This is a genomic window from Cyclobacterium salsum (assembly GCF_010119245.1).
Classification (GTDB): domain Bacteria; phylum Bacteroidota; class Bacteroidia; order Cytophagales; family Cyclobacteriaceae; genus Cyclobacterium; species Cyclobacterium salsum.
In genome coordinates this window covers 1-57671 of sequence record NZ_WNKG01000008.1, presented here as the reverse complement: position 1 = coordinate 57671, position 57671 = coordinate 1, and the positions used below count along the sequence as shown (strand labels likewise).

The window sequence follows — 57671 nt, the reverse complement described above, 5'->3', positions numbered from 1 at the left end:
GGTGGCTGAGCAGATCAAGGGTTGGAGTCGGTGGCAGTTTGCACGGCGGTATTACGGAGATTTTTATACCAGTGACCAGATTCGATTTGCCGGACAGACCAATCTGCAAAACGACGGACAGGATAATGTCAATTCACGAATCAGCTATATTGGTAGAGTAAATTATGGTTTTTCGCAAAAGTACCTGATTGAAGGTGCTTTCAATTACAATGGCTCTTACCGGTACCACCCGGACAGGAGGTTTGGCTTTTTCCCAGTGGTGTCAGTGGGGTGGAGGCTGTCAGAAGAAAATTTTATTTTGAATCATGTGCCAGCGATCAATGAATTGAAACTTCGTGGTTCCTACGGAGTCATTGGATCGGATGAAGGGGCTCCATTTCAATACCTTCCTGGGTTTACGTTCGGTGGTGTAAGTACATGGGAGTTTTCCAATAATAACTTGACCAATGGATTAGCTTCGCCTTCGATCACGAACAATTTATTAACATGGTCTACCAACCACTTGTCGGATATCGGTTTTGACCTGACCATGTGGAATGGAAAGCTTGAGGTGATCGCAGATGTATATAACAGAGAGCGGAAGGGACAACTAGCTCGGCGAAATATTTCGTTGCCCAATACATTCGGAGGCACCTTGCCCGAAGAAAACCTGAATAGTAGCCGGCAAGTAGGGTTTGAATTTGCCCTGGGCCATACCAATACTATCAACGATTTCAACTATACCGTACGGGGGAACTTTAATTTCAGCCGTTACATGACCCGGTACCAGGAACGGGCGCCGTTTCAAAGCCAACGTGACCGATGGCTAAATGGAGAAGCAGGCAGGTGGGGTAATCGTCAAACAGGGTATATTGTCACCGGGCAGTTTCAAAGTCAGGAAGAAGTGTGGCAGGGACCGGTATATGGCGGTGCGCTTGGAGGAACAAGGGAGCTTCCCGGCGATTTTATGTATGAAGACGTGAATAACGACGGGATTATTAATGGTGAGGATGCCCGCACCCCTCTTAATTATGGAGGAACGCCTTTAATCAATTTCGGGGCTACCTTTGGAGCACAATGGAAAGGTTTTGATCTCAATATGCATTTCCAGGGAGCTGGAAAATACACCATGAGATTCAGTGAGGTGTACGGGGAAATGTTTGCCTTTCGGGGGAATTTGCCAGCCTATTTTTTCGATCGTTGGCATCAGGCAGACCCCTATAATCTGGACAGTGAATGGATACCAGGCGAGTGGCCGGTCACCCGTCTAAACTCGGACGTTGGGATGCTGTATGCCGAAAGCTCAGTATGGAGGAGAAATTCTTCTTTCGTTAGATTAAAAAGTTTGGAATTGGGCTATACCTTCAATGCTGCCCTGTTATCCAGATTGGGTATGGAACGGCTTCGGGTCTACATGAATGGCTTTAACCTTCTGACTTATGCCAAAGACCCGTTCATGAAGCAGTTTGATCCTGAAAAAGTGGAAGGAGCCTTCAATGCAGGGTATACCTATCCCTTGAGTAAGAATTACAATCTCGGCTTAAGCCTAAATTTTTAACTGACAATCAATCTTTAAATTTGAAATGATGAAGTTAACGAAAATTATAACGAGTGCTTTTCTGACAGCGTCCCTATACGTTACTACAGGTTGTACGGACGTTTTGGATCTGGAACCGCAGGACAAATTGCCTGTAGAAGCTGTTTTCGGATCGCCGGCAGGAGTAAAACTATACATGGCCAACTTATATTATCAACTGCCAACCGAAGATTTTCTTTTTTTCAACTCTGGATTTAATCAAAACCAGGGTGGTCCTAATAATGGGGGACAGACGAGGGCACAGTCGACGGATGAAGCGGTCCACTCAGAGGCCGGAGGATTAAACAACGGACCGAATGGAAACGGTAACAATATGAACAACTATTGGATTTCTGGATACTCCCTTATTCGGGATGTGAACTTGCTCATTGATGCCATTCCAACCCTCGATATTCCCGAAGAAGAAAGAGAAAAACTCAGTGGCGAAGCGGCTTTTGTTCGGGCATTTGCCTATTTCGGAATAGCTATTCGCTATGGTGGACTACCTTTGATTAAGGAAAGCCAGGAATACCTTGGAGATGCTGAATCCCTTAAGGTTCAGCGAAGTACTGAAAAGGAAACCTATGATTATATTCTTTCTGAACTTGACATTGCAATCTCCAAACTTCCAGACTCCTGGGATGGGGAGCGACGCGCTACCAAATGGGTAGCGCTGGCATTAAAATCACGCGCGGCACTCCATGCTGCTTCACTGGCTAAATTCTGGGACAAAGCGCCGCTATCGGGTGATGCAGTAGATTTAGGTTATGTGGGTATGTCTGCCAGTGATGCAGAGGCGTATTATGCTGAATGCATTGAGGCTTCCACTGAAATTATGGATTCAGGAGTGTTTTCCTTATTTCAGCCTACACCCGCTTCTCCGGAAGAAGCGGCTGAAAATTACAGGCGGATGTTCCAAGACCCAAATATTGCGCTGAACGAAGCCATTTTTATTAAAGGGCACACCATCCCGGGAAATAGAAGAGGCCATAATTATGACATCTGGTTTACGCCTGCCCAATTAGCCAATGGCTGGCCCCATCCGGGTCGTATGAACCCGACCCTGGATCTGGTAGACAAGTACGAATCGTATGCGAGCCCAGGAGAGGAAGCACCAATCGTAACAACAGCCGAAGGAGACATTGACGATTACAATGGCTACGAAGCAAGTAAAAATTACCTTCATTTTGAAGATCCAACTGCCCCATTTGAAAATAAAGATGCTCGGTTGCATGCGACCGTGGTCATTCCTGGAAGTACGATGAAAGGAGAGGAAATCGTCATTCAGGCGGGTTACATACTGCCCGATGGAACGCCCCGGATCCGGACTGGTGGCTCGGTGGAAATTGATGGTGTTACGTACTATAATTACGGCGGTCCAACGACCAATGACTATTCAGGATTTGACGGGTTTGGCGGCAACAATACAAAGACCGGTTTTTCTTTTCGGAAGTTTATCAGCGATGAGCCTATTACGCCAGGATGGAATCAAAGTACCACGGATTGGGTGGAATTCCGCTATGCCGAAATCCTGCTTAATTATGCCGAAGCGGTCGCAGAAAGTGGTCTGGGCGATGCCTCAAGAGCAGCCCAGGCGATAAATGATATTCGTCGAAGGGCTGGACATACTTCGGAGATACCCTTAACAATAGACAACGTGATGCGGGAAAGAACCGTGGAACTTGCATTCGAAAATAAGCGGTGGTGGGACCTGATCAGAAGAAGAGAACGGCATGAGATTTTTGAAGCACAAATATCCCATGCGCTCCAGCCCGTACTGGATCTGAGAGTGAGTCCTCCCAAGTATATTTTTATCAGAGCTAATGTGCACAATATGAACCCCAGGACATTCCTGATCAGAGACTACTATTTAAGCATTCCAGGGGTTGGTGCCAGCGGGGTGATTCAAAATCCAACGGGCTAATCCCGTATTATCAAACGGTTAATAACTAGTATAATTTTGAAAAGAATCAAGATGAAACAAATAAAGCATATTCTATATTTTGTGGCAGTGGTAATGGCGTCTTCCTGTGAAATAGATAATTATGACCAACCCAATGCCGAGCTCTATGGTACCTTTATAGATGAAGGTACCAATGAACCACTAGCTCAGGATATTATCAATGGGACCGTAATCGAGCTGATCGAACAGGGATGGGTAGAGGATCAGACGAACGTCACGCAGACCCTGGTCTGTAAAGGAGACGGTAGCTACCAAAACAGCCAAATATTTTCAGGAGAATACCTTGTTCGGGCTGTGAGAGGGAATTTCCACGATATTCCGCCGATTGAGTCAATGGAGATCAAAGGCAGAACCGAGTTGAATTTTCTGGTGACCCCTTACCTGAGGATCATTGACCCGGTGATTGAAAAGGTGGGCACTACCGTAACGGCAACATTTAGAATCGAACAGACCTCTACCCAAAACGTATCCAGAATTGGGCTATATGTACACCCTAATCCTAATGTGGGTAATCCCATGACGCTAACGTCAAGAGTGGAGAGCAATATCAACCGCGTTACGGATCCATCGGAGACATTTTCCTTAAGTATCGATCTGGACGCAAATTCCAGTACCTTGTTGCAAGGAAATCAATATTATTTCAGGATAGGTGCCTTAAGTAGCGCTGCCTCAGCAAAATACAATTATAGTCCTGCTGTAAGGTTTACTATTTAATTTTATCAGACAATTCCCACCTGATCTCCGTAATAGGTGGGAATTGTTTGTTCTCATTCCGAATAATGTTATAAAAGCATGAAACCGCTTCTAACGGTAGCGCCACAGGTTGGGATGCCCCGATAGCTGTCGGAGGGGCAAGACATGCAAGATTCTCCCGAATTAATCCAGGGGCAGGTTATGACCCCTGAAAAGCAAATAATAATCATATGAAAAGCATATTAAGTAATAGTATTTTTTTCTTAGGCCTATTTGTGTCGGCCTGCCTTGACAATGAGGCTGCTTCCGTACCAATAGACCCGGATAAGCCAGTAGAAATACCGGAAAAGGTGTATGATGAAACAGGCCTGCTATACACCTCACTGGATCAGCTTGTCATGGCCGGATACCAGGGTTGGTTTGCTGCAGAAGGCGATGGCTCAGATAGGGGCTGGTATCATTACCAGCGCGCGGGGAAATTTGAACCAGGGTTTTCTACGATAGATTTTTGGCCTGAAGTAGATGAATATCCTCAAACCTATGAGACCGTTTTTCGGCATCAGGACGGTTCTCCAGCCTACCTCTATAGTCCGTATGACGAAGCGAGTGTAGACCTTCATTTTAAATGGATGAGAGACTACGGTATAGACGGTGTCCATATGCAACGGTTTGTTGTTGAAATCAAAGAGGGTAACCCAAAAGGGAAACGGCACTTTAATAAGGTGCTTTCCAACGCATTAAAGGCAGCAAAAAAATACGGAAGAGCCATTAGCGTCATGTATGATCTTAGCGGTTGCACGGCAGAAGACGTAGCCTACCTGAAACAAGATTGGGATGAGTTGAAAACCATGTTCAAACTATTTGACAATGACGAAAATCCCACTTATGTGAGACACAATGGCAAACCATTGCTGACCATCTGGGGGGTTGGATTCAATGATAATAGAAACTATTCTACCGAAGATGTGGACCGGTTGGTGGGTCAACTGAAGGGGCCGGATAATCAGGTTGCGATCATGCTTGGAGTACCGTATTATTGGAGAACCCTAAACAGAGATACCGAACCCTCTTCTGCTCTGCATACGCTGATCAGGAAAGTGGACGTAATCATGCCCTGGGCAGTAGGCAGGTACAACAATGAAAGTTACGCCACCACGTCAGGAGGTGTTTTATCTGCAGATATCCAATGGTGCAAAACCAATGAGGTAGATTATATTCCTTTGGCTTTCCCCGGGTTTACCTGGGGAAATTTACGAACAGATCCGGATTTATATGATCAAATCCCACGGGAGGAAGGTGCATTTCTGTGGAAGCAGGTGGCAGGAGCCAAATCTGCCGGTGCAAAATCCTTATATGTGGCCATGTTTGATGAAGTAGATGAAGGCACGGCGATTTTCAAATGCCTCAGGAAGAGCGAGGTACCGCTTAATGGGAGCGGAAAATTCATGGGCATTGAGGATAGCCTGGATTCAGATTATTACCTTTGGTTAACCGGTCAGGCTACCCGGTGGTTTCATGGTGAGGGCAATTTTAGTGTCCAAAAACCCGTCCGGCAATAATTTCCGGGCGGATTTTGCGCTTACTTTCTGCCAGGGTCTCTCGTATAAAAGGTGTATTCGTTTTGATAGGTAACGGTTTCGCCAGGTAGTAGTGACAGGCGAATATAGGGTTCCGCGCAGTAAGCGGATGGATTGGCCCAGAAAACCATCTTTTCCAACGCTTTATCGCCCTTTACCCTCACCCCAGCACCGGTTTTAGTATTTTCCAACGAAAACTGATGGTCCTTTGGGCTATTGCCAAACCCCTGCAGTCCAGGACTGTATACTTGCTCACCTTTGTCTAATTTTCGGTTAAACTTGAGTACACCGGCCTCCATATCAGCCAGTGTGTCAAATCCTCGAGAATTTCCCTCCTCACTCGTATTCATGTGGACCTCTGCAGGGAATCTAAATTGGATATTGGGCCCGGTAGGTTCCCCATCCAAAACAAAGAAATGATGGTTATACGTGGTGGTGTTGATGGTTTTGGTACCGGTGTTTTTTAGGCGATAGGAGAGCAACATCTGTGGTTTTCCTTCTACCAATGAAACGGTTTTGGTATAGCGATAGGCATAGCCGGTATCATCCTGGAGGACATGGGTGAACTCAATCCGGTCTTTAAAGGACGAAACCGTCCATTTTCCGGGGTTGGTTATGTCATAGGTAAACATGAACCTGTACCCTTTTTCTTCCACCTTTCGCAGACCGCCTACACCTATTTTCACAAAGGTTTCTCCTGGATCTGCCTCTTCATAGCCCAGAGGACCGAATTCATCTACAGGCCCCATGATGGCATCGTTTATTTTGGGATCATATTTTTCAAACCACTGGCCAAAATATTCATGTCCTTCAAATTTCAAACTTGAGATGACACCTGACCAGTCAAAGCGTGAGGCCCTATAATAACCTATTTCCGGATCCGGCAGGTAGAGTCGAACATCCAAAAGGCCATTAGAAATTTCAGCTTCCGGAGGAGTATTTATAACCGTAAAGCCAACCCATATAGTCGAAAGGAGAAGGATGGCAAAACTGAGCTTCATTTTATTTCCCATTGGATCTACTGTTTTATTTACTTTAATGCAAAAGCGATATAGCTGCCTCCCATTTTCTGACCTCTCCCCCCTCCAGCCGCTATTACGATATACTGTTTTCCGTCAACCTCGTAGGTAATGGGTGTGGCAAATCCCCCGGCAGGAAGCTGGAATTCCCAAAGAGTTTTACCGGAATTTCTATCAAAAGCCCTGATTTTCTCATCCTCCGTTCCGGCGATGAAAACCAATCCTCCGGCAGTCACAATTGGCCCGCCATAGGAGGTGGTGCCAGTGGTAGGAATACCTTCTTCTGCGAGTTCAGGATATTCGCCTAACGGAACACGCCAAAGGTATTCTCCGGTATTCAGGTCAATCGCATTCAAGGTTCCCCAGGGTGGTTTTATTCCCGGGTAGCCATCCTGATCTGTAAACCTACGCCAGGGGTCACTGATATAGGCGGGAACATATGGAAATCCGGAATCGGATTTAAGTTGACCCGCATGTTTTGTAATGGCGTCGGATTTGACGGAAATAGTATCTTTTTCACCACGGGTAATGAATCCCAGGATACTTTCACGTTCATCCCTGGAGAGAAATTGGAAGGAGGGCATCCTACTTCCTCCTTTTTCAAGCAGGTTTTCCATTTCTTCCTTCGCCATTCGCTCGTTTATGCCCATCAGGGTGGGCAACTCCGGTCCACTTCCCTTGCGATCCTTTCCATGGCAGGATGCACAATGGGTTAAATATAGCGTATTTCCCTGAGATATTGCTTGACCTTCGGTGGCGTTTGCGACGATATCTTTGCGTGCTGCCATCACCAACTCCCAGGGTTCCTCATTCGCATTTTGATAGAGTACTCCTTTTGGATCGATGGCATTCCCTCCCCATTGCGCTCCACCGCTGTAGCCAAAAAGCAAGGTTCCTTCTGTACTGGGGGGAGTAAATTTATTGTCCGTCTTAAGCTGAAGAAATCGCTCTTTTGTAAAGGCATGTGCTTCGGTAGAACGGTCGGTAAGGTCCTCTTCCGTCACGATCTGTCGCGTTAAGGGGTCGGGTTTGAGGGGATATTTTTGAGTGGGATAGGGGTGCTCCCCAGGGAGTCCTTTCGTCGGTACCGGTCGCTCTTCCACCGGAAACAAGGAAGTGCCGGTTTCTCGGTCCAGTACATAAATCAACCCATCTTTCGTCGCCTGCACTACCACATCGACGGTTTCGCCATTTTGGGTTACGGTAGTCAGATTGGGAGGGCAGGCATGATCGCGGTCCCATAAGTCGTGTTGGATGGTTTGGTAATACCATTTCATTTCTCCTGTCAGGGCATCCAATGCCAGGATGCAATTGGCAAAAAGATTGGCTCCTTTGCGGTCTGCTCCATAGAAATCAGAGGCAGGAGAGCCCGTTCCAAAAAACACGAGGCCCCGTTTTTCATCCAAGGTCATTCCGCTCCAGCTGTTTGCCGCTCCGATTTTCTTGTAGGCATCCTTTGGCCAAGTGTCGTAGCCAAATTCACCGGGTTGCGGAACAGTGTGAAACACCCATGCCAATTCGCCGCTTAAGATATCGAAAGCTCTGATATGACCCGGTGCGGCATTTCCACCTTCTGAAGTGGCGGACCCGATTACCAAGGTATTTTGATAAATCACTCCGGGACTGGTCGCATTGACAGACAATTTGCTGACATCATGGTCCAAATTAGTTTGCAGTCCTTCACTAAGGTCGGCTCTGCCCTTGGTGCCGAAATCTTCAATGGCTTTTCCTGTTTGCGCATTCACGGCATACAGCCCCGATCCTACGGTGTACAGGATACGCTGATCATCCCCATTCTCCCAATACATTACCCCTCTGCTTTGGTGAGGGCGGTCTTTTTCTTCTGGAAGGAATTTCCAGATTTCCTCTCCCGTATCAGCGTGTAAGGCAAATAGATTCAATTCCGGTGTCGTCCCGTACAATATCCCATTGACGACGATAGGTTGGCACTGGATCGCCCCCTCCTTGGTGAGGGCAGCGTTGTACATCCAGGCGATTTCCAACCGGTGGACGTTTTGGGTATTAATCTGGTCTAGTGGCGAGTATCGGTTGCCTTGCTTATTACCCCCATATGTGGGCCAATCTTGCCCCGTAACCAACAGGACAGGTTGGTCATGCCAAAAATAAAGAATACAGCTTACAATAAGCAGGATGCCGGAAATTAAAACTATTCTGTTTTTCATGGATAGAATCGGTTAAACGAATTAGGCCTATGCCACCTTCCTTTCGACGGCACAGGGCATAAAAATGAAATATAAGGATCCCGGATTAAGGCTTAATGATGGTCCCGTCGCCTTTGCGTAGGGTGCCCATTCCATTGTGCCTGATTGGGTATTTTGCCGCTTCTTTTTCATTAATGTCTATGCCGAGTCCGTGTTGTTCGGTTACCTTAAAATAACCATTTTCCATCAAGGGCGTGCCTGGAAATACTTCCTGGACCCGTTCATTGAAAAACTGCCCCTCCTGAATGCCAAAATTATATACCGCCAGATTGATGTGGTTGTTTGCCTGATGACCAACCGGTGAGGTATCTCCTGGCCCGTGCCAGGCGGTTCGCACATTGAACCACTCTCCTAAACGGGCTACTTTCATTGCCGGGGTTATGCCGCCGATCTGCGAAATGTGACACCGTATGAAATCAAAGAGTTGATTGACCATTGGTTCCCTGAATTCGTTGATGTTGTTGAACAATTCTCCCATGGCCAAGGGCACGCTGGTGGTGGCCCTAAGTTGCTTAAACCATCCCATATTTTCAGGGGAGAAGGGGTCTTCAATAAAAAAAGGCCGGTATTCCTCTAATTCCTTAATCATGTTAATGGCCTGGATGGGCTCTACCTGCTCATGCATGTCGTGCAAAAGTTCAACCTTTTCCCCACAAGTCTTACGCACATGGTCAAACATTTTAGGGACCCGTCGCAGGTATTCCCCCTGGTCGGAATATCCGTCAGTTTGCCGGGCATATCCTGCCGCTTTAAAGTCAGGAACCACCTGCCCAAAGGTGCCGGTACCCCCGTATCCACCTTGCTGTATGCGGACGTGTCTCCATCCCTGATCCATGAATTTTTGAACTTCATCTGAAATTTCCTCAACCGTTTTGCCACTGGCATGTATATAAGTATCCACGTTTATTCTGCTTCTCCCACCCAACAGTTGATAGACGGGCATTTTGGCGCGTTTGCCTTTTATATCCCAAAGCGCCTGATCCAATCCGGACAGGGCATTATTTAATACCGGGCCATTTCTCCAATAGGAACTTACATATGCCGACATCCAAATGTCTTCGATATTATCGACGTCTCTTCCGGAACAAAATTCATTTAGGTAGATATCAATTGCCGGAACGACCACTGCCGCCCGCTGCGTAAAGGTGGCACAGCCCAGGCCATACAATCCAGGCTCCGAGGTTTCCACTTTAACAATGACCAGATTAGCTCCACCAGGAGCGGTTGTGATAGCCCTAACCCTGGTAATGGTGACCGGAGCTGCTCCTTTTTGATAGGCCGGTTTTTCATGTTCAAGGGTAGAAGCGCTGGCTTCTTTACCATCTAAAAGGCCAAATAGCCCGGCGGTTGAACCCATTGCCAGCATTTTTAAAACATTTCTCCGGTTTGAAAGGAGTTTTTGGTTTGGTAGTTTCATTTGAAAGGAATTTTAGGTTTATACAATTAATTTTTGCCCGGTAGAACATCAAAAAAGTCCGAAAGGGAAGGCGAGCGTTGAAACTCTTTACAATGATAAAAAGGTAGGTTAAAAAAAGATTAACGGAATATTAATGAGCGCATTATGGCGAAGGTTTTTTTATTCATTGGGTAAAAAAATCGAAAAATCTTTTAGACAATCCATTTTCAGGAGGTCTACTATTGTGAGATCGAACCTAAATATTAAATCATCAGGCATTGGAATTTTTATTAACTTAGGCCAAAGTGGTAGGGTTAACCATCCCCTAGCCATTCGGCCGGTTTCGAATGATGTGTTGTTCGTTAACCTTGACCTTTTCTTGGGGATCGTACCGGGTATAACTCCGCACAGTTATTAACTTAAAAAACAGTAATAAAATGAGAAGAATGGTGCCATATTGTCGTTAAAAATAATTAAGGTATAAATAAATATTAGGACAGGTCTCAGAACGGAGCGTTCTGGAACCCAATTGATCTACCAAATGAAATCCTGCCTTCTGAAATATCTTTTACTAACTTTACTGCTTTTTGGTTCTTCCGTTTCCGTTTCAGGCCAGTATTATGGGTTATCATTTGCGAGCAGGGAGACCGTTCAGGACTTACGCACAGGACTGGACCTGAGCCCGGGAAACAAGCTCTGTTTTGATCAAAGTTTTCAGTTATCCTTTGACATCTCTTTCCGACCTGATCAGTTGGAGTATTTTGGGTACATCTTTCGGATCATTAACGAAAAGAATCAAAATTTCGATTTAATTAGTAACCTTAACTCCCCAATAGAGGATCATTTTGTAGTTATTAACCGGGGTATTTCTGCACCCCATTCCTTCGAATTGGAGAAAACTGGAATTTTTCAACGGTGGAATACTTTTACCTTTCATTTTGATTTAGAAAATCAGGAAGTGACTTATTCCTTTTTGGGAGTAAAAAAAACCCAGGCCATATCCTTTGAGAAAAATTCCTGCTTTAAACTATTATTTGGGTCCAATGATTACCCGAAGTTTAAAACGACCGATGTGCCTCCGATGAAAATCAGGAATATCCTCATCCATCAAGGACAAGAGCTTACGTATGAGTGGCTTTTAGACGACTTTTCCGGACAGACGGCATCGGAAAATATTGCCAATCAGGATGGACATGTAGCGCACCCATTGTGGGTAAAGGAAATGCGAATGAGTTGGAAGTTGCTCAAAACCTTTTCCACGGAAGGTCCAATCAGTGTCGCTTTTGATGAAAAGGAGGAACAGATTCATTTTGTGGGGCTGGACTCGTTGATTACGTTTAGTTGTGCCAATAACCAAATGACGCATGTTCCCTATGAATCGGGGAGGCAGCACCTTTTACGCGGAAACCAATCGTTAATTAATCAGCAAACCGGAGAACTTTATACGATTTACCTGGATCAACAGATAGTAGCTACATTTAATAAAGAAGCCCGGACGTGGGACAAAAATTTCAATCCTCCCCAACGCATTACTGATAATTGGCAATTTAATAAATTCTATTCCGAACGGGATAGCTCCATTTACATGCTTGGTGGGTATGGTCATTTTACCTACAAAAATAAGGTGCGAAGATATCACCTTCCTACGTCCACCTGGGATTCAATTATTCCTCCTGCCGATCCATTCGTGCCCCGGTACCTTTTCGCATTGGGTCAAGTTGATGGCGGTGCCTATCTGTTGGGTGGATACGGTACCGAAACGGGACAGCAGGTTCACAACCCTACAAACCTTTATGACTTATTGTACTTTAATTCAAAGGACAAATCATTTGCAAAAGTTACCGAATTGAAGATTAAGGACGAAGAATTTGTTTTTGCGAATTCCCTTATTGTCCATGAACAGGCGCGAACGTATTACGGCCTGATTTTCTCCAAACACCTGTTTAATTCAAATTTACAATTAATAAAAGGCTCCCTGGATTCGGCTGATTATACCTTGCTGGGAAATAAAATTCCCTATAAATTTTATGACATCAATTCTTTTGTTGACCTATTTTATTCCCCTAAGCTGGACAAATATTTTGTGGTCACCTTGTTTCACGACACGGAGGATCAAACGGAGGTTGCCATTTATTCCATTGCTAATCCTCCACTTCCGCTCATTCAGGAAGCGAAATCTTTATGGCGTTATGAGCTGCTTTACGTTTTACTCGCTGTAGCTGGAATCATCGTGGTGGCCGGATTGCTATATTACCTCAGTAGAAAGAAATTTAGGCCTGTCCGGGAGCCGTCTATCGAGTCTATTTTCCCTGCTCCCATAACAGGTCTAAAAGAATCAGTGCCAGCAAATCAGAAAAATTTAATTTACCTGTTTGGGGTGTTTCAGATCTTCGATAATGATGGTGATGATATAACAAAAAACTTTACTCCCCTAATTCGGGAGTTATTCCTTGTTATCCTACTTTTTACGATCCGGTGGGAGAGGGGTATTAGCTCGGAAAAGCTTAAAGAATTGCTTTGGAACGATAAATCGGCAGAAAGTGCACGAAATAACCGGTCGGTTAACATCGCAAAACTTAAAGCCATACTTTCCAACGTGAAAGGATGCCAGATTTCTAAAGAGACCGGATACTGGAAAGTAAATTTGGATCCTTCCAAAATTAGCGTGGATTACCTACAATACCGCCAAATTGTTCAGGAGAAAAATCTACAGCAAAAGAAAAGTATTCAGGAGCTTGTGTTCCTTGTCCAGCGGGGAAGTTTTCTCTCCAACCTAGAATACGAATGGCTGGATTCGTTCAAGTCGGAAATAAGTAATGAGGTTATTGACATCTATATCCATTTTGCCAACGCCACGGACATTTCAAAGGACCCTGAATTTATGATTGAAATAGCCAACTATATTTTTTATTTTGATATGGTAAATGAAGAAGCCATGATGTTGAAATGTAAAGCATTGGTATACCTTGGAAAGCATTCTTTAGCCAAAAAGGTATTTGAAAACTTCAAGAAGGAGTATAAAAACATATATAATGAAGAATTTTTAAAGGACTTCCATTTTGTTTTGGAATAGTACCACTAAATGTAGGTGTCAAACTATCGGTCGCCTTAGCTTTAGACTAATCGAGGGTCATTCAACTGGAATAGTATTGTAACTAAAGTAGATGCTGCCAGGGCTCTATTTTCTGAGCAGTTGAGGCAAATGAGCGACAAATGGTTAGCAGAATCATATTGGCATGGATCTCGCCCAGGTGGTGTACAAAACGCCAGCCGACGGCCCAACTTGGGATTTCCTGTAATATTTGTGGCCCCGAAGTTGCATAAGAAATGATTTCCAAGCATACAGCGCTTGAATTCATTTCGATCCGCCGGGCTAATTCCTGAGATGCTTAAGAAACGAAACTTCCCTTGATGACTATTACCGAAGAACAGCCATCGGCCGCTCGGGGCATTTATCCATCACTTTTCCACCGTCTGCTGCAGTTCCTACTGAGATGGCCTGTAACTTCAGGCCATTGGAAAATGAAAGATCAACTTCCCCTGCATGACTATATCTTACTAAAGCTTCCCTCGAAAAATTGAGCTCTATTTCCTGAAAAACCGGGCTGCTGGTACATTCCTCAGGCGAAGAAATGTACACCTCACTGGTGAAGAGCTCTGTTTTCAACAATTCCCGTGAAGTAGGTTGCTGTTGGAATTCTCTTTCCTCGGCTTTATACAGGGTAGTATTGCTACGGGTGCCATTTTCGCTAACCTCCACCTTTACCGCCATATCCACGCCTTCCTGATCACTTCCTTCTACGATTTGACGGCTGTCCAATCCCGTATTCTCATTGTTATCTACATCCGGTAGCACCCAGTATTCGTTCATGCGTTCGTTAAAGAGGCCATTCGTTCCGATAAGCACCTTTAGCTGGCCCTCTTCGGAAAGCTGGTTGAACACCATCGTTTTGTATAGGTCAACGGATTTATCAGTGGCCGCAAAGCGTTCACTCCCTTCGTCCACAAGGGAAGCCAATCGGCTTTGGGTACCGTCAACCGGAAAGAAAAGGTCTGCATAACGGGTGCGAACGATATCACCCGGTGCCCCAACGGATAGATCGGGATCATCGAACAAACCGTAGTTAGCGGTCGAGCCGAAAACGGTCCCCAGCAGGATCTTACACTGTGTCCAGTTACCTAGTCCTGCGCGCAGGTGTCGGTTCAGTAATACTTCTTCAAAGTTATCCTCGCAAAGCAGCGAAGGGTCGTCAATGGCAGGGGTTCCATTCAGCGCATTCCATTTCACTTCAAGCGTTCTGAAGGGAAAATCGTCCGGTAAGATGGATGTGAGCTGTAAATCGTCGGAGCAATCGGGACAACCGGCCGGGGGACTTCCGCAGGTAGTGGTAAGGAGCAGGGCCATCGCACCCATGCAGTACCTAAGGCTTATCAAGGTATTCCGTGTCATTTCGAGGGAGAATAAAAATTTCATTAGTCTTTATATTTTAGAGTGGTAAAAACGAGTCCTGCATCGAAGGCTTGGGATAGCCTGTCCCTAACCTGATTCGGGAGAATCCCGCGTACTCACCTCTACCTATCGGGCCTTACTCCCTTTTTACCTCTTCGAAATGCTCAATTTCATAGCTTTAACAAGAAAAATAGCACCAAAAGTTAGTGATGTTTTTAATAAAATAAAAGTTTTTTAGTTGAAAATGGCAGGTTAAATCACTTTTAATCAAGCGATTAAATATTTTTTTCCGATGCTGTTGGATTTTGTAGATTCGAGGCTTCCCTGCAACGTTGGATTTGAAAGGATTTCTTCCTCTCCCTATTATTCGAACCGTTTATACCAAAAGCAATTAACTTGTTTTTCGGTGGGGGGTTAAAGTATGCAATACAGAAGGAAACAAAGCGAATGGACAGCACAATAACTAAAATAAATCAGCCCCTAAGTGGCTCCCTTTTTTTAAAATGTAAACTAACGAAACCGGGCATGCCCCAGGCGATGCAGGTAAGGGTAAATTCGGTACAGGAATTAATTTGATACCTGAACTTTGGTCCGGGGAGCGTCAGCAAATTTTAAACCTAACCACAAAGCTTAAAATCCAACTCCAAAAAAAATATGGAGACAAGCTCCCAAACAAGCATACCCTAATCCAGTACCAGGATGACCTTATTGATTTGAAAAATAAAGTTCGAAAGTTGGAAGAAGGTTATAGGTCCAGGGGCATAGCCTACAGTGTAGAAATGCTGGTGGAAAGAATAAAAGATTCAAAAAAGCAACTCACCAAAAAGGAAGACCCCTCCAATCTCATTTATGATTTTGTAGACCGCTACATTCAGGAGCACGAACTCACCCGGGTCAAGGGTAGTCTGGTGGTCTATAAATCTCTCAAAAAACATTTAAAGAATTTTCAGGCCAAGAGCAGGACAAAAATCCGTTTCGATAAAATCGATTACAACTTTATGCAGGCCTTTCAAAACCATTTGATTGGCTGGGAAGAGGTACATGAGACTACCGGCAAGGTAAAAACCTTGAATAACATTACCATCGCCAAGCAATTGAGTACCCTTAAAACTTTCCTTGGCTATGCCAAACGGCAGGGGATCAAGGTCAACGATGGCTATAAAGACTTTTCCATCAAGAAAGACAAGCTGGAAGTAATCGCCTTGACCCAAGATGAATTAGACCTGCTTTTTAATTTTAACCTTAGCTCCAACAAGCGTTTGGACCAGGTGCGTGATGTTTTCTGTTTTAGTTGTGTGACAGGTTTCAGGTTTTCAGATCTCCAACAATTAAAGAGAGAACATATCAAGGAAATGGAAATCCGGTTGACCATCCGAAAAACCAAGGAACCTGCCATTGTCCCTTTGAACCAGTATTCCAAAACCATTCTGGAAAAATACATGGACCTGGCCAGTCCCATTCCGATGATCTCCAATCAGAAGTTCAACAAATACGTCAAGGAGCTCTGCAAACTGGCGGGAATCGATGATCCCATTGAGATAATCCGGTACAAGGGTGCCACCAAGCAATCCACCATCTACAAAAAGCACGAAGTTATCAGTGCCCACACCGGAAGAAAAACCTTTGCTACCTTATCTCTTGAAAAGGGAATCCCTGCAGAGACCGTAATGAAGATTACCGGCCATGCCGATTACAAAAGTTTTCAACGGTATGTGAAGGTGACGGAAGAAAGAAAGAGAAACGAGATGCAGAAAGCCTGGGGAGCCCCAGTGTGAAAAATCAAACCTTGAACCATGAAAAAGTTCGATCCAAAAAGGCCCCTTTGGCTGTACAAACTCCGGGAGTACCTGCTGCTTTTTGACGGGAGTTCTGAAGAAGAAAGGATGCTGGCTTACCGGTACGGTTGGCATACTTTTTCCAGTAACCGACACCACTTTGAAGATTTTGCCCATTTCATCCGGCGGAGAAAATGGTTTATTTACCTGTCCTTAATTTATCCCATTATCCTTACTTTTCTTAGCCTTTTGCTAGCGGTTTCGGTTTTGACGATTGACGTTACATTAAAAGTACCCATGGCCCTTATTTTTTCAGGGATTACGGCGGGGATTATTTATAACCTGATTGGCAATACCCTTAAGAACATTCGGGAGACCAGCATTTTTCTAAAGTATGTGGATCCTACTGAGAAATTGGCCAATTTCCGCGAATTTGAAACCCTGGATTTTCTTGACAGGGAGGCTGCACTCCAATTTTATGAAAATATGCGTGCAAAAAGAGATTATACCCAAATCGAAGCGTTAGAAAATAGACTGGATAAAACCGAAAAACTGCTGGCCCTTGATTTTTTATTGGGCGAACCAGGGATCTTAAATGAACTGATCAACAAACTGTGTCTTGATCAAAACTGCAGCTTGTCCAAAGAAGGAGTTTACCGGGTTTTGGGCGAAATACTGACCGCTTCTCCGGATAATATTAAGAAGGACATTACAAAAAAAGTAATTGAAATTCGATCCGGTGAATGCCTGTCTCGGAAAAGGATTGATCAGCTTTGGAATGTTAAGGCCGTTTTCAGCCAGGCGAAATTGGCACTTAAAGCCTGTGAAATTGATAGACTTATTGACACTGCAAAAAGACCAGGGGCTGGATTAAAAAATGGGGTGGAATACCATTAACAGGAATAGTCAGAAAAACCAGTATTCTTTTATAAACGTTATATTTGGAAATACTGAAATACTAACAGTGATGGAAAAAATGAATGTCAGAAAACATGCCATTATAGAGAAAGTAATGCACTTGAATGAAGAAGAACTCACGGAATTAGAATATAATTATTCATAACTATTTCCATGAATTAATAAAATAACTTATCTTGTCAGGAGGATGTAGAAAAGATGACAATGTAAAGAAAAGCAATATGGCAAGGTAAATATTTAAATATATATAACTAAAAAAATAATACATCCCGATTGTAGACGGTAAAATCTCGGTTTCAACGCAGAATTGGTCGCTGTTTGACTGTTCAAAATTATTAAGCTTATAGAAATTCAGGGTTTTAGTAACATTTCCAGCCAATAAGGCCAAGCCTGTTAAACTGTAAATCATAATGATCTCAAATCAAAATGACAATACAGTGGGTAGGGACGCATTAAACGACGTTAGCTCTCAAGATACAGAGGACTTTGGTGCTTCATCGCAAAGCGGGCTTCAGCGGGTGCCTGCGGACAGAAAAGTGGAGTGGCGACTTTACAATCCTAAGACTTTCGCACCAATAGGGTTTTTGCTTCATATTTTTATTGACGAACCGACTTCGGAGTTCGGTCGTCTACAACTAAATATTTACCGTAAGGGGAATCGTCGGTCGGTCGGCCTAACGATCCGGTCCGTTTTGCTGGATTTCCCTTTGATAATATGTGTGCTTTGTGGTTTTGGCGTGGGTGTACCATTCTCAACCGTTTGGGGCATCGGGTCGCTTCTTAATCATTCTCCAATTTTTGTTGCCTTCGTGGGATGCCTGTCGATGGTCTTTACTGTCTGGTTGCTCTATTTACAGATTTTTCGCTGGGCAAATCGAGAACCGGAAACCGAGGATATGATGGGAAAAATAACAGCATTTATTTCGTTCTTTCTATTGCCAATGTCTATGTACCTAATTGCCGCGCCCTATACGACGCGTTTTGAAACTATAGGAGAAGAAGGAGAGCTGACTCTTATTTCTTGGCTTGTCTATTTTGGCTATATGGCAGCGAACATTTTGGGTCTGGGTTCACCACAAGCCATATTTGGTGAGATTGCGGCTTTACGACCGACTTCTGTGGCTGCTGCAGTAGGAACTCTATGGGTCAATGCATTAATGGTGGTAGGGGTATTCACATGGTTTTGGAAAATTCTCAAATATTTGACATTAGGAGACCGATTGTTCTCGGGCACAGTAGAGGAACTGCGGGCGCATATTGCTTCAAACGGAAACTTGAAGAAGTCGTATATCATACCACGGCACATCTTTATGAATTCAACGCGGAAAATCCCCTTCACCAGAGCGGATGCGTTGGATCTTGACAAGCCGTGGTCGTTGTTATGGTCTGGTAGCATCGTAAATGAAGAATCCTGCTTAGCAAGGTTGAAAGAGGTAGAAAGATCTGGAGAGAGTACTAATCTTGGGTCCAGGTTCGATGATGATGAAGATCTTGTAAAGGATTTTGTAATGGGATTCTCTTTTATAAAGTCAGGTGCGGTTTTAGTTTTATCTTTTGCAGTTCTGTGGGGCGGACTACAACTATTCGCAGTTATCCCCTTCGGTTGGACTGTTCTTCCACCAACGTTTTTCGCTTTCAATATAATGTTCATCTATAGCGTTTTCCGGGCGAAGTCAAAAAAATGACAAGTGCCGGATATTTATTTTAGGAGACGTTCTGGAGTGAAGCCTACATCTCCAGCAAATCTCAAACCGTCACTTCGTCGGTATGTCCTATTTAGTTGGGCAAGTTTATAATTGTCTCAACCAATAGCATAACCGCTACGGTGATCTTCAACAAGGTAGAATTTCGACACCTGCCCAATACTATTGCATTTTTCTTTTTACTGGGATGTCTAGTTCGGATTACGGCAACGGAGTCGAGTTTCCACCAGAAGGAATGTTTTGATACACTGGCGAAGGTCAGTTAGGAGACCTGATGATGGCTCAAGGAAACCGGGCCATTCGCGATCAAACCAACAGAAGGAAGACTCAATCTTTTCAAGACAATATGAGATGGGGAAAATCGACATCTTGAACAAGTCTTCAGAAATTAGTTTATCTATCTGTCTCTCGTTTACCCCATCCTATTTGCCTTGTTTAGCATGGTCCTGGCACTTTCTGTTTTTACAATTGAGGCATCATTAAAAGTACTTATTGCTCTAATTATGTCCGGTATAACGGCGGGGATTATCTACAACCTAATGGTAATACCCTTAAAAATATTCGGGAGACATGCATTTTACTTAAGTACGTCGACCCTACGGAAAAATTGGCCAATTTCCGTGAATTTGAAACCCTGGATTTTCTTGACATGGAGGCTACACTCCGATTTTATGAAAATATGCTTTCAAAAAGAGATTATGCCTGGATAGAAGCATTAGAAAAAAAACTGTATAAAACGGAGAAATTGCTTGCCCTCGATTTTTTATTGGGCGAACCAGGGACCTTGAATGAACTAATCAATAAACTGTGTCTTACTCACAATTGCTGCTTGTCCAAAGAAGGCATTTACCGGGTATTGGGTGAAATACTGACCGCTTCTCCGGATAACATCAAAAAGGATATCACCAAAAGAGTAAGCGAAATCAGATATGGAGAAAAACTTTCCCCAAAGAGGATCGATCAGCTTAGAAATGTAAAGGCTATTTTTAATCAGGCGAATTTAGCCAAAATAGCCGGTGAAATTGAAATGTTGGTTACTACTAATCGAACTTCGAATTTTAATAAAAATATGGCAGTGGCCACTAAAGATTTGATACAAATCCATTACTTTTAATGTTTGCGAATGTTTGAATTATGATAATTAGCTGGATATTGCCTTTTAAGGGAATTTCCGAAATGATTTCTGAACCAGAATACATCCCAAAACCACCGATTTTTGGGATAAAGGTTCTTGACCGAAGTAATGAAGAAGATAAATTTATTTAATTGTCTCAAAATGTTTAATTTCATCAACAATTAAATTAAAAATGGGCAATGAACTAGCCAGCATTCAGGTGAAATTTGCTTATTTGAACAAGGAGGTCTAATTTCGCAAGGATTGGAAGACCAGATCAAATGATATAATAAATGAAAATTTACCAACAAACCCTATTTCAAGTATTGTAAGGTCAGCCAAATAATCACGAGGAGCTTGATTTCCTCATCTTAATCTTTTAATGGGGTTAGGTACCCTAGATCGCTTGTTGCCTTGCCAGATCTGGGCCCGGATATTGCCATAATTTCCGAACTTCTTGAACTTACTTTGTAGAGTTCAGGATATTTGGCTAGAGTACCGTACGGTTTGTTAGTCCCTTAAACACAAGAAATTTTTGTTTCAGACAAAAAGTGATCCCTATCAGGGCAAGTATCTACTATGTCTCCGGGTGGACAAGGAAATACCTGATCTCCAAAGGGAACACCAATTGGTCAAAATACATGAATAATGATAAGGGAAAATATCTACAGGTTTTTTATTAATTGGTGAAGAGATTATTATCGTAAGGCAGGGCGAGGACTTATTTTATATTTCCCCCATTTTTTTCCATTGAACTCAGGGATACAATACATATTTTTGCCTGACGATCAGGTAAAAATAGACTTACCATATATATTTATCAACTTTTAAATCACCTAAAATGCCCATTAAAACCTACCCCATCTTCTTAGCTTCCTCTTATGAGCTTCAACCTGAGCGGGAGAAGTTTGAGATTTTTATAGGTAGGCAGAACAAGCGCCTTCAAAAAAGGAATGTTCAGCTACGCCTGGAAATCTGGGAGGATATGGGAGCGGAGCTGAACGATGGGAGAAAACAGGATGACTATAATAAAATCCTGAAGGATGCCGAAATCGTCGTTGTTCTGTTCTGGACTAAAATGGGCAAATACACTAGGGAGGAATTTGACCAAGCGTTTCAAAATTTTAAGAATAAAGGAAAGCCCATTATATATGTATATGAGAAAACTATAGCTCCCGCTAAAATACCTCAGGATCGTGAAAGGGAAAGTAAAGCGGATTTTATCAATCAGCTTTTAACTCCAGGAATGGAACAATTCCACAGTTCTTTTGAGCATTACGCAGAATTTTTATTTCATTTTCAACAATACCTATTTGATTTATTTGATCAAAAAAGGCTTCTAGTCGGGAAGCCACCTCAACAACATAGTTTAAAGGCCCCCCATTCCCCCTCCTTCGTAATAGGTAGAGAAAAAGAAATGGAAAAAATAAGTAAAAAACTCAGCAATAAAGGTATAATTGTTTTGGTTAGTGGGGAAGGTGGTATTGGGAAAACTACCTTAGCAGCCAATTATTGGCACGAAAATAAATATACTTATGGGAATTTTGTTTACCTTTTTTGTGAAGGGGGAATTATTAATGCAATGTTGGATGACGGCCTTGGTTTGGAACTTCATGGTTTGCCTGAAGAGGAAAAAATTCTGCAGATCCGGAGGAAATTAAATGAATTCGGAGATGATGTGCTACTACTGTTGGACAATGCCAACGAAGACGGAGATATCACGAAATTTCTAAAGTTATTTTCGGGGTTTAATGGTAATGTACTTATAACTAGTCGTTGCAGGGAAGTGCTGCCCAATCCGAAGAATGAAATCCTTCTTAAACATTTAAACCACAGTGATTCCAAGACATTATTTTTGAAATACTATAAAGAAGAACATTTTGAATTTGATGAGCTTCTGAATAAACTTCTAATTGCTATCGATTACCATACCTTGTTGATCGAAGTTTTCTCCAAAAACCTGAGAAAGGCATCTGCAAGGGGAAGAGACCTTAAAAGCTTTCTCCAAAGTTTTGAGGATAAAGGTATTTTTTTGGAAAGAAAAGTCAATACACGGGTTGAGACTGATTATGCATTTTACATTAACAAAGGAGTGGCATCGCCAAACGATATTTTAGAAGTATTGTATGATTTTTCAAATCTAGGAATGTTTGAGCGTTTCTATTTGATAAATCTGGCTTTTCTTCCAATTGGTACATACAATCAACAGTTCCTAGTAAAAATTTTTAAGCCCAGAAATTTAGTAGAATTTCATGAATCATTGGACAGTCTATATCAGAAAGGGTGGATCGGGGGAGAATACGACTCCCTTAGGTTAGGTCCTGTTATTCAGAAACTAGTGCTGCATAAAAATAGGGAGGCTTTATTGGAGACTTCAAGAGATTATTTAGGCAATTTGATAGTTTTATTATCTTTAGAAAAGGATCAGGATAGTGTTCACCGTAACTTTGAATGGATCCCATTTGGAAGGCAAATTACTAAAATATTTAAAAAAATACCTGATAGAAATTTTGCCTTATTTTTTAAAACTTTCGCTATTTTACTAAATCGTAAAGGTGGCAAAGAAAACCTTTTGGAAGCGAAATCTTACCTGGAAATGGCACTTGATTTCAATATTTCAAACTTTGGGGAGAAAAGTAGTTACGTTGTAAGTAACCGTTCAAACCTGGCCTTAGTATTAAGAGATCTTGGCGGAGAAAGAAATCTTATAGAAGCAAAGAGCCTTTTGGAACAAGCCCTTGATTGGGCCATCTCTAAAAATGGAGTGAATTCATTGGCAACCGCAGAAAAACGTTCAAACTTGGCCTATGTCCTTCAAGCACTAGGGGGCAAAAAGCACCTTTTGGAGGCGAAGTTACAATTGGAGAAGGCATTGGCTTCGGCTATTTTAAATTCTGGGGAGGATGCAGATTTAATAGCGAAACTTCGTTCCAACTTAGCAAGTATTCTTAAAGATCTTGGCGGTAGAAAAAACCTATTGGTAGCAAAAACTCATTTGGAAAAAGCATTGACCCTAAAAATTTTTAGAGTTGGGGAAAATGCCCCATCAATTGCAATAATGCGTTGCAGTCTGGCACATATACTTCATGACCTGAGTGGAAAAAAGAACCTTTTAAAGGCGAAGTATCTTCTGGAAAAGGCACTATCTTCAGATATTTCTAATTTTGGAGAGGATTCACATGCAGCGGCTAAAAGACTTACCAGTTTAGGAATGGTTCTTAGAGGATTTGGAGAAGTGAGTTATCTTTTGGAAGCGAGGCCACACCTAGAAAAAGCACTTGAATTGGCTATTTGCAATTTTGGAGATATAGCCCCTATAACAGCAATTCGGCGTAACGATCTTGGCCTTTTATTAAAGGACTTAGGTGGAAAAAAGAACCTTTTGGAAGCTAAAAATCACCTGCAAAAGGCTCTCGCCTCAGATATTTCTAACTTTGGGGAGACTGCCCCGGTAACTGCCATAAGTCAATCCAATTTAGCCCTTGTACTTGGAGACTTAGGAGGAAAAAAGAACCTTTTGGAAGCGAAAAATCACCTGCAAAAGGCTCTCGCCTCAGATGTTTCTAACTTTGGAGAGACTGCTCCCTCAACGGCTACGAAGCGTTCCAACTTAGCTCTAATGCTCGGAGATCTTGGCGGAGAAAGGAATCTTGAAGAGGCAACATTCCATTTAAAAAAAGCATTAGCCTCCGATGTTTTAAATTTTGGTGAATTACATCCTACTACCATTATAAGGCAGTATAACTTGGGCTCAATATTAGTAGATCGCAAAGGAGTTGATAACTTAGTACAAGGCCTTAGTTTATTTGAAAAAGCCTTGGCCGGATGTAGAAGAATATTTAGTGAGGATTACTATTTGATTCCTAAAATATTAAATTGGATTGAGTATGCAAAAGAAATGCTCAGGAAAAATCACGGATAATCAACTGATTTACTGTAGAAGACTCACTTTAAGCTAGTTATTTAACCCCAAATAAATTTTCATTCAACTTTAATGGTTTTTCTAAACCTATTTCCGCTTGGGCGTGTTTTTTTGACCATCAGGTACTTTTTTTACTATGAGGTTTTCAAACCAATAATGCTTCCTTATTTTCCTTTTTTTCATACCTAAAAATAGCAACACTCCCAACAAATATTCCCCGATCCAAACCTACCCCAGAATTATTTCATTTAAAAATCAGCTATAATCGCCAGCTATGACGGTTTTTGAAAAGTTGGGGTACTACCCCTGCTAACTACCCCTGCTTAGTTCTGACCATATTCGGCCAACAAACCAAACGATAACCGAATATGAACGACATGATCTTTTCCCCCATCGACAAAAGGCAACTCATTCAGGAGATTGCCGAAGAAGTGGCCTCCAGGATAATTCCCGAACTGCAGCCACCGGTACAGGAAGACGAACTGATACAGATCCCCGAAGCCATGAGGCTGCTGGGCCGCTCTCGTACCACCATCAATAACTGGCGCAGGGAAGGTTTCCTCAAAGAGCAGGTGATCAACACCAGGGTATATTTCAAAAAATCGGATATACTCAATGCCGGTCACCAGAAAAACGGCCGGAAAAAATAAAAGCGGATCATGCCCGATCCGCTCGCTATAATTTCATGTAGGAAATGGTATCCCTCTTTGAACGAGTCAAATATACCATTTCTGTGTGGATTTACCAACCCAAACCTACAGAAAAATGGACGAAGAAAACCCTATCAGGAAGATAGATGAGAAGTCTTCCAGCCCAACTATCAGGATGATTAAATTCCTGATGTCAAAATACGACTTTAAGAATAACCTGGTACTAAACGAAGTCTTTGCCAGAGAAAAAGAAGGGAACAGCTACAGTCCTGTTAATCCCAATACTCTTTACATTGAATGTCGGCAGGCCGGGTACCGCACGTCGGTAGGTGAAATCAACACCTTCCTTTGTTCGGACTTTATTCCCAAAACCAACCCTTTTGTGGAGTATTTTAGACAGGTCCGGAACAAATGGGATGACACCCTCCATGGAGACTATATCCAAAAATTCAGCGGCTATGTCCAGGTATTTGGTCAGCAGCGCTTTGAGCAGCAGTTCAAAAAATGGCTGGTCCGCTGTGTGGCCTGTTGCCTACGGAATGACTTCTTCAACAAGCAGGCCCTGATCTTTGTGCAGGAGCAGCAGAACAGTGGTAAGACCACCTTGACCCGCTTCCTGATCCCGGATCAATTGATGGCCTACCACGCAGAAAACATCTCGGTGGACAAGGACAGCCTGATCGCCTTAAGTCAGAATTTCGGGGTGATCCAGGATGAGCTTTCTACGCTTTCCAGAACGGAAATCAATGCACAGAAAACCTTGATGAGTAAATCTTATGTCAAAGTCAGGCACCCCTATGACAAAAAACCCAAAATGGAACCTAGAAGGGCATCCATCTGGGGATCCACCAATAAGGCCGAGTTCCTGACGGATGTGACAGGCAGTGTACGCTGGCTCTGCTTTACGGTAAGGGAAATCAACTGGGACTACAAGAAAGAAATTGATATCGACAGGGTATGGGCACAGGCCTATCAGTTGTATCAGTCGGATTTCCAATACGAAATGACGGCTGCTGAAATCCAAGCAAATGAACTGATGAACAATCAGTACAAGACTATTTCGCCCGAAGTGGAGCTGGTACAGAAGTTCTTTTCCCCGGGCACCAAAGAGGACCATGACAAATTCATGACCGCTACAGAGATCTGCCACCACCTGTTGTCAAACGTTTCCGGCAATCTCAGGATCAGCCCGGTGGAGATCGGCAAGGCCCTGAAACTGCTCGGCCACATTCAGACCCAGGTGCGGAGAAGCGAAGCCCAAACCTTCCCCGAAAAAGGGTATTACATTAAACATAATCAACCTACTACTTACTACAAATAACATTTAAACAATTGATAATCAATTAAATAAAGTGTAGTAGGATAAAATATATCAAGTTACTACAACCTACTACAAAAAGGATTTTTGTAGTAAGATGCTTTTTGATTTTCAACAGTTATAAATAACAGAATACCAAATAATTAACAACAAAATGTAGTAAAGTAGTAGGTGTAGTAGGTGGTTTTTTAAAAAAATTAAACTTTAAGACCATGAATGCCAAAGAAGCCAATAAGATATCCATAGTAACTTATCTGGATCAACTGGGAATAAAACCAAGCAAAGTAAAAGCAGGCTACTGTTTTTACTTGTCTCCTTACCGGGAGGAAAAGACGCCTTCATTTAAAGTCCACCCCATCAAGAATCTCTGGGTGGATTTCGGCGATGGCAATGCAGGTGGAACGCTGGTTGACCTGGTTTTGAAAATGAACCCAAATTTTACCATTTCGGAGGCCATCCAGGAAATCGCCACCATAAGCGGATCCTCTTTTTTTCTTCACCCGCCAATTCTTTCCAATGCGAAGCCTTCCGAAAAGGAACTACCTGGGATTACCATCATTAAAACCAAGCCTCTTGGAAACAATCGTGCCATTACAGATTACCTGCACTCCAGGGGCGTATCATTGGAGGCGGCAAGCAATTTCTGCCGGGAGGTATACTACAGCATCGGAGACAAAAGGTATTTTGGGCTGGGCAACGCAAATGAAAATGGCTGGTCCATACGGAACAAATACTGGAAGGGCTGCACCGCTCAGGGGGTTTCGCATTACCGGAACAATGCTGCTGAACTTTGCCTGTTTGAAGGCATATTCGATCTGATGAGCTATGTGGAAATGAGGAAGGCGGAGCTATACCGAATGGATTTTATGGTGCTTAACTCCCTGGCCAGTTTAAAATCGGCCATGCCTGAAATACAGAAATACGGGCAGGTAAATCTATTTCTGGACAGGGATCAGGCGGGAAGGGCAGCAGCAGCGGAATTGACGCAATCCCTTCCCCAAAGCCAGGATTGTTCCGGGATCATTGGTTCGTTTAAGGACCTAAATGAGTACTGGATGAGTAGGGAAAATCATGGTCCAAAAAGATGACACAGCCTGGTAAATTCTGAAGAAAATTTACCCGCTTTCCTAAACGGCTGCTTTTTCTTTTAACAGCAACGTTTCCTGGCCGGGTCCTGGCTTAACGTAGAGGGGGGCTTAAAAAAGGGTGGCATTTGTTCGATTTTCAAAGCAATTAGTTCTATATGTGGATATATAGTTATTTGATTAGCATTTTATACGGATATATCAATATTCAAATAAACATAGTTGTCTTGTCCTGAAATAGGTTTACAGATTTGAGTGGTTTTAAAACAAGAAAACCATGAAAATTTTAAAGCACTATTCGGACGATTTTAAAAGAGAGGTTGTTCGGCATTATCTGAGCTCTGATGACAGCATGAAAACCACCGCCGTTAAATTTAATTTAGCGGTTCCTGCATCGGTTCACCAATGGGTCCGTAAATTTGAAACAGAATTCAAAACCCCTGTTATGGACAAATCTTCAGAAAAGCCCAAATCACCAATACCTGATACTCCTGAGGGGATGGCCCGCCGTATAAAAGTATTGGAAGAGGCCCTGGAGAGGGAGCGCCTGAATACCCTGGCAGCAAACAAGATTATTGAAATTGCAGAACGTGATCTGAAAATTTCTATCAGAAAAAAGTCTGGAGCCAAGCAGTCCAAGAAATGAGAGAGGAACATCCAGAGCTTAGTACCCATAAGCTTTGTGGATTGTTTGGCTATAGCAGACAAGCTTACTATCAATTGCAGAAATACCGATATAAAAATCAGGCACAGACAGAAATTGTGCTTCAAATGGTTCGTAATGAGCGTAAAACCCTTCCCGGAATCGGGGGCAGGAAGTTGCTAAGTCTGATAAAAGTGCTGATGGAAAGAGAAGAAATACAAATGGGCAGGGATGCTTTTTTTGACCTGTTAAAGGAGAATAATCTACTCGTCCGCAGGTCCAAAACCAGGGTTTATACCACTTTTTCAAGACACCGTTACCGTATGTATCCCAACCTGATCCGGGATAAAGTACTGACCGGCCCCCATCAACTCTGGGTCAGCGACATTACTTATATACCCACCACGGATGGCTATTTATACCTTTCACTGGTTACCGATGCCTATTCCCGTAAAATAGTCGGTTGGAACCTGTCCAATAAACTGGCGGCCAGTGGAGCGGTCAGTGCCCTGGATATGGCATTGTCTCAGCTTCCTGACGATAAGGCCATTGACTTGATACACCACTCTGACCGGGGTGTACAATACTGCTGCGATAAATATGTAGCCAGGCTCAAGTCCCGGCAAATAACTATAAGCATGACAGAAAACGGTGACCCTTTGGAAAACCCAGTGGCAGAACGGGTTAATGGGATTTTGAAAAGTGAGTGGCTGAATAAACTGGCTCCGGGAAGCAAAAAGGAAACAGCTTCTAGGTTGGCCGGAATCATTGAGGCTTACAATACCAAAAGGCCCCATCTGAGTATAGATATGCTGACCCCAGAGGCCGCTCATATCACCAAGGGAATTATCCCTAGGAAATGGAAAAACTACTGGAAGGAAAGGCAAACAGCATTCAGTAAAGAAGACTCAGGATTAAAGAAAACACATTTAGAGAATTAGTAAATTAAAACTTGTAAATAGTATTTAGGACTACTAAAGAAAAATAAATTACATTTAGGATTAACTGCTCAAACTGTAAAGAATTTTTAGGACGAGACATAAATATATTTGCTTTTATTTAGATATAAATTTATATTAGTTGGTAAAAATAGGATTATTCATTTAATCTACTATAGTAAACCCGTTCTTATTTACATCCCTGTAGGATGAAAGAACGTCCAAAAACGCACTTTGAATTAACCCTAAAACCCGCTGTGCGCGGTCCTTGCAAGTTGTGTCTTTGTCCGACAAAAAACCTCCCGGTTTTTTTCTGCCAAAAACGAACTTGCCCCTCCTTTTTCCACATGGTTTGTGGTGGGAGGAGGGGAGGGAAATCCTCGCAACTCGGATTTAAAAATTAAAATTATGAGAAGAGCAACCCAAAATGATCGGGAGAAAGTGGTAACCATACTGCTGGAAGCATTCAAAAAAAACAAGAGTGTCAACTACATTGCCGGGAAGCAAGAGAAAAAGATCCGCTATTTGATGGAGTATTCGTTTGACAACTGCATGGATACCGGCGAGGTATTTATTTCGGATGATGGCGAAGCTTGCGCCATGATCCAGTTTCAGGATCGGAAAAAGTTCTCCTGGAAAAGCACCTATCTGGATATACAGTTGATACTTAAAACCATCGGCCTGGGAAACATTCCCAAAGCTTTGGCCAGGGAGTCCTTTATCAAAAAGCATTATCCCAGCGAACCGTTTACCTACCTCTGGTTTATTGGCGTAAATCCGGAGCGGCAGGGGAATGGCTTTGGGACGGCCGTTCTGAAGCATGTATTGGATTACTCCAGGACGCTCAACCGGCCGGTCTACCTCGAAACCTCTACCCAGCGAAACTTACCCTGGTACCAAAAACACGGCATGGAGATTTATACCGTTTCAGAGCGGTTTGGGTTCCCGTTCTATTTTCTTAAAACTGCCTGAACGCCATGACCGTTCTCAATACTGAAATACATATTGTAACCCTTCTGTTTGTAATTCTGGAGACGTTAATGTTTTCCCACCAACTGGTCTTTTACCTGCAAAAGCCCAAAGAGAAAAAGAGAAAATATTACCTGATCCTGCTATTCTTACTGATCATTTACAATATTGCCGGAGGTCTCTTTCCCGACGAAAACCTTCCCATGTCGGTTGTGTTTCAATACATCCTGGCCTATGGGGCCGGTTTTTCCATGGGGGCCTATTTTCCCTATTATTTTTACCAGGCCTACAACATCACCCATCTGGAATTTCATGCCAAATATGGCGTGCTGATCTTCCTGATTTTGCCCTTTATCATTTTCTTCTGCATACTCTATCCACTTGGGTTGGATTTGATGACGGTCATCTATGTGGGAATGATTATTCCGTTTGTCTATGCGTTTTACATGGTTTACAACATCCTTTGGGGCATTCGGCAGCGATACAAAAACAGAAAAGCCTCTTTCGATGCCATTTTATCCTACATTGCCGTAGCCCCCTGGGCCCTGATGCCCTTATTGGCCTACTTGCAGGTAACCCAACTTACAGAGGTGCTCTTTACCAACGGCGGATTCCTGATCATCACCTTTCTTTTTTTCCGGAACATGATTGAGGAAAACCGCAAGGATCTGGAAACACTGGACCTGATCCAAACTAAAAATGAGGAGGAAATTTTCGCCATCCGGTGTAAGAATTTGGGACTTACCAAAAGGGAAACGGAGATCTGCCAATTGGTCAGGGATGGCTACATCTACAAAGAAATCGGCGATACGCTGAATATCTCCGAAAGGACCGTCAACAAGCACATACAGAATATTTTCAAAAAGGCTGGAAGTAATAATAAGCTGGACCTGCTGAATAAAATTACCAAAAGGGTGAAGTCGGCGTGAAAGGGGTTGGGGAAATGGGGGCCAAAGTTGCTCCGCTGTCAGGGTAAATGGGAGCTTCTACAATTAACTTATATACTAAAAATCAAAAAGCTTTTAAATGTTACTTTTGTTTACTTAGTCCATTAATACCCAAGGTATCCGTTTTAAATAAAGTATCATGATTCTGTCTTTGATACTTTTAATTTTCACTTCTCCTTTTTAAGCCCTCATTTTGAGGTCCCTTTCATAATGCAATCCCCAGTGAAGCAATAATTGCAAGAAAAACGGCTACAGAATCAAACCATGCTGCTTATTTTGAACTTTTAGCATGCTTTTCCGATCCAATAGTAGCTTTCCCGAAGCAATGCTGGTTTGTATATTCTCAACTTCAAGTACATCTTTTTCATTTCTTGTTCGCTCTGTCTTTTCAAAGCGCTAGTTTAACCACTATTAAGAATTTCTGGAAGATGGGGTTTATTGGACAGATACGATTGAATCTCATTAAGTATCTTCAATTTGATGGATTCGTCGTAACGTATCCCCATTTTTTTAAATGCTTTTATTGTTGTTTTCTTCTTTTTTAACATCTTTGTACTTTGTTAGCTGTAAACCTATTTTTCAGGGCAAGACAATAAGAATTAATTGATTCTTTAATATGGGTACTAAGCTCTAGGGAAATCGCTGAAGGCAAGTATTGCAATAGCTCAGTTTTTTAAAGCTGGAGTTTAAATTTGGCAGTGAATCCGGGGGATGGCGTAGGGGTATGGTTGAAAATTGAAGTCATCAATGGCGCGATGGAAAATTTAGCCGAATTGGAAATCCTATGACTGTTCGTTCAAAATTACAAATCTCGAAAATCGGGGAGGAGAAGGGACATTTCCCTATTTCAAAAAGAGGGAAAAAGATATTTTTAAGAGTGGATTCAGTGTGAAGAGTCACCGGGAGTAGGGGATAAGATTTCAGAGTTAAAGTAAAAATCCCTGCTTGTGAATTTTGAGAGTTTGCGAAAGTGAATCAAACAGCTCTCAATTCAACCTATTTAACCTCCGATTGAAAAAGTTTTCATTTTTTTGATAGCTTAGTGGTTACCTGGCTCATGTTTAATTATAAATCAATGAAAGAAATCCAAAATCGAAGTTTAAGTGCTTATTCTGACAGCGAATTGATTGAAATGTTGAAAGAAAGTAGTGAAGCTTTAACGATGGTCTATGAAAAGCATAGGGAATATTGCCTCAATTTCATGACATCAATGTTCGATGACAGGGATGAGATTAAGGACATATACCAGGATGCAGTAATAGTTTTGTATGAGAAGGCCATCAAACCTGGATTTACTTTGACCTGCTCCATACAGACCTATTTAAATTCCATCTGCAGGAATCAGGTATTAGTAAGGCTTGCGCATTCAAAAAAATACACTCATAGTAATGATGAGGGAAATAAAAATTATTTGGAAAACCTTACTGACTGGTTTGATGATAGTAATATGGTCGGTAACGAGCGAGTAACGGCTTTAAAAGGAATACTGATGGAAATGAAGGAGAGTTCAAGTAAGTGCTACGATATTTTGGTTAGGTTCTTTTATCAAAATCAATCCATGGATAAGATAGCAGTGGCTATGGGGTACACCAATGCTGATAACGCTAAGACTCAAAAATATAAGTGTCAGAAGAAACTGAAAGCAAAAATGTTTAAACGACTGAAAAAGTGAGTGTTATCACAAGAAAAAATATCGAATTACTGAGGCAATATATCCTGTCTGATGATTCACGTGTTAAAAATGAACTAATTGAGTCAATCCCTGCTGACCTAAGGGAAAAGGTGGTTATTATCCAGGAGGAATTTGAAAAAAATACAGATTCAAAATCAATAGCTTTGAAAGTTGATGCGTCTGATTTTGAGCAAGAAATAGAAGAAATCCAATCCATATACAATTTGAAAAAACGTGATCTGGATGATCAGGAATTTGAAACGAATATTATTGCTGCAATAACTCCGATTGAGCGAGAGAGTCTTAAAAAAAAGCTCATGGCATTTGAAAAAAATGGAGGAGAAGAACTGTCAGATCATGAAATAAAATATGCGATTACCTCGATTGAAAGAGAATCCTTAAAGGAAAGATTTCAAAAGTTGGATGATTCCTCAGAAGAAGGGGGGATGCCTATTGATCCAATAGAAATGCCTGCTGCGGCTTCTTCTAGGATGCCACTCTTCCATTCCATTTTAAAATATGCCGTTGCTGCATGTTTTATTGTTGCAACCGGAATTGGGATTTTTCTTTTTACCAGGAAGGAAGTAATTCCTGAAAATACCGTGGCCAGCTCATCTGAAAAAGAACCAATTGATCAAAATCCGACTAATCTACCTCTAATTGAGACAGTACCATTGGCTGAAGTTTCCATCACATCCAATTCCTATACGGTTTTAAAATCCGGATTAGGTTATGGTGAGGTTGAAGAAAAGGTTACTATAGTAGTGAATGATCAAAAAGAAAGCGTTTTATCGATACAAAAGGCGATTTCAACTTATTCAAACCAGTTAGAAAAAGTCACTGAAATCCAAAATCCGGAAGCTGAGCTTGTGGCCGCAGAATTATCCGACAGAATCGATGCTTTACAAACAGAACTAAGCCAAATACATATTAAAGAAAATCAATATGTATTTGATGGTAAAGTACTTACTCTATTTGTTACTTCTGCCTCAAACGAAAATCAGATAATTTACTATGATAGTAACTATTACCTGAAAAAGAACAACAGGTTTTTCAAATTGACTATTTCAGAAGATCCACAGCCATTCATGGAAGCAACCGATCCTAATGTTTTAAAAGCATTGGATAAAATCATTTTCAATGCGGACTAATCAAACTTACATATTCAAAATAGTTCTTGTCCTGCTTTGTTGGGTCATATCCTTTCTTTCGTATGGCCAAGCCAATCCTGAAAAGCAAATTCAATCTGTTTTTGATCAGTTGGTATTAGCGTATGGAAACGCAAAATCGCCCCCAAAACTCCTGGTCATTCATGGAACCGGAAAGCAGGCTTTACCTGCTAAGTATGAACCTGATCCCAAACCAATTATAAAAGTGGATGGGTCATTAGTGGCGATTTTCAAAACGTTTGGAAAGGATAGTTTAAATGCCATTGCCGTGGTACTCAGTCATGAGTTGGCACATTACTACAGTGATCATACATTTTGTTCCGACTATGCTTATGCCTTGAAGGATCAGAGCAAATCGTTGTCTGATGTTTTGAAAAGTGTAAGTAAACAAGAGAAAATCAGCAAGGAAACGGAAGCAGATCAAAAAGGCTTTTTTTATGCTGCAGCAGCGGGGTATAGTCCTTTTGATGTCCAATCCACCGTATTAGATAAAATTTATTCAGAGTATTATTATCCTGACAGTCTTCCTGGATATCCTACAAAACAACAACGAATATCCATTGCGCTTACGGCTGAAACGAAGGCAAAAGAGCTTTACGACATATTCCAAGCTGGATTAAAGTTTTTAAAGGAAAAAGACTATAAACGAGCTATAGAAGCTTTCGAAGAAGCAAATAGCTATATCCCCTTTCGAGAAAATTTCAATAATATGGGAGTAGCGAGAGCTTTGATGGCTCTTGATCTAAAAGACCCAGAATATTTAGAAAAGGAATACCCGGATCGTTTTTTGTATCCTCTTGAATCTGATAATGCAAGCAGACTCAAAAAGGAGATTGAACGAGGAATAAACTATAGTAAGCAAGAGCAAATATTGGATTTACTCAAGGTGGCAAAGTTTAACTTTCAAGAAGCCATCCGATTAGATCCTGGATATACAAAATCATTTATTAACCTAGCCTGCGTGTATGATTTGATGGAAAATTCTGAAGCAGCTATCGGGACTATAAAAGAATTGCCATCGGAAAAGCAGAAAACCAGAGAAGCTTTAAGAATCCTGGCGATAGCGTATTTCCATGCGAAAAGAGAGAAAGAAGCAGAAGAAATTTGGAATAAATTGGACTTAAAATGAACAAAAATAAAAATCAGTAAAACCGAAAAGTCTAAAAGGTTTAGATAAAAGACTAATTACAATAAGTTAAATTTTAAAAATTAAATTCAGGTTACTATGAAACACACATTCTTACTTCTAATCGCAATGGGTTTATTTCTTGTGGCAAATGCACAGGATACCAAAACACCGAGTACTGAAAAGCCATCAGAGGAATTGGAAAACCTTCAGTTGGCCAATCAGTTGGCTAAGTATGGTTACAAAACCTATTCGGCTACGGCCTTGATTGAGGCAGCCAAAATTATGAGTAGCGTAAACACGCAGGAACTAAAATTTGAATCCTACAAACAGGAACCGAAAATTGATAATCAGGCCAAAAAGCAAAAAGCCGAGGTTTTAGATTTGGAAGGTATTCTCGTTGCTGCCAGAAAATATGCCGACGGAGATGCAGATTTACTTTCCGCAATTGCTGAGATCGAAAAAGAAAGCCAAGCAACCCGAGGAAGGGTAGGAGGCCCGGGGGAGAATTATTCTTATGTGGCTGGGAACGGGACTGATACTTATGAAATCAATTTTATTGAAGGAGAATTGGCAGAAATAGGAGTAGGTGGAGATGGAGACACAGACTTGGATTTGTATGTGTATGATTCAAGCGGAAATCTAATAACCCAGGACGAAGATTATACTGACAAGTGTTACGTCAGCTGGGTGCCAAAATGGACAGGTAGATACAACGTAATGATTGTAAACAGGGGCCCAATCTTAAACAATTACCTTATGCTAACAAATTAATCACTTGGAAAATCGGGATTGTCTACACAATCCCGATTTTATTACTGGATCAATTTAAAGCTATATGAAAATTACCTAAATAAAATGAAGCCATTTTTTTTTGTTAGTAGGATTAAGTGCTTCCTCATTTTAATTTTTACAATTGTAAGTTATTCTGTTGGATATTCTCAGGATGTTGAAATTGAAAATGATATCTCAGAGGCAATTAATTTTTTTTCTAGTGGAGATTATGAGCAAGCAATTCCTGTTTTTGAAAAATATGCTGATGATAAAAGATTTGATGATCTAACGTCACTTGTAATAAATGGTTATCTTAATGTTTGTTACCTGGAAACAAAAAATGAGGCATTGAATGTTGATAGGCTAAATCAACTAACAGATTCCTATTTTGCTAAAAATGATGTTTCAAAAAGCAAGGAGGAGATGGAGATGCTATTTGTTGTCAGTAAAATTAATGGCGAAATTGGAAATAACGAGAAAATGGTTTCCTATCTTTTAGTAATAAAGGATGTTTTTGAGGAGGAAAAACTGAATAGGGGCGATGGATTTTACTCTGCGGTGTTGGTACTTTTAGCCAGAGGATATTATTACATAGACGATTACAAATCAGCTCTAAAAATTAATCAAAGGGTTGTTGAATTACGGAAAGAGGTCTTGGGAGAAACCCATGCGGACTATCTATCCAGTTTGAGTAATCTAGCTTCTGATTATTATGACTTAGGGGATTACGACTCGGCGCTTGCCATTTACCAACAGGTCGTTGCATTACAGAAAGAGGTCTTGGGAGAAAAGAATCCTGATTACCTTATAAGCTTGAATAATCTGGCTATTACTTATTCCGGATTAGGCGACCACAAAATGGCTTTGGCAATAAACCAACAGGTTGTTGCATTAGGAAAAGAGATTTTTGGTGAGAATCATCCGGATTATCTAACCAGCTTGACTAATCTGACTGCAAGTTATTCTGATTTAGGTGATTACCAATTAGCTTTAGAGATTCAGTTAAGAGTTGTTGAGTTAGGAAAAAAGATTTTGGGAGAAAATCATCCGGATTACCTAGTCAGTTTGAATGATCTGGCCGATACATATTCTTACTTAGGCAATTACAAGTCAGCGTTAGATGTTCTTCGAAAGGTTGTCGATTTAGGAAAGGACGTTTTTGGTGAAAGGAATCCTGATTATCTAATGATGTTGGCTAATCTGGCATCAATATTTTTCGAAATTGGCGATTTCAAAAATGCTTTAGAGACTAATCAACAGGTTGCTGAATTACGAAAAAAGGTTCAGGGCGAGAAGCATTCTGATTACATTACTAGCCTAAATAATCTGGCTTCTACCCATTTTAAGTTAGGTGATTTCCACTCTTCTTTAGGTATTGATCAACAGGTTGTTGCATTACGAAAGGAGGTTTTGGGCGAAAATCATCCAGAATACCTGACAAGCCTGCGTAATCTTTCTTTTTCGTATTCTAGCGTGGGTGATTTCCATTCTGCATTAGCAATTGATAAACAGGTTGTTACATTACTTAAAGTGGCTTTGGGAGAAAAGCATCCTGATCACCTGACCAGCTTGAGTATTCTGGCTTCTACTTATTCTGAATTAGGCGATTACCAATCGGCTTTGACAATAAACCAACAGGTTGTTGCATTACGGAAAGAGGTTTTGGGGGAAAACCATCCGGATTACCTTGTCAGCTTGAGTAATCTGGCTTCTATTTATTCTGGTTTAGGTGATTATAATATGGCATTAGCCATTAACCAACAGGTAGTTGACTTTATAGAAGAAATATTGGGCGAAAATCATCCAGATTACTTGACCAGTTTGAATAATCTAGCTTATACATATTCTAACTTAGGTGATTTCCAATCAGCTTTGACAATGAATCAACAGGTTGTTGCACTACGGAAAGAGGTTCTGGGAGAAAATCATCCAGATTACCTTACCAGCTTGAATAATCTGGCTTTTTTGTATTCTAGTTTGGGTGATTATCAATCGGCTTTGACTATAAACCGACAGGTTATTGAATTAAGAAAGGAAGTTTTGGGCGAAAAGCATCCGGATTACATTACCAGCTTGGATAATCTTGCTTCTACTTATTCTAGCATAGGCGATTACAAGTCAGCATTTGCGATTAACCAAGAGTTGGTTGATCTACGAAAAGAGGTTTTGGGCAACAAACATCCTGATTATCTAACTAGTTTGAGTCATTTGGCTTTTTTTTACTCCGAGTTAGGCAATTACAAAAAGGCATTAGCCATTAACCAAGAGGTGGCTGATCTACGGAAAGAGGTATTGGGAGAAAACCATCCTGATTATCTAACGAGCTTGAATAACCTTGCTGGTACTTATTCTGATTTAGGAGATTACCAAAAAGCTTTAGTCTTAAACCAAGAGGTGGCTGATCTACGGAAAGAGGTATTGGGGGAAACTCATCCGGATTATCTAACGACTTTAAGCAATCTGGCTTTTTCTTATTCTAGCTTAGGCGATTTCAAGTCGGCATTAGCCATTAATCAAGAGGTGGCTGATCTAAGGGAAGAAGTTTTAAGTAAAAACCATCCGGATTATTTAATGAGCTTGAATAACCTTGCTGGTATTTATTCTGATTTAGGTGATTATCAAAAAGCATTAGCGATTAACCAACAGGTGGCTGATCTACGCAAAGAGACATTAGGGGAAAATCATCCTTCTTACCTATCTAGCATAAGTAACATTGCTGCTAATTATTCTGATTTAGGAGAATACCAAAAAGCATTATCGATTAACCAACAGGTAGTTGACTTAAGAGAAGAGATATTGAGCGAAAATCATCCGGATTATCTTATGAGCTTGAGTAATCTAGCTACTACTTATTCTGATTTAGGAGATTACCAAAAAGCATTAGCCATTAACCAAGAGGTGGCTGATCTACGGAAAGAGGTATTGGGAGAAAACCATCCTGATTATCTAACGAGCTTGAATAACCTTGCTGGTACTTATTCTGATTTAGGAGATTACCAAAAAGCTTTAGTCTTAAACCAAGAGGTGGCTGATCTACGAAAAGAGGTATTGGGGGAAACTCATCCGGATTATCTAACGAGCTTGAATAATCTGGCCCATTTTTATTCCAACTTAGGAGATTACCAAAAAGCATTAGTCATTAACCAAGAGGTGGCTGATTTACAAAAAGAAATATTGGGCGAAACCTACCCGGATTATCTTACGAGTATGAATAATCTGGCTTCTATTTATTCTGATTTAGGAGATTACCAAAAAGCATTAGCGATTAACCAAGAGGTGGCTGAACTACGGAAAGGAGTTTTGGGAGAAAACCATCCAGATTATCTAAGGAGCTTGAATAACCTTGCTGGTACTTATTCTGATTTAGGTGATTATCAAAAAGCATTAGCCATTAACCAACAGCTTACTGAGCTAATGAAAAATGTTTTGGGAGAAAAACATCTTGATTATCTAACGACTTTAAGTAATCTCGCGTCTACCTATTCTGGGCTAGGCGACCACTTAATGGCTTTACCTATTTACCAACAGGTAGTAGACTTAAGAGAAGATATTTTAGGCGAAACCCATCCGGATTATCTTGCGAGCTTGGGTAATTTGGCTTCTACTTATTCTTATTTAGGAGATTACCAGAAAGCTTTGGACATTAATCAGCAGGTTACTGAGCTAATGAAAATTGTTTTGGGAGAAAAACATCTTGATTATCTAACGACTTTAAGCAATCTTGCTTTATCTTATTCTGATTTAGGAGAATACCAAAAAGCATTAGCGATTAACCAAGAGGTGGCTGATCTACGGAAAAGAGTTCTGGGAGGAAATCATCCGTCTTATCTAATGAGCTTGAATAATCTTGCTTTTTCTTATTTTGACTTAGGCGATTATAAGGCAGCTTTAGAAATTCACCAACAGGTTGTTGATTTAGAAGAAGAGGTTTTAGGCGAAACTCATCCTGATTATCTAACGAGCTTGGGTAATCTGGCCCATTATTATTTCAACTTAAGAGATTACCAAAAAGCATTAGCGATTTACCAGCAGGTAGCTGAAGTACAAAAAGAGGTTTTGGGCAAAAATCATCCGGATTATATAGTTAGCTTTTCTAATCTTGCTTTTGTAGAGTTTTCTACTGAAAAATATGATAGTGCATTAAGTCATTTTATCCAAGGTTTAAATTTAAGCCAAGATAGAGTGGTCGAATATTTTGGTTTAATGACTGAACATCAAAGAGAAAAATATTGGGAGGATAATACAATATACTTTCAGGCAATTCCTTTGTTTGTTGAAAAGGCTAATACAGAACAAACAGACAATGTAGGATATGCTTATGATATTTCTTTGTTTATAAAAGGATTGCTGTTAAATACTTCCATTGATTTTAACCAGCTGATTGCAGAGAAGGGAACTCCGGAGGCGGTTGCAAATTTTGAAGAATTAAAGCTGCTTAAACTTCAAATTCAAAAGGTTAAGGAAAAACCTATTGCCGAAAGATACCTGAATGGTGATTCCCTTGAAACTGTTGCCCAGCGACTGGAGACCGAATTGATCAAACTATCCAAAGAATACGGTGATTATACGAGTAACCTAAAAATAAATTGGAGCGACGTTCAGGCCAATCTTAGAGACAAGGATGTGGCTATTGAATTTTTAGAATATCCCACACTAACCGATACGGTGAAATATGCAGCCCTCGTCCTGCGAAAAGGTTGGACCAATCCAAAATTTATTTCGCTGTTCAGAAAAGATCAGATTGAGGAATTTATTAAACAAGATAAAAACCAGATTTATTCCAATGGCTATGTGGGCAAAGAGATGAAGAGGTTACTCTGGAGCCCTTTGGAAGAATTTATTTCACCCGGGGAACGGGTATATTTCTCTGCAGCCGGAATCCTCCATCAGTTGGCGCTAGAAAACCTGGCTTTTGATGAATCGTCCAATCTTGGAGACCGTTATCAGATGTTCAGGCTTTCCTCAACCAAAGAACTTGCACTTCCTCAAAATAGAGAAAAATCAAAGGCCGTAGCACTATATGGGGGTGTCAAGTACGACCTTGAAATTGAGCAGATGATGGCAGAGAGTGAAAAGTACCAAGAGAAAGATACTTCTTATGCCTTGCGGGGAATAAAGCAGGATAGTACCCTGAGAAAAGGCTGGCAGTTTTTACCCGGGACGCTGACAGAAGCCAATGAAATCAGCAAGATCTTAAAAGGGAATCGATACCAGGTTGCTGACTTTATCGGTGAGGTCGGCAGTGAGGAATCATTCAAAGCCTTGTCGGGTAAGAAAACAGGAATTATCCATATCGCCACACATGGATTTTTTCTTCCGGTGGAGGAAAGCCGAAGGAACCAATTTCTGCAAATGCGATTAGCAAATCAGAGTGAAAATGTAAGGTATGTCGATCCAATGCTTCGTTCCGGATTAATGCTTGCAGGGGGAAACAGGGCATGGGAAGGAGATACTATTCCGGATACCATTGAAGACGGCATATTAACAGCCAAGGAGATAAGTCATATAGATTTAAGGGAAACGGATCTTGTTGTTTTATCAGCCTGTGAAACGGGTCTGGGAGATGTATCCAGTGAAGGGGTCTTCGGGTTGCAGAGGGGATTTAAGCAAGCCGGGGCTCAGACCATCATCATGAGCCTATGGAACGTTAAAGACGATGCTACCCAATACCTGATGACCAACTTCTATTCCTATCTGATGCAAGGAGCCAGCAAAAGGGAAGCATTTATTCTAGCCAGAAACAAATGCAGAGAGCAATACCAAGATCCTGCTTCTTGGGCAGCGTTTATTATGTTGGATTAAGTAAAATTTTAAAAGCGGTTTCTTCCCAGTATATCGTTAATCATAGAAAAATCAATCTACCCGAGCCTCATGATAGTTGTCCCTTCATTTTCACATAAATGGTTAAAAATTAGCTTTACTCTAATTTTTATGCTTATAGGAATATCTGCTGCCTATTCTCAGGATACTGTGGCTGATAGGAAGATTTCAGATGCATTAAATTTTATCAATAGTGGAAATTATGACAAAGCCATTCCACTATTAAAAGAGTATGCTGATTTTAAGGAATTTGATGATTTAACATCACTCGCAATAAACGTTTATTTAAATCTATGCTATTGGGTAACAGATAATAAGGAATTGAATATTAATAGGCTAAATCAATTAACAGATTCTTATTTTTCGAAACCTAATATTTCAATAAGTAAGGAGCTGCTTGATATGTTATTTGTTGTAGGTAAAATTAATGGTGAAATTGGAAATAGTGCGAAAATGGTTTCCTATCTCCTTCTAATAAAGGGTAATTTTGAAGACGGAACAGTAAGTATGGATAATGGGCTGTATTCTCAGGTATTAACATTTTTAGCCATCGGCTATTCAAATGTAGGAGACTACGGATCAGCTCTAAAAATTAATCAACAGGTTGTTGAATTAAGAAAAGAGATTTTGGGCCCAACGCACCCCGACTATCTTACAAGTCTGAATAATCTGGCTATTAGGTATTCGGATTTAGGCGATTACCAATTGGCAATACAAATTAATAAAGAGGTTGTTGAATTACAAAAGGAGATTTTGGGAGAAAAGCATCCGGACTATCTAACTAGCTTGAGTAATCTGGCCCTTTCTTATTCTAATTTAGGCGATTTAAAATCATCTTTAGCAATGAATCAAAAGATTGTTGAATTAGAAAAAGAGATTTTAGGAGAAAGACATCCAAGCTATCTAATCAGCCTGAATAATCTGGCTATTTCGTATTCGGATTTAGGTGATTACCAATTGGCATTACAAATTATCAAAGAGGTTGTTGAATTGCAGAAAGAGATTTTGGGAGAAAAACATCCTGATTACCTAACTAGCTTAAGTAACCTAGCGTCTACTTATTCTGACTTAAGGGATTACGAATCGGCATTAGCAATTAACCAACAGGCTGTTGCACTACGGAAAGAGGTTTTGGGAGCAAATCATCCGGACTACCTGTTGAGCTTGAATGATTTAGCTTCTACTTATTCAAATTTAGGAGATTACGAATCTGCTCTTGCCATTTACCAGCAGCTTGTTGTCTTAAAGAACGAGGTCTTGGGAGAAACCCATCCGGATTACCTTACCAGCTTGGGTAATTTGGCTTCCACTTATTCTAAATTAGGAAATTATAAACCAGCTTTAGAGATTACCCAGCAGGTTGTCGCATTAAGAAAGGAAGTTTTGGGAAAAAATCATCCGGATTATCTATTAAGCTTAAGTAATCTGGCTGCAAGTTATTTCGGTTTAGGAGATTACCAATCGGCTTTAGCTATTAATCAAAAGGTTGTTACATTACAGAAAGAGCTATTGGGTGAGGATCATCCGGGATACCTTACCAGCTTGTATAATCTGGCAGGTACTTATTCTGCTTTAGGAGATTACCAAACAGCTCTAGAAATCCAGTTAAGAGTTGTTGCATTACGGAAAGAGGGATTGGGTGAGAATCATCCGGATTACCTGAATAGCTTGGATAATCTCGCTGTCACCTATTCTGCTTTAGGAAGTTATCAAACAGCTTTAGAAATTCAGTTAAGAGTTGTTGAATCAAAAAAAGAGGTTTTGGGAGAAAATCATCCAAGGTACCTGAACAGCTTGAATAATTTGGCAGATATTTATTTTAATTTAGGAGATTACCAAACAGCTTTAGAAATTCAGTTAAGAGTTGTTGCATTACAGAAAGAGGTTTGGGGAGAAAATCACCCTGAATACCTATACAGCTTAAATAATCTGGCTGCAAGTTATTTTGGTTTAGGAGATTACCAATCGGTTTTAACCATTAATCAAAAGGTTGTTGCATTACGGAAAGAGGTATTGGGTGAGAATCATCCGGGATATCTTACCAGCTTGGATAACCTGGCAGTTACCTATTCTGCTTTAGGTGATTATCAAACAGCTTTAGAAATTCAGTTAAGAGTTGTTGAATCAAAAAAAGAGGTTTTGGGAGAAAACCATCCGGGATATCTTACCAGCTTGAATAATCTGGCTGATACTTATTCTAAATTAGGTGATTACCAAATAGCTCTAGAAATCCAGTTGAGAGTCGTTGCATTACAGAAAGAGTTATTGGGTGAGAATCATCCGGGATATCTTACCAGCTTGAACAATCTGGCTAGTTTATATTTTAACTTAGGTGATTACCAATCGGCTTTGACAATAAACCAACAGGTTGTTGAATTAACAAAGGATGTTTTGGGTGAAATGCATCCGGATTACCTTACCAGCTTGGATAACCTGGCAGTTACCTATTCTGCTTTAGGTGATTATCAAACAGCTTTAGAAATTCAGTTAAGAGTTGTTGAATCAAAAAAAGAGGTTTCGGGAGAAAATCATCCGGATTATATAATAAGCTTATCTACCCTTGCCGAATCGGAGTTTTATCTTGGAAAAAACGATCTTGCATTACGTCATTTTATTCAAAGTTTAAGTTTAAGGCAGGAAAGAGCCATTGAATATTTTGGTCAAATGACAGAATCTCAAAGGGAGAATTTCTGGCTCCAAAACAACTTTTACTTTGAATATTTCCCTATGTTTTTAGAAAAGGCACTAAATCCTAGTCCTGAAGAAATTAGCATTGCCTATGATATAGCGCTGTTCACAAAAGGTCTATTACTTAATACCACGCTTAATTTTGAAGAGTTACTTGCTGAAAGCGGCAATCAGAAGGCTATTGAGAAATTTCAAGAGCTAAAATTGCTAAAGCTTCAGATTCTGCGACTCAATGAAAAACCAATTGCCGAGCGATATCTGAATGTGGATTCGCTGGAAACTGTAGCCCAGAAACTGGAGACTGAGTTGGTCAAACTTTCGAAGGAATATGGGGATTATACCCAAAATCTAAAAGTGAACTGGAAAGATGTTCAGGCGAATCTGGGTGAAAAGGATGTGGCCATTGAATTTTTGGAATATCCCACACGAACCGATACTGTAAAATATGCAGCCTTGATCCTTCGTAATGGATGGACCAATCCAAAGTTTATTTCGCTGTTCAGAAAAGACCAGATTGAGGGGTTTATAAACTTGGAAAAGAATCAGATTTATTCCAGTGGCTACGTTGGCAAGGAAATGATGAAATTAATATGGAGTCCCTTGGAAGCGTATATTTCACCCGATGATGGTGTTTATTTTTCAGCTGCCGGTATTCTCCATCAGTTGGCTATTGAGAATCTTGCCTACGATGAAGCAACAACACTGGGAGACCGTTATCAGATGTTCAGGCTTTCCTCAACCAAAGAACTTGCTCTTAGAAAACATAAAGAAAAATCAAAGGCCGCAGCACTATATGGGGGTGTCAAGTACGACCTTGCTATTGAGCAGATGATGGCAGAGAGTGAAAAGTACCAAGATAAAGAGACTTCTTATGCCTTGCGGGGAATAGGTCAGGATAGCCTCCTTCGAAAAGGATGGCAGTTTTTACCCGGGACACTGACAGAAGCCATTGAAATCAGCGAGATCTTAAAAGGAAATCAATACCAGGTTGCTGAATTTATCGGTGAGATCGGCAGCGAGGAATCGTTTAAAGCCTTGTCGGGTATGCAAACAGGAATTATCCATGTCGCCACACATGGATTCTTTCTTCCGGTAGCGGAAAGCCGAAGGAACCAATTTCTGCAAATGCGATTAGGAGATCAGCGTGAAAATGTAAGGAATGTCGACCCAATGCTTCGTTCCGGATTAATGCTTGCAGGCGGAAACAGGGCATGGGAAGGAGATACTATTCCCGATACCATCGAAGACGGCATATTGACAGCCAAAGAGATCAGTCATATAGATTTAAGGGAAACGGATCTTGTTGTACTATCTGCCTGTGAAACAGGTTTGGGAGATGTATCCAGTGAAGGGGTCTTCGGGTTACAGAGGGGATTTAAGCAAGCCGGGGCACAGACCATTATCATGAGCCTATGGAACGTGAAAGATGAGGCTACCCAATACCTAATGACCAACTTCTATTCCTATCTGATGCAAGGAGAAAGTAAACGGGAGGCATTTATCCAGGCCAGAAACCAGTGCAGAGAGCAATACCCCGACCCGGAATATTGGGCGGCGTTTATTATGTTGGATTAATTGATGCAATAACTCCATAAGCAAACGCTACCAGGTAATTTTTTATCATTGGTTCCTATGTCCTATGATTTAATAAACCGTCAACTTGAAGCTGGTTTATAGATTTTTCCCTATGTCCAATGAACTTTTGTACCTGAGTTTTTTATCCATTTTACAAAAAGGTAAAACGCTTGTCATTGAAGGCCAAATTTTTAATTCTATGGTCAAAGATTGTTAGACACAGTAAAGAATTAACTCTTCAAAGAGAAAAAAAACTTTTTCCAGGGCAATAGAAATGTAAGGCCAAAAAGAGCTCTGAGGCTTTAGAACGGTAATAATACCATTCAATTCTAAAAGTAATCCAATACGCGAACGCTTGAATATTCTTTTTTTTTTTCAAAAACTTTTCAATCAATGGTTACCTCGGCTCGAATGTCTTATTAATAAGCGTAAAACAATTCAAAAGCTTATTAAAAACTCAAAATTCAGAAGCCATGAAAAATTTCCATTTCCCGGGTACCATCCAACTGAGCAACCATTGTAGTTCAAGAATTATCCAGAGAGGGATTTCAGATGAAGCAATTAGATTAGTCATTTATTATGGAGACATCATCCACAAACAAAGGTTGAAATTCCATTTTTTAACCAGGGCCAGATGCCAAAAGCTGGACATACCAATCGAATTGGTGAGGGATCTAATGGTGATTACAAATCTGAATCGGACCGAAGTAGTGACTTGCTACAAAAACCCAAATGCCATTCATGAGGTGAAGAAGAAATCAAAGCGACTTGGTAGAACACCAAAGTACCAGAAGCAAAACCGTCAAATTATTCGCGAATTAAAAAAGCAACAGGTTGCATGAATACTCAATCAAGTCAACATCAAAGCATTTATCAGCAGGGTCTTGAAGATCCAAGATGGAAACAGTTAAGACTAAAGGTCATCGAGAGAGATGGGAATCAGTGTCGGATTTGTGGACAGCGGACGGAACTCCAAGTGCATCATAGGCAATACCATAAAGATAAGGCTACAGGAGTATGGTCATATCCGTGGGAGTATCACCCTTATTTTCTGATCACAGTATGCGATTCTTGTCATGCTAAAGGCCATCAATTATTCTCTATCCCAATCAAAGAAATCTAAAATCTATTTAGCTATGAGCATATTCACCAAACTATTCGGAAAAAAAGCTCCCGTTTCGGTTGAGCAGCCACCTGTAACATCTGAGCCTATGGTAAGTCAGCTCCCTCAAATCGACAAGTCTCTTTTCACAGAGGAAAGACACCCTGATGAGCTTTTTTCAAGCAATGATCCTATCAAACAAAAAAAGTCCAGAAAAAGTATTCTGGAGGATCTAAAGGCACAAGACTACTACACCATGGGAATGAGTGACGGATTGGAGGATCATAATTTTGAAACGATGAATCAGAACGTAAACCTGATAGCTTGTGATTTCAAAGAAGTGTATTCTCTGGCGATTCAGGAAATTGACGAGCACCTGTTCAAAATCGAAAGGACCCTTGATCCCAAGTTTGAACAGGAAATGCCTCAAGAATACAGGGAAGTATTGATGCAAAAGGAGAAACTTGAGGAACAAAAACGTGACTTGAAGCAGCAATTTGATCTTGCGGTGATGGGTGAAGGGTACCTTGAGAAATCAGTAGAACGGTATAAGGCCGGTTTCAGAAAGGGCTTCAAGCAGTGGTCCGAAGAGAATTTGATGTTCAAATCATTTATTACCAATTGATTATGCTACTAAGAATATTCTCCACACTGTTTGGCTACAACTACGAGGTAGTAAAAGCCCAGACTACCGTCAGCAAGCAAAAGATTACCACCATGGGCACATTGGTTTTGATACCAGTTTCCCTTTGGTTTATTTCTGGATTTTATCTGGCATCCAATCTTTATGAAGTTCCGACTTGGAAGGCCATGTTGATCGGGGTGCTTATGGCATGTGTTATCCTAATCATTGACCGCGCATTCATTGTCTTGTCAAAGGAAAATGGCGGAAATGAAATTCGAAATTTCCGCCTATTCATTGCCGTCATTTCTACGATTCTAGGGTCTCTTGCATTGGATTTGATCGTATTCTCTGGAGATCTTGATGAATACCGAGCCAAAAAACTGACCGAACTCAGGGGAGAAAAGAAAAGGGAGTTTGTTGAAGAAAATAATGCGGAATTAAATCGATACAATAATGAGCGGGAACAAGCACGTGAGAATGCGGAGAAAGCCGAAACAGACTTAAGTGACGAAATTGATGGTAGCGGTGGGACAAAAAGATATGGTGAAGGTCCAGCAGCTAATAATAAAAGGAGAAAACTTAATTCAGCAAATCAGAAATTCGATAAGTTGGATTCAACGTATCTGGCGGAATTTAGAAATCTGGAAGCTGATGCTGATTCTGTAGCAACGGCCTCAATAATAAATGAAAATGGTGCCGTCTTGAGCAAAGTAAAAGATCTACATTACTTTGCCTTTAGCGACTGGATCAGTGCTTTTTACTACCTGGTTATATGTGCCTTTTTCTTTTGCTTGGAGTTTTTCCCTTTTCAATATAAATCCAAGACCTCCGAAAGCCTTTTCGAAAAGATGCTCTTTGCTGAAGAAAAGATCGGTGAAAGAAGAGTTCAATCCCTGATAGCCCGTAGAGAGGAAATTCTCTGCCAGGATGGATTCCTAGGTTCTAGAGCCGAAAGAATACGTCAGCTTGCCGAGGACAGGGATTACATCCGGAAAATCAGTTAAGCTTCATTTACACTACTCATCACTATTCTTGTAAACAAAATGAAAAATCAAACTAATCCTCAATCCAAGGGAAACGCAATCATTAAGAAGACTTACTACCATCTCGTATTAGACAAGAGCGGAAGCATGGATTCCTGCTGGTCAGAAGCCAGACAAGTCATAAATAAACAGTTACAAGATTTTAAGCGAATACAATCTGAAAATCCAGACTCCAAAATTTGGTTTTCTTACTGCGCATTTAATCAGGCCCTGCGATTTTCTAGCGACCTGATGCCGGTGGAAGATGCAACCATCGATTGGGCTACAATCTACCCGGAAGGGATGACAGCCCTATATGATGCCATCGGAGAAAGTATTTCCTATGTCAAAGAAAAGGCTGCTGGCGATCTGAAGTCTGAATATTCCGATGTGGTAATGATTATCCTAACTGATGGGCATGAAAATGCATCAAAAAAATATTCTGGGCAAGAAATCAAAGAAATGATCCAGATTTATGAGCTAAGCGAAAAATGGATTTTTCTTTTCCTCGGAGCTGGAATAGAGGTTACCGATGTCACCAAGGACCTGGATCGTGGAAGCAAAAATGCTATCAGCTTTGCCAAATCGGATTTTCATTTTGCCTTTAATTTGGTAAGCGATGAGCTGGAAGATTTTGTCAAATTGAAATCCCAAGGCCAAAAGAAAACAAACTTCTTTGAAAAAGGGACTGTCTCTTTTTAATAAAAAACAAACAACAAACTGATATCTAAAATATTAACGAAAATGACAAACTTTAATCAAGACGCCGTCTACTTACTAAATAGAAGTACAGCAGAGAAAATTGACGCTAAAATGCGCACGGTACGAAGCGGGAGAAAAAAATATGAAAGAAGCTGGATATGGGAACTGATCCAAAACGCTAAAGACAAAGCAACCAATGACTTTCCCGATGAAAAGGTTTCCATAAAAATCGATGTAACACCAAACAAATTGGTTTTTAGCCATAACTACGGTTATTTCACTCAATCAAACGTGATTGGACTGATTAGACAAATCAATTCAGAGGACAAGGAAAGAGAAGATGTTCTCTTAACTGAAGAAAACGCTAATCCGCCAATCGGACGGTTTGGCACCGGTTTTATGACTACTCACTTGCTATCTGAAAAAGTTCAGGTAGCTGGCATTTATAAAGAGAATTCCGATTTCAAAAAAATTGCATTTCCGTTGGACAGAAGTGGATTAGACCGGAATAGTCTGATTGAAAGTGTAGAGACATCTTTTAAAGAAGCTGAGTCTGTTCTCTCTAGTTCGGCAATCATCAGTCATCCGGATTTCACCGGGTTCAACACTCAATTCACTTATCTATTGGAAGAAGGGAAAAGCGAAATTGCTGAAACAGGATTGTCAGACCTGGAGTCTTCTCTACCCTATACACTCATTTTTGTAGAAGGAATTAAAGAGGTAATAGTACACAATTCAAATCAGGTAATCACTTTCGAAAAAAGAGATCCCAAAGCTCTTTCCCAGGATATCGAACTTATAGAAATTGTGAAATCAGTAAATGGGACAAGTTCAATTTTGAGATTTGTTCACCTATCCAGAGATTTTACTGGTATTGCACTTCCAGTAGATTTGATTGAGGACAAAGTTCATCTACTGCCATTCTCCGATAATCTACCGATGGTTTTTTTACATTTCCCACTAGTTGGGACAGAAAACTTCCATCTCCCTGTAGTAGTAAACAATCCATTTTTTGAGCCTACCGAACCTCGGGACGGAATTTATCTATTGGATGATGTGAATGATACCAAGAGCCTCACTGACCAGGAATATATCGAAGAAGCAGTTGAACTATATGGGATACTTTTGCCTCATGCAGTTCAAAACAACTGGCAAAACCTTTATTTGTTAGCTAGAACAGCAGTGCCAAATTTGACTGAAGAATACTTTTCCAAATCTTGGTTCAAAGCGAACGTTCAAAAGCCAATGAGAATCGACCTGCTCTCTTCTGATATCGTCCAAACCGAAACATCAAGAATTTCGCTAGCGTCAGCTCTAATTCCCTATGGCAAAGAAAGCAAAATCGATCAGCTATGGGATCTTCTGAATCCAATCCATGCTGACAAACTTCCCAGAAAAGCGGATATCCACCATTGGCATCACATCATTGATAGTCATTGGGGTGTTGACCTCAGAGTAGATATCAAAAAGCTAACAGAGGAAATTGCAAGTTTCGAATCCATCCAAGAATTAGTTGATGAAAAAGGATTTACCGAAACAGAGGCACTTAATTGGATAAATGAAGTAATTGCCTTTATCATTGAAACAGACGAAGAAAAACTCCTGAATGAATTCGCAATCATTCCTAATCAATACGGGCTTTTCGAAAAGAAGGAGAATTTATGGTTGGATCAAGCTATTCCCGCCCAACTTAAAAGTGTATTAAAAATACTCGGTAAAGATTGGAAAGATTCTTTACAACACGAGGAAATCTATTCATTTGTCCCTCCTATAAAAAAAGCACAGGATGACATCGTTACACTAATCAACCAATTGATTAAAGGCAATCAATACTATAGCACTACTTTGGAGGCTGTTTTGAGTCTGACCAGCCTTATTCCAGGTAACGGTTTAGAGTCAAATTCAGCTCGGGTCTCTCTTTATGACTTTGCAAAAGATTTTAACAAAGATATCCCGGAAATACAAGCTGTAGATGAATTTGATAAAGCCGTATGGGAGGAGTCAGATAAGTGGCTTATCAAAGAACTTTGCTCAAAAATCTCCAAAAATTCGAATATCATGACGCTATCAGAAGCCATAAAAAAACCGGCAATCTCCTGGCTTCATGAATTCGTAATCTTCCTTGGAAAAAGCGGACTAGGGTCAAAGTTGAATGATTACAATTTGCTTCCCAATCAACAAGGTGAACTCAAGAAGAAAACTGATTTGTCTCTGGATAATGAAATTGACGATATCCTAAAGGAAATATGTGAAGGCTTGACAGGAAAGCTCAAGTGCAATTTGCTTGATACAGGCATCTATTTGGAAATCGAAAATAGAAGTATTTCTACTCAGGACGTCGCTAAGATGATTTCCGATGAAGTGTCAGAAATCTACAATGCGGACCATGGTCACAACCGCAGCCAAGGAATAAAAAATCTGTTTGAGAAACTTCTAAAATGGATGTATAACAAAGGGGAAGTCATCTCACAAGAACTCTTCAAAGAGCTGTATGAGCGAAGAAATCTAGTCCTTAGAACCGATGAGGAGAACATTCAAGCGATTGAATTTAGACAGACCATGTTGAATAATCCTAACGGATATACGGAAGAGGATATATTCAACCTTATCAAAACTCCCAAAGAGGATTTGGTTGCCTACACTACAGATGAATTTGAAAGAAAGGTTCAAGAAGAAGTCAGAAAGCGCCTGGGGCTAGAACCTGAACATAGTAAGCTTGATCCAAATGAATTGATGGTCAACCTGGGCATCACGAGCCAGGCAGATTTATTAAAAGCGCTAGAGGAATTTGACGGGTCTTCCATTGGTGATGCGCTGCAACATATCTCAAGTACCACAGACTTTAGCTATGTTCATGGATTGATCAAGAGAGCTAAGAAAAATGTCAGGGAGCATCTTTCAAACAGGCCTGAATATGACATTTCTAATTGGGAAGAAGAATCCTTCACGGTAATAGGAGGGGTTGAAAAAAATGGATTCCCGTTAAAGTTGGTCATAAGACCTTCTGATGGGAATCAAGTGATTATTTGGTATTCTGAAGAGTATGAAACCTTAGATCAAAGTTTTGCTGAACTATGGCACGACAATGGTGCAAAACAGAATATCTATTCATTCGGAAAGTTTTTGAGAAAGACAAAAACGAACAGATTGCCAGTTTAAACTATAAGTTAAAACATAAACCAAATCGGAAAGGCTATCACTATTTTCTGAGCCTACGAGCCAAAAGAAAAAAAGAATTGAATAAAGATTGGCTAATCAGAGAATTTCTGGATAAACTCTAAAAACCAAATAGAAATCTTAAAATAGGCGAAAGTATTCACCAGAAAAAAGCAAAACGAAAATAAGCTTTCTAGCGTAAAGCCCTTTCAATCAAGAAGGGGCTTTTCTTTGGTGCTCTTTGGATCAGAGAATTGTATATATCCAGTTTCCGGTATTCTGTAAATCTGGATATAGAACCTGCCTTTTGCTTAAACCAGATGTCTATGAGAATGAGCTAGCCAAAATTAAAACATTTTATACGTATTAAAATGCAAATCTTGTCCCAAATATTTGCTAAATCTAGGACGAAATGAAATCGAAGGAAAGACCTCAAGTAGAATATAAGATTGTGGAAGCACTAAAAGGCCACCCGAAGGGAAGCGTTCTATTTGTGAACGACTTCTTAGATTATGGCAACTCAGAAAGTGTTATGAAAGCCTTGTTACGAATGAAATAGAAAGAAATTCTTTTTCGATTGGGTCACGGAATTTACTTCTATCCAAAAATTGATAAGGAATTTGGTGTTCTCTTTCCATCAACCGAAGAAATAGCCAAAGCTATTGCCAGACGGGATAAAGCGAGAATCGTTCAGACAGGGGTTCATGCGTTGAAAAAATTGAAAGTTGTGTACCTAACTGACGGAACAGCAAGAACCGTTATGTTGGTAAGCGAACCATTACTTTTAACAAAACAAGTCCTAAAAATCTCTTAGCAAAAGGGGAAATAAGTAGTTTGGTTATTCAGCCACTCAAAACTATTGGTCAAAACAAGGTAGATAATTAAACAATAGAATAAATCCATCCTTCTAAGGAATGAGAAGAACGAGAATATCAGCAATGATGCGAAACTCTCTCCTGCCTGGATAAACAAAATATTAGTGGAGGCGATTAGCGGTGCATTGAGGAACTCTAAATGATGAACCCAACTCGGCTCACCCTATCAAAAGAAAGATCGAAATCATCGATCAAGCAACAGAATTAACAGGCTTGCCGTATGAGATGCGCTAGCATTCGCGAATTCCGCTAAAGAAAAATAAAATACTGGAACAATTGAGTGGTTTACAACTTGTCCCGCTTCAGCGGGAGCCTGCCCCGTCAAACTGGATACGGCGGTGCACTGACCCTGTCGAAGAGTTTTGTGAAAAGTTTAGGGGAACCCATTAGATTTATCTTGGAACTATAGCAGGTAATGTCTTTTGATTGGTTTTGGTTCGGTATTTTTCCCAGTTTGTGGGCAGTAGCTGATAGAGGTCCTTTTGCCTATGGCTTTGGATCCTTTCGAAGACATCCTTTAGCCAATCAAACTCATTGACTATCTATGCCCCGATGGATGGGTTTGTGATTAACGGTAGGGTTAAGTTACATTTATAGGGATGACCAATTTAACATTGAAATGGTCTTTCCGTACCCTTTTTCGAACTATGAAAGCTGATTTTTCGGATTTTGTGATTTTCTAGGCTGCACTACTGATACCTCACCGGAAGAAGGTCCATTTTTAGTAAAACCAATAGTAAAATCAACAGGGCTGTTGCCGGTACAGCAAGGAAGTTGATGAACTTTTGTGCCCTAATTCCATTTTGGAATGCCCTTTCCAGGACTGAAAATACCAGTAACCCAATGACTCCGCCTAAGGTGTTGGTCATTAGATCGGTCACATCAAAAGCCCCAATCCGGAAGAGGTATTGAAGTCCTTCAACCAGGAAACTAAGCAGGAAAAGGAACAAAAGCTTTTTACCGAAAATCCATCGGGTGAATAGGGCGCCGGCATAGATGCCAAGAGGCATAAAAATCAGTACGTTCAAAATGTTTTCGCTGGTAAGGATTACCGGTTCATTAAACGGAATGAAGTTGGTATTTCTATTTTCCATATAGGAGAATTGCACTCCTAACTTTAAAATCAAAATCCAGACCAGGGCAATTCCGTAGATTATGAATAGGGCGGTAGTCAACGTGTTTGCTGCCAAACCTGTACGCAAGTTTTTTTCAGACAATTTCATTCCCATAAATTACCCAATTAAGATCTATTTTGTGCTTGCTGCTTAAGCTTTCAATCTTTTTAATAATTGAACGCCTGTGCGCCACACCACACAAAAAGACAGCCTTATCAAATTGATTATTTCTGCAATACGAATAAATATTTCGTAACATCGAATTTTCATAAGCATCAATATCATCGTCAACAGCGTCATTTAGCTTGTTTTCAAGCAAAAGACGGTATTCAAACGTTCGCATTTCCGCTTGTAGACCTATGCTTTTTGCACTATTGAGAAATAGAAAGCCCTGTTCTTTGGCTAATAAATTAAAATCATTTAGCATCTTTTTGTGCTGATTTTTCCTGCAAAGGAAGTCGTTTTTCTTTTGAAAGGAATCAGATAGTCCATTGTCCAGTAAAGGAACATATTTATATGTGGAGCTAAGGCCGTATTTCTGAATTGTTTTTATTTCCAGCTTTTTATGATATACTCCAAATGCGGTAAAACGAACCTTATCATAGTTTGAATAAGTTTTTTCAAGAGCTTCCAAAAATACAATTTCCGGGCGGATTTTCTCCAAAATAGCACACAGTTCATCAGCATTACATTTCCCCATTTCCTCGTGAACGGTGCTAATCAAAGTGATGGTACTCATTGATTTACTTTTTATTGGGTTGTTGAGAATACCTTATTTGGTTTTGAATTTTACATGACGCTTCGAAGCAGGTGGGCGGCGAGCACTTCCGGAGCTTTTTCCTTGCCGTTTTCGCAAACGTTCTTAAATGTACTAAAATAATATTTTAACCGGGAATTGCCTGCTGCACCCAATCCGAGGTGTGTTCCATGAATGATGAATATAGGTCAAAAAGTTGACGTTCCAACGGAAGATAGCTTAAGTCAAAGCATTTACCGGGGCCTGCTGGTATAGTCGAAGTAGTTGTTTGATCTGACTCACGAGTTTTGATTTTACAGACGTCTGAAGTTCTGATTAACGATTGGGTAAAACGGCTAATTAACCAAAATCTATTTAGGGGGGTCAGTATCTGCCGGATTGACAGTTACTTTTTCGCTATTTTTTAGTCTCCAGAGGGGGTCAGCTTGGTCCGGTAAATCCACATGGAGAAAACTTTCAAAAAGGCGGAAATCAGAAATAATTTAAAGTAGAAAAAAGGTTACCATGCATGGGAGGCCGGTGTGAATGGGGTTGTAGTCTGAGAGAATTTAATTGTACCACCTATCGGTGATTGGATGTGCAAGGCTGCTTGTTTTTAATTCCAAATCTTATTAAAAAGGTTTTGATCGGCTTTATGTTATCAATAGGAATAGCGGGAGTGACCCCTTGTCAATATAGGCTATTGTCCTCACCCATTAAATAAGGAGAGTTTTTTATTAGCTCCAGATCGAATATCCGCTCCCAACTTTCGTCCTTGTCAATTGGTTCGTCCAGCAAAAGCCAGATTAGGCTGGCAATAACCCTTTCTCTTCTTACAGATTTCCACTCAGATAGGCGAAACGAATAAGTTCAGAAGTGTTTTTGCTGTGCGTTTTGTGCAACATATTCCGGCGATGCGTATCAACCGTATGGCGAGAAACCTTTAGGGTTTTGGCAATTTCTTTGCTCCTTTCACCAGTTGCCATTAATTCGAGTATCCGCAATTCTGATTTTGAAAATACCAGGCCTTTAATTTGTATGTCCTCGGTAGGAAAACATATCAGGGTATCTTTGGGATCAGGGGTAGAAATGATGCCACACATGGGAGACTGTTTCTGCCAGTGAGTGATATCGGTTATTTTGACAAGTTCGAATTGAAGGCGTCCTTCAGGGGATGTTTTGAGTAAGACAGTCTGCTGTAGCATATGTAGGTAGTTGCCATTTTTATGCTTGAAATGAAAATCGACTGAAAATAAAGATTTTCTTACAACAGCGATAGGCAAACCTTTAAGGTAATCAGTGATTACATTCCACAAAGAAATAAGGGGCTGAACTTCATCCTGGCCAATAACGCTATTAAAAAACGGAACCCCTCCATTCAATAAGATCTCAGTTTCGTATCCGAGTATATCGGTAAAGCTTTTAGATACAAATTTATAACTAAAATCATTATAATCAATTATTACATAAAATGCAGGGCCCAGGTCAATTGAATGGCTACGGTCTTGATGAAATTTCTTCAATTCCTCGACGGCTTCAGGTAAATGTACGGTACTGGAAACTTTCCGAAAATATTTAACTGCGGAATTAAGTAAAGCTCCTTCTTGAGGCATCTTAGTGGGGGAATAGTGTAACTTAATTTGCTCTGACTTTTAAGATACCTAATTTTGAATTTTTTTCCCAGCAAAAAATGGCTTTAAACCATGAAAATATTGAGCTTCATATGATTTTTTTTAATTTAAATTGATTTACAAAATATACTGCTTTTTGAGTATTGCGCTACTTTTCTTTTCCTAATACTTTTATTACTTATAGAGATTAATGGAATCTTGGGGTGCTTAAACTGCTGAACAAGATAGTACTAAGATCAACACAGTTATTCCAAGCCGGTCACAATTCAGGCTATTGCCATTTTCTTTTAAAAACAGGAGCTACTTGAATTATGACCAATTATAAATCCTTAAAACTTATCACTATGAAAAAATTTATCCAAATTCACGGCCTTGCGCTGCTTTTAGGATTTTTTTCCTCGATGACAGTTAAAGCCCAGGAAGCTGATCCGGAGTGGATACAGACTCACCAGCAGGATGGCATTACCATTAGCTATGCCGCAGGCATTTGTGGAGAACAGCAAATGCTGCTGTTAAAACTTGAAAACAGTAATGCACAGGCCGCTTTGGTAGACATTGCGCTTGAAAAAGAAGAAAATGGACACAAGGAAGGTGTTCCTCCTTTTCATGTACAGATAGATGCTAATAGTGCTAAAGTAATGGACTGTCAGGAGTTAGGGCCGCATGGCATGATGCCTATGGTTGTGGAAGATGAAGCATCAGTTTCTGTCAATATTGCTCATTTACTTGTTAACCTACTTTAATACTACATGCCATGAAAATATATATTTATATCTGGAGCCTACTTATAAGTTTCAGTCTGTACTTCCTTTTTATACCGTCTTTTGCACAACCCACTAATCAGTGGGACAAAACCATAGGGGGGAATAACACTGACTATCTTCAAAGTACCACTCCCACCCCTGATGGAGGCTATTTACTGGCAGGTTCTTCTTACTCTTCTGCTTCAGGGGATAAAACTGAAAACAATAAAGGTGGCTGGGATTACTGGGCAGTCAAAATAGATGGCAGTGGCAACAAAGTCTG

Annotated in this window: 38 protein-coding genes and 1 pseudogene (1 of these 39 running past the window's edge); 31 read left to right on the top strand and 8 right to left on the bottom strand. The window is 40.7% G+C overall.

Annotated elements, in window-relative coordinates:
• The 4 genes from GJS45_RS15145 to GJS45_RS15130 form a co-directional block, all read left to right on the top strand.
• A protein-coding gene (locus tag GJS45_RS15145; protein ID WP_162342709.1) for a SusC/RagA family TonB-linked outer membrane protein crosses the window boundary here: on the top strand, positions 1 to 1537 show its 3' end. The gene continues 1586 nt to the left of window position 1, outside the view; the window shows 1537 of its 3123 coding nt (coding positions 1587–3123); its start codon lies off the left edge, out of view; it ends in the stop codon at positions 1535 to 1537.
• Positions 1538 to 1562: 25 nt separating this feature from the next.
• Entirely contained in the window at positions 1563 to 3479 is a 1917-nt protein-coding gene (locus GJS45_RS15140; RefSeq protein WP_235954789.1) for a RagB/SusD family nutrient uptake outer membrane protein, read from the top strand.
• 51 nt (positions 3480 to 3530) lie between these two features.
• A complete protein-coding gene (locus tag GJS45_RS15135) occupies positions 3531 to 4232 on the top strand; it encodes a DUF3823 domain-containing protein (RefSeq protein WP_162342708.1) in 702 nt (233 codons plus the stop codon).
• A 209-nt stretch (positions 4233 to 4441) separates the two neighbouring features.
• Complete coding sequence (locus GJS45_RS15130) at positions 4442 to 5770, top strand: glycoside hydrolase family 71/99-like protein (protein WP_162342707.1); 1329 nt, start codon at positions 4442 to 4444, stop codon at positions 5768 to 5770.
• 20 nt (positions 5771 to 5790) lie between these two features.
• Here the strand turns inward: GJS45_RS15130 and GJS45_RS15125 are convergent, their stop codons facing one another.
• From GJS45_RS15125 to GJS45_RS15115, 3 genes are all read right to left on the bottom strand, one after another.
• Complete coding sequence (locus GJS45_RS15125; RefSeq protein WP_235954788.1) at positions 5791 to 6801, bottom strand: hypothetical protein; 1011 nt, start codon at positions 6799 to 6801, stop codon at positions 5791 to 5793.
• A gap of 17 nt (positions 6802 to 6818) precedes the next feature.
• Complete coding sequence (locus GJS45_RS15120; RefSeq protein WP_162342706.1) at positions 6819 to 8990, bottom strand: outer membrane protein assembly factor BamB family protein; 2172 nt, start codon at positions 8988 to 8990, stop codon at positions 6819 to 6821.
• A gap of 85 nt (positions 8991 to 9075) precedes the next feature.
• Complete coding sequence (locus tag GJS45_RS15115) at positions 9076 to 10446, bottom strand: enolase C-terminal domain-like protein (RefSeq protein WP_235954786.1); 1371 nt, start codon at positions 10444 to 10446, stop codon at positions 9076 to 9078.
• Between the two features lie 520 nt (positions 10447 to 10966).
• Between GJS45_RS15115 and GJS45_RS15110 the strand changes: the two genes are divergently transcribed.
• Positions 10967 to 13498 carry a galactose oxidase gene (locus GJS45_RS15110; protein ID WP_162342705.1) on the top strand — a complete coding sequence of 844 codons (2532 nt, stop codon included), beginning with the start codon at positions 10967 to 10969 and terminating at the stop codon, positions 13496 to 13498.
• Between the two features lie 345 nt (positions 13499 to 13843).
• On the opposite strand, the gene GJS45_RS15105 is transcribed toward GJS45_RS15110, so the two are convergent.
• Positions 13844 to 14899, bottom strand: a complete 1056-nt coding sequence (locus tag GJS45_RS15105; protein WP_162342704.1) for a hypothetical protein — start codon at positions 14897 to 14899, stop codon at positions 13844 to 13846.
• Between the two features lie 689 nt (positions 14900 to 15588).
• On the opposite strand from GJS45_RS15105, the gene GJS45_RS15100 reads away from it, so the two are divergent.
• The 24 genes and pseudogenes from GJS45_RS15100 to GJS45_RS24110 all read left to right on the top strand — a co-directional run bounded on the left by GJS45_RS15100 (position 15589) and on the right by GJS45_RS24110 (position 53173).
• Complete coding sequence (locus GJS45_RS15100) at positions 15589 to 16650, top strand: site-specific integrase (protein WP_235954784.1); 1062 nt, start codon at positions 15589 to 15591, stop codon at positions 16648 to 16650.
• 18 nt (positions 16651 to 16668) lie between these two features.
• Positions 16669 to 17547 carry a hypothetical protein gene (locus GJS45_RS15095; RefSeq protein ID WP_162342703.1) on the top strand — a complete coding sequence of 293 codons (879 nt, stop codon included), beginning with the start codon at positions 16669 to 16671 and terminating at the stop codon, positions 17545 to 17547.
• Between the two features lie 431 nt (positions 17548 to 17978).
• Positions 17979 to 19253 (top strand): hypothetical protein, encoded by a 1275-nt coding sequence (locus GJS45_RS15090; RefSeq protein WP_162342702.1) that lies wholly within the window; start codon positions 17979 to 17981, stop codon positions 19251 to 19253.
• A 625-nt stretch (positions 19254 to 19878) separates the two neighbouring features.
• The gene (locus GJS45_RS15085) at positions 19879 to 20385 is read left to right on the top strand and encodes a hypothetical protein (RefSeq protein ID WP_162342701.1); all 507 of its coding nucleotides are present in this window, start codon (positions 19879 to 19881) and stop codon (positions 20383 to 20385) included.
• An 841-nt stretch (positions 20386 to 21226) separates the two neighbouring features.
• Complete coding sequence (locus tag GJS45_RS15080) at positions 21227 to 24307, top strand: tetratricopeptide repeat protein (RefSeq protein ID WP_162342700.1); 3081 nt, start codon at positions 21227 to 21229, stop codon at positions 24305 to 24307.
• Between the two features lie 368 nt (positions 24308 to 24675).
• Complete coding sequence (locus GJS45_RS15075; RefSeq protein WP_162342699.1) at positions 24676 to 24957, top strand: helix-turn-helix domain-containing protein; 282 nt, start codon at positions 24676 to 24678, stop codon at positions 24955 to 24957.
• Positions 24958 to 25072: 115 nt separating this feature from the next.
• On the top strand, positions 25073 to 26278 hold the full coding sequence (locus GJS45_RS15070) for a virulence-associated E family protein (protein ID WP_235954783.1): 1206 nt from the start codon (positions 25073 to 25075) through the stop codon (positions 26276 to 26278).
• A 209-nt stretch (positions 26279 to 26487) separates the two neighbouring features.
• Complete coding sequence (locus tag GJS45_RS15065; protein WP_162342697.1) at positions 26488 to 27363, top strand: toprim domain-containing protein; 876 nt, start codon at positions 26488 to 26490, stop codon at positions 27361 to 27363.
• 274 nt (positions 27364 to 27637) lie between these two features.
• Positions 27638 to 28006 (top strand): transposase, encoded by a 369-nt coding sequence (locus GJS45_RS15060; protein ID WP_162342696.1) that lies wholly within the window; start codon positions 27638 to 27640, stop codon positions 28004 to 28006.
• Entirely contained in the window at positions 28003 to 28944 is a 942-nt protein-coding gene (locus tag GJS45_RS15055; protein WP_162342695.1) for an IS3 family transposase, read from the top strand. Before GJS45_RS15060 ends, GJS45_RS15055 begins: the two co-directional genes overlap by 4 nt.
• Before the next feature lie 405 nt (positions 28945 to 29349).
• A complete protein-coding gene (locus tag GJS45_RS15050; protein ID WP_162342694.1) occupies positions 29350 to 29913 on the top strand; it encodes a GNAT family N-acetyltransferase in 564 nt (187 codons plus the stop codon).
• 5 nt (positions 29914 to 29918) lie between these two features.
• Positions 29919 to 30839: a helix-turn-helix transcriptional regulator gene (locus GJS45_RS15045; protein WP_162342693.1), complete on the top strand. Its 921-nt coding sequence runs from the start codon at positions 29919 to 29921 to the stop codon at positions 30837 to 30839.
• Positions 30840 to 31932: 1093 nt separating this feature from the next.
• Positions 31933 to 32529, top strand: coding sequence for an RNA polymerase sigma factor (locus GJS45_RS15040; protein ID WP_162342692.1), 597 nt, complete (start codon positions 31933 to 31935; stop codon positions 32527 to 32529).
• Complete coding sequence (locus GJS45_RS15035) at positions 32526 to 33680, top strand: hypothetical protein (RefSeq protein WP_162342691.1); 1155 nt, start codon at positions 32526 to 32528, stop codon at positions 33678 to 33680. The genes GJS45_RS15040 and GJS45_RS15035 overlap by 4 nt, the downstream gene beginning before the upstream one ends.
• Positions 33670 to 34827: a hypothetical protein gene (locus GJS45_RS15030; protein ID WP_162342690.1), complete on the top strand. Its 1158-nt coding sequence runs from the start codon at positions 33670 to 33672 to the stop codon at positions 34825 to 34827. The genes GJS45_RS15035 and GJS45_RS15030 overlap by 11 nt, the downstream gene beginning before the upstream one ends.
• A gap of 96 nt (positions 34828 to 34923) precedes the next feature.
• Positions 34924 to 35598 (top strand): hypothetical protein, encoded by a 675-nt coding sequence (locus GJS45_RS15025; RefSeq protein WP_162342689.1) that lies wholly within the window; start codon positions 34924 to 34926, stop codon positions 35596 to 35598.
• Between the two features lie 84 nt (positions 35599 to 35682).
• Positions 35683 to 41400 carry a tetratricopeptide repeat protein gene (locus GJS45_RS15020; protein ID WP_162342688.1) on the top strand — a complete coding sequence of 1906 codons (5718 nt, stop codon included), beginning with the start codon at positions 35683 to 35685 and terminating at the stop codon, positions 41398 to 41400.
• A 129-nt stretch (positions 41401 to 41529) separates the two neighbouring features.
• Complete coding sequence (locus GJS45_RS15015) at positions 41530 to 45681, top strand: CHAT domain-containing tetratricopeptide repeat protein (RefSeq protein ID WP_235954782.1); 4152 nt, start codon at positions 41530 to 41532, stop codon at positions 45679 to 45681.
• A gap of 473 nt (positions 45682 to 46154) precedes the next feature.
• On the top strand, positions 46155 to 46523 hold the full coding sequence (locus GJS45_RS15010) for a DUF4258 domain-containing protein (RefSeq protein WP_162342686.1): 369 nt from the start codon (positions 46155 to 46157) through the stop codon (positions 46521 to 46523).
• A 294-nt stretch (positions 46524 to 46817) separates the two neighbouring features.
• Entirely contained in the window at positions 46818 to 47408 is a 591-nt protein-coding gene (locus tag GJS45_RS15005) for a hypothetical protein (protein WP_162342685.1), read from the top strand.
• A 2-nt stretch (positions 47409 to 47410) separates the two neighbouring features.
• Entirely contained in the window at positions 47411 to 48412 is a 1002-nt protein-coding gene (locus tag GJS45_RS15000; RefSeq protein ID WP_162342684.1) for a DUF4407 domain-containing protein, read from the top strand.
• 39 nt (positions 48413 to 48451) lie between these two features.
• Entirely contained in the window at positions 48452 to 49132 is a 681-nt protein-coding gene (locus GJS45_RS14995; protein WP_162342683.1) for a vWA domain-containing protein, read from the top strand.
• Positions 49133 to 49174: 42 nt separating this feature from the next.
• Positions 49175 to 52291: a sacsin N-terminal ATP-binding-like domain-containing protein gene (locus GJS45_RS14990; protein WP_162342682.1), complete on the top strand. Its 3117-nt coding sequence runs from the start codon at positions 49175 to 49177 to the stop codon at positions 52289 to 52291.
• A gap of 409 nt (positions 52292 to 52700) precedes the next feature.
• Positions 52701 to 53173 (top strand): annotated as a pseudogene (locus GJS45_RS24110) (DUF6088 family protein).
• Between the two features lie 382 nt (positions 53174 to 53555).
• On the opposite strand, the gene GJS45_RS14980 reads toward GJS45_RS24110, so the two are convergent.
• The 4 genes from GJS45_RS14980 to GJS45_RS14965 all read right to left on the bottom strand — a co-directional run bounded on the left by GJS45_RS14980 (position 53556) and on the right by GJS45_RS14965 (position 56627).
• Positions 53556 to 53705, bottom strand: coding sequence for a transposase domain-containing protein (locus GJS45_RS14980; RefSeq protein WP_235954814.1), 150 nt, complete (start codon positions 53703 to 53705; stop codon positions 53556 to 53558).
• A gap of 147 nt (positions 53706 to 53852) precedes the next feature.
• On the bottom strand, positions 53853 to 54386 hold the full coding sequence (locus GJS45_RS14975) for a VanZ family protein (protein ID WP_162342681.1): 534 nt from the start codon (positions 54384 to 54386) through the stop codon (positions 53853 to 53855).
• Positions 54373 to 55017 (bottom strand): hypothetical protein, encoded by a 645-nt coding sequence (locus GJS45_RS14970; protein ID WP_162342680.1) that lies wholly within the window; start codon positions 55015 to 55017, stop codon positions 54373 to 54375. Before GJS45_RS14970 ends, GJS45_RS14975 begins: the two co-directional genes overlap by 14 nt.
• 830 nt (positions 55018 to 55847) lie before the next feature.
• A complete protein-coding gene (locus GJS45_RS14965; protein WP_162342679.1) occupies positions 55848 to 56627 on the bottom strand; it encodes a LuxR C-terminal-related transcriptional regulator in 780 nt (259 codons plus the stop codon).
• Positions 56628 to 56989: 362 nt separating this feature from the next.
• On the opposite strand from GJS45_RS14965, the gene GJS45_RS14960 reads away from it, so the two are divergent.
• Entirely contained in the window at positions 56990 to 57388 is a 399-nt protein-coding gene (locus tag GJS45_RS14960; protein ID WP_162342678.1) for a hypothetical protein, read from the top strand.
• A gap of 11 nt (positions 57389 to 57399) precedes the next feature.
• On the top strand, positions 57400 to 57671 hold a 272-nt coding region (locus GJS45_RS14955), incomplete at its 3' end, for a hypothetical protein (RefSeq protein ID WP_202928093.1).

Bases quoted from the DNA above. Each gene is read 5' to 3' on its own strand.
- GJS45_RS15140 (WP_235954789.1), top strand. From the start codon at position 1,563: ATGATGAAGTTAACGAAAATTATAACGAGTGCTTTTCTGACAGCGTCC.
- GJS45_RS15135 (WP_162342708.1), top strand. From the start codon at position 3,531: ATGAAACAAATAAAGCATATTCTATATTTTGTGGCAGTGGTAATGGCG.
- GJS45_RS15130 (WP_162342707.1), top strand. From the start codon at position 4,442: ATGAAAAGCATATTAAGTAATAGTATTTTTTTCTTAGGCCTATTTGTG.
- GJS45_RS15125 (WP_235954788.1), bottom strand. From the start codon at position 6,801: ATGGGAAATAAAATGAAGCTCAGTTTTGCCATCCTTCTCCTTTCGACT.
- GJS45_RS15120 (WP_162342706.1), bottom strand. From the start codon at position 8,990: ATGAAAAACAGAATAGTTTTAATTTCCGGCATCCTGCTTATTGTAAGC.
- GJS45_RS15115 (WP_235954786.1), bottom strand. From the start codon at position 10,446: ATGAAACTACCAAACCAAAAACTCCTTTCAAACCGGAGAAATGTTTTA.
- GJS45_RS15110 (WP_162342705.1), top strand. From the start codon at position 10,967: ATGAAATCCTGCCTTCTGAAATATCTTTTACTAACTTTACTGCTTTTT.
- GJS45_RS15105 (WP_162342704.1), bottom strand. From the start codon at position 14,899: ATGAAATTTTTATTCTCCCTCGAAATGACACGGAATACCTTGATAAGC.
- GJS45_RS15095 (WP_162342703.1), top strand. From the start codon at position 16,669: ATGAAAAAGTTCGATCCAAAAAGGCCCCTTTGGCTGTACAAACTCCGG.
- GJS45_RS15090 (WP_162342702.1), top strand. From the start codon at position 17,979: ATGATCTCAAATCAAAATGACAATACAGTGGGTAGGGACGCATTAAAC.
- GJS45_RS15080 (WP_162342700.1), top strand. From the start codon at position 21,227: ATGCCCATTAAAACCTACCCCATCTTCTTAGCTTCCTCTTATGAGCTT.
- GJS45_RS15075 (WP_162342699.1), top strand. From the start codon at position 24,676: ATGAACGACATGATCTTTTCCCCCATCGACAAAAGGCAACTCATTCAG.
- GJS45_RS15070 (WP_235954783.1), top strand. From the start codon at position 25,073: ATGGACGAAGAAAACCCTATCAGGAAGATAGATGAGAAGTCTTCCAGC.
- GJS45_RS15065 (WP_162342697.1), top strand. From the start codon at position 26,488: ATGAATGCCAAAGAAGCCAATAAGATATCCATAGTAACTTATCTGGAT.
- GJS45_RS15060 (WP_162342696.1), top strand. From the start codon at position 27,638: ATGAAAATTTTAAAGCACTATTCGGACGATTTTAAAAGAGAGGTTGTT.
- GJS45_RS15055 (WP_162342695.1), top strand. From the start codon at position 28,003: ATGAGAGAGGAACATCCAGAGCTTAGTACCCATAAGCTTTGTGGATTG.
- GJS45_RS15050 (WP_162342694.1), top strand. From the start codon at position 29,350: ATGAGAAGAGCAACCCAAAATGATCGGGAGAAAGTGGTAACCATACTG.
- GJS45_RS15045 (WP_162342693.1), top strand. From the start codon at position 29,919: ATGACCGTTCTCAATACTGAAATACATATTGTAACCCTTCTGTTTGTA.
- GJS45_RS15040 (WP_162342692.1), top strand. From the start codon at position 31,933: ATGAAAGAAATCCAAAATCGAAGTTTAAGTGCTTATTCTGACAGCGAA.
- GJS45_RS15030 (WP_162342690.1), top strand. From the start codon at position 33,670: ATGCGGACTAATCAAACTTACATATTCAAAATAGTTCTTGTCCTGCTT.
- GJS45_RS15025 (WP_162342689.1), top strand. From the start codon at position 34,924: ATGAAACACACATTCTTACTTCTAATCGCAATGGGTTTATTTCTTGTG.
- GJS45_RS15020 (WP_162342688.1), top strand. From the start codon at position 35,683: ATGAAGCCATTTTTTTTTGTTAGTAGGATTAAGTGCTTCCTCATTTTA.
- GJS45_RS15015 (WP_235954782.1), top strand. From the start codon at position 41,530: ATGCTTATAGGAATATCTGCTGCCTATTCTCAGGATACTGTGGCTGAT.
- GJS45_RS15010 (WP_162342686.1), top strand. From the start codon at position 46,155: ATGAAAAATTTCCATTTCCCGGGTACCATCCAACTGAGCAACCATTGT.
- GJS45_RS15005 (WP_162342685.1), top strand. From the start codon at position 46,818: ATGAGCATATTCACCAAACTATTCGGAAAAAAAGCTCCCGTTTCGGTT.
- GJS45_RS15000 (WP_162342684.1), top strand. From the start codon at position 47,411: ATGCTACTAAGAATATTCTCCACACTGTTTGGCTACAACTACGAGGTA.
- GJS45_RS14995 (WP_162342683.1), top strand. From the start codon at position 48,452: ATGAAAAATCAAACTAATCCTCAATCCAAGGGAAACGCAATCATTAAG.
- GJS45_RS14990 (WP_162342682.1), top strand. From the start codon at position 49,175: ATGACAAACTTTAATCAAGACGCCGTCTACTTACTAAATAGAAGTACA.
- GJS45_RS14975 (WP_162342681.1), bottom strand. From the start codon at position 54,386: ATGAAATTGTCTGAAAAAAACTTGCGTACAGGTTTGGCAGCAAACACG.
- GJS45_RS14970 (WP_162342680.1), bottom strand. From the start codon at position 55,017: ATGAGTACCATCACTTTGATTAGCACCGTTCACGAGGAAATGGGGAAA.
- GJS45_RS14965 (WP_162342679.1), bottom strand. From the start codon at position 56,627: ATGCCTCAAGAAGGAGCTTTACTTAATTCCGCAGTTAAATATTTTCGG.
- GJS45_RS14960 (WP_162342678.1), top strand. From the start codon at position 56,990: ATGAAAAAATTTATCCAAATTCACGGCCTTGCGCTGCTTTTAGGATTT.